Here is a 57,671-nt window from a genome sequence, read left to right as displayed (position 1 = left end):
TACCCAGATCAAAAACACACTCCACCATGTTGGTGACATAGCCCCCGGCATCATGGCCTTCGGCAAAGAGATAATGATTGCCGTCGGAAGCGCCGCCCGGTCCGGCCGCCGCGGTCGGGGTTCCGCCGGAGCCGACTTCCCAATACCGCGTTGAGTCGTTATCGAATTCACGCCAGGCCCCGATCCCGTCCTCGAAGCTTTCGGCGTACGGGAGGCTCTGCACCTCGGTGAGCGAGATCGGGAGGTAGTGCTTGATGAAACGGAAGCGCAGGTTGTCGTAGGCATTCGAATCCGCCACAACATCGATCGCGTCCGCATCGGTGATGCGCAAGCGCTTGCCGGTGGATGGATGGTCGATGTAGAACCAGCCGTATTGGTATTCGTTCAGCTCCCACTCCACCACCGCTCCCGTGGTTCCGGCAGCCGCCAGCCCAACGCTTGATCCATCGCAGGAAAGGCGGCGTCCATCGCTCAGGCCGGTAATGTATTTTTTGCCAGAACCCGCATCTTCCAGCATGAACTGTTCGGTTGCGCTGCGGTTGAGGACATCGGCTGTTGAAACGCTGTTGGAGGCCGGATGGTCGATCAGACGCAGGAAGCGGCCTTTGTTGTGGATGATGTAGGCTTTGTCGTCGCGAACGGCCGCATCGCCGTCCCAGCCAGCCAGAAGCAGCCCGCACTCAGCGAGGTCTTCCCAGCCGGGATCCGTCGAGTCGTTGTTGTAGTGCAGCGAAGTCCGGGGAGAATTCATATCGGTCGGATCGGCACTACTGGCATCCGTTGTGGCTGGGTCACCGCCAGAAACGCCCCACTCAAAGACAGAATATTTTTTAAGCCACGGCAGACTTTCGGCGCGCCAGATAAACTCAGCCAGGAAGTTAAAGTTGTGGTTGCGGCTCCAGGAGGTTTTTGTTCCATCGAAATCGCGGGTCGAAAATTCGGTCAGCCAGATGGGCTTGCCATAGGTGTTGTAGAGGGTCTGCATATTGCTGATGAGCGTACTCGGGCTTCCGCTGGAGGCGCCGTTGGGCGAATACCAGTGCATCGCCATGTATTCGGAACGCAGTCCCTCCTCATCGGCAATCGCTTCATAGTTTTGGCGCCAGGTTCCCTTATAGGCCGCCGGAACCGGTCCGGCCAGCGGAAGGCGCATGCGCTCGAGGCGCGGCCATTGGTAGGCGGCGGTTGCTTCTTCCATATTGGCCTGGTCAGGAAGATCGGGTTCGTTGAAGCCCAACACCGTCGTCTGGTTGGCCCGGCCATACCACTTGGGCTGATACTTCAGTATATTGGGGGACGTCCCGCCGATTCCGCCCCACTGCATCGGCATATACTGGCCGTGCTTCAGATCGTTTTCTTCCTCATAGTCATTGGACCAGCGGTAGGCCCAACTGGGCTTGAACAGATGGCTAAAGTGATAATGTGAAGCTTGCCCGCGTTTGGGATAATGGGTCTCATAATTAATTTTCCATTGTTGGGCAGCCTCCGGTCCGGACGCCTGCTGCACCACGTTGGTGCCGTCGAGGCCAAGCACCAATCCACTCCAGACGTTGACGATCTTGACATACTCACCAACGGGCTCCAGCCGCCAACGTTGGTGCGGCAGGGTCGACCAAGTGCCCTCGACAATCGAAGCCCCCTCGTTCGTTGATGCCATCGTAACCTCGAAACAGCGTTCGGAGGCTTTGCTGCGCAGGCGATAGGTATCGGTGCCGAGGTTGAGCAAAACCTGGAGCCATCCGTTTGCGAGGTCCTGTCCGGATTCCCGGTTTTCGATGGTGTAGTAGGAATCCTCGTAATCCATGAAGCTTTCCGAGGGCGGCGCTTCGTTCTTCACATCCGTCCAGAGCGGATAGCCGTCCCCGCCGTCGTCCGGCATGACCGCGAACTCACGGACGAAGGCCTGACCGCAACCGAGACAGCGCAGACGGATTTTTGTTGTCGTGGCGGACGCGTTAAACTGAACCACCCGGTTGAGCTCGGTGTTGCCGGAAACCGCCCCGCCGTCAAAGAGCACCCAGCCGGAACCATCATGATAAGCCACCTCGAAGTCCTGGACCTGCGTACCCGGCTGGTCCGTGTAGCCGGAATAGAGATGGATGCCGCCGATGGCCTCGTTCTCCAACAGATGGATTTCAAGGTCGTGCGGCCCGGCCGTGTTGGCACTGGCCCAGCCGGAGGAATCATCGGCATAACCATCGATCGCCAGCTTGGGATAGTTGTTTCCACTGACGGAGGAGTACGCGTACTGCCTCATCTTGGCCACGTTGAGGTCCAGATCCGCACCGAAGGGAACCATGGAGCCGTCGTCCGTCGCAGGATACAACGCCAGCTCCTTCACGCGGGGTGATCCGTCGGTGGTGTATAAACGAAACATCTGAGCGGTGACGGGTGCGTCGAACACGATATTGAGTGCAGGCACCGTGTTGCCGGAAACCGTTGCGCCGGGAATATCAATCCAGCTCCCCCCCTCGTAGTATTGGAGCACAAAATCCTCAACGACGAACCCCCACGGGGTGCCGCTGTAGAGGTGCGCGCTACCTATGGACATCGGAGTCGCCAGCTCGACCGCAAGCCAGTGCGGGGCGGCGGAACTGGTTCCCCAGCGGCTGTCCTGCGCCGCGAACCCGTCGGTGGCAAACTGCTTCGGCGTATCGGAATCGGACGAATCCGCCGTGGTGGTCTGATACTTGGCCAGATTCATATGGTCTGGGGAGGCGACCACCGCCCCGACCGTGGCCGTCGCGGAAAGATTATCAATCCAGGCACCGCCTCCAATCGTCGTCAGATTGGAAATACGAAGCGAACTGATTTCCGTTACCCCGGAGAAACGGGGGCCCGCATGGGCTTCCAGCAACTCGCCGTCATCGGCATAATCGCCATCGCCGTTCCAGTCTATGCTCAACAAGGCCCCGCGGTTACCGGCCTGAGTCGGCTGGCTGCTGATCTCGGCTTTCACATGAATCATGGTAGCTCCCCAATCCAAATACCCGTCGACCGCCGGATTTTTTAATCCGTTGTTTACGCCTGTTCCATTCGCCGTGACATCGGTCAGCAATCCGGAAGCATTCAGGGTGTAAAAATCCTTCGTATCATTCATTCGGAAAACAAACGTATAGGCGCTGTTCCCATCGGCATCGTCTAACGAAAACTCAATGCGTTGCGAGCTGCTCTGGCGCGCGGCATACAAATCCATTTCCAACACGAGGCCTTTTCCGCCAGCCAGATCCACGCTCCGCTCGAACAGTGCTGTCACGGTATTCGACGTGGACCCCGACAGCACGCGATCGAACATAAAGGCATGGTTGGCGTCGCCATCGGAAATGATTGCGCCGGGTTCGACATCCGGCAAAAACCAGCTTCCGACCGCCGTTCCGGCATTCAGATTGGCTTCCGTTGCGTTTGCAGTAACAGAACCGCTGATTTCAGTCGCGGCATTAAAGTCCGCGTAGAACACTTCAGCCCCCGTTACGCTAATACTCGCTTCGCTAATGGTGGTGGAAACAGGACCTGTATTGAATTTTTGGGCCGAAAAATAGAAGTGCCCCGAGCCGAAGTGATCGAGAAATTCCGTTCCGGCAAAGGTGCCGGAAACCGTGATCGGAGAGGTCGCCCCGACACTCTCGAGCACGAACGTATAGCCAGCAGCATTTGCAGTCAGCGTCATCGTGAATCCATCATACAACTCGGCATCCGTTGCAAAGAAACCGGTATCCCCAATATCCTGGTATGAAGCTCTAATATTCACAGCACTGCCTTGGTTCGCCATTTTTGCACCAATCAGCATTCCCGTGTCGGTAGTGGCAGCCTCCGCGGATGAAAACATTCCAAACGTAACCCCATTAGCCCTAAGATCACCCGAGATGCTATCAACGGTTAATTTGATCGTAACCGTATCCGTGTCGACCAGAGCGGTCCCGTTCAGGGTGTTGATATCAGCGGTGCTGGCCATTCCGTCCGCATTGAACCCCCCGTTGCTGCTGGTCAGCACCAGGTTCCCCTCTGTCCCGGAAAGGGTTGCGGGTCCCGTCGAACTATATTCGCTGTCGATCACGGTCGTATTCGCCGTCGTCGCAGACCAGATTTCTGCTGATTGAGCGGAGCCAACCAGTCCGATGGCCACTGCGGATATGTATATAATCTTTTTCATCTGTTCTGCTCTTTTTCGTCGGTTGCTTTAAAAAGCGTTTCTAGTTGGTCCGATTAGACCTAGGTCAGAAAAAAAGGTTCATGACCTTTTTCCAGGAAGTCGACAACGTAGACGCGACGCCCTCGTCGCGTTTCGTAGAATCTGGCCTTGCGTATGCAACGCGACGAGGGTGTCGCGTCTACGATCTCAACCAGCCGATTGTTTCCCCACTATTGGGGCATGATTCTAAAAACAAGGCCGCCACACAGAGCGGGCGGCCTTCGCCTGGCTTTATGAATTAACTTAAACCATGAACACGCGGCGAACCCAGAGAAGGCTGCCACCCATGGCAACCACCAGCCCCAGCGTTGCCGGTTCCGGAATTACGGTCATCGAAACGTTGTCGATCCAGTTGATGGAATCCGAGTCACTTGCTGCATTGATATGGAGTCTAAGGGCATCACCTGCCGACACAAAGCCGGTATCGAGAAGTTCCTGGCCTGTAATCTCCCAACTAAAGGTTTGATTTGCCTGCCACTCAGTATATGTGCTCCCATCGTTGTTTCCATCAAGGTCAGCCAATGCAAGCCACAATTGCTTGCTGTTGTCCGCAGTCTTGATCTGCGGGAAAAACCGGTTTCCCACGGCACCGTTTTTCCATGAAACCTCCGAAGCATTGAACGACAACGTGAACGTACTGTCCGCATCCCAGTCCGTGGTTAAGTTCTGATACATGACATTGCTCGGCAACATACGAATGACCGTATTGTCTACGCCTCCGGGTAGAGCCGAAATATGATCAACCCGCAATTTATTATCACTCAACGACGAAGACCAACCGGTAATCGTTCGTGCTACATTATTAACATCATTTGAGGTATAACCATCCTCTTCAAAACCACCATTCACAATGAGCTCGACCGGATCGGCATGTACCGATGCCATCAGGCCAGACAAGGCCATGATGGCTACTATTATTTTTTTCATTTTTTCTCCTTTTGCTTCTTATGTTCTTGATTAAAAAGATTGAGCAGGGCCCGCCGGACAACGGACCCTGAAAACACCGTATTTAATCGTTTAGAATCCTGAAGAAGGCGGCGTTTTTAGTAGTTGGCAACTCAAGCGTCATTGGCGATTCCGGCAATGCGGTGATATTGGTTGCCGTCTCCCAAGAGTTGGGGATGCTCAGATTTTCGGTGGTTTCGACGATGTATCCGCGACCGACCGAGCCGGTGAACTCAACCACGAGCGATCCATTGGAAACCGTTACTCCCGTGAACTCTCCCGCATCGGGGACGGACACCGAGATGGTGGCGTCGCTAATGAACGAAACCAGCGGATCGGTGGTAGGATCCGTATTAAACCTTTGCGCCCCATAAAAGAGACGACCGTCACTAAAGTAATCGACAAACTCGTTTCCAGAGAAGCTTCCGCTTACCATGCCCCAGGTTGCGCCATTCACGGCTCCGGACACGGTGGAATTCGCAACGATGATGTCGTAGATCACAAAGGTGTATCCATCCTTGTCGGCCGTAAGATATATGCTGAATCCGTCAAGCATGCTGGCTTCCTGTGCATCGAAACCAAGATTCCCGTTCGTCAACCAGGAGTTTCGCAGTTGCACATCGCTGCCCTGATTCGCGGCTTTGACTCCAAGCATGAGGTTGGTGGTGGTTACGGTAGGCCAATCGGAAACGCTCCCGGCCATACCGAAAGTAACGCCATTGGCCCGCCATGTGCCGGAAATCGAATCAACCGTCAGGCTCATCGTCACCGTATCGTCGGTCGTAAGACCCCGTCCCAGCTGGGTTTCGATCGACTCGGTGCCGGCAAAGCCCGTCGAATTAAAGCCGCCGTGAGCGTTGGTGAGCACCAGACTCCCGGTTGCCCCGCTGAGCGACATGGTTCCGTTAACATTGTAGCTGCTCAGGAGCGTTGTATTATTCGTATCCGCCTCGAAAATAATCGCGCCATGCTCAAGCTCCGGGAATTCCACGATATAGGTGACGTCTAAATCTGCCGTCGTGGTGTTGGTTACGCCGGAACCGACCTCGGCCCAGGTAACGACCATCGTTGTGTTGGTGGTCTCACCATGTTGTGCAAGACCGATGGTCGCATTGTTGAAGGTAACGGAAATATCTTCACTGGTGTTGGCCGTGGCCAGAGTAAAGCTCGCCGGGGAGACGCTGAATCCGGCATCGGCTGTAACGGAAATAACTTCAACGTCGGCCGAAGCATTTCCCTCAACAAACGAGGCCGCAATGGTGCCGCCGACGGTCGTTGCAGGCGAAGACAGCTCGAGCGAGAGCGTCGTCGGTGCCAACACAAGGCTGCTGGGTTCATCGGTATAGATGACATCCAGTGCCACTTCAGAGGTATTGTTTACGCCGGAGCCGGACTCTGTCCAGGTGACCACCAGCGTGGAATTCGTAGTTTCCCCGCTCGCAAGACCGATCGAGGAATTGTCGAAGGTAACCGTGATGTCTTCCGCCGGATTTGCCGTGCCGAGGATGGTGCTTGTCACGGAGGCGCTGAAGCCGGCATCGGCCGTCATAGAAAGGATTTCAACATCGGTAGAGGCGCTTCCCGGAACAAATGTGGCTTCGATGGTTCCATCGATGGCCGTGTCGGGGGCATCCAGGTTGAGGGAGAGCGTTCCCGATGACAATGCAAGCAGAGAGTTTGCGAGTTCCACTTCTTCCAACGAAACGAAAGAGAGGGTGGCGTTCTGCCAGTTGCCCGAACCATCGTCGATGCTTCTCAATTCAATCGTGCCACCGACCGGAACAACTTCCGTCCATTGCTGAACCTCGGTTTGGGCGGTACTATACGCTTCGGTATCCGAATCGCCACTTCCGGTCGTCACGGACCAAGTGCCGCCGCCAGATGCAGCACCAGCCAGCATTGAAATGTCGTAGGCGCTTCCAGTCAGCCCGGTAAAGGTCAAAATGAAGCCAAAGGACGCGGCATTTCCCTGATCGTTGACCCAGAATGAATCCTGCGAAGCATTGGTGGCAATGCCGGAAACAGGCTGGTGGGCATACGTCCCGCCAACAGCGGGTCCGCCAGCTGTTCTGAACGAACTATACGAATGGAGGGTCACATCGGCACCGGTCGTGACGCCGTTTGTGTCAACCAGCCCCGTCATGGACAGCCCCGTTCCTGCCGTCGCCACGGGATGGGTTTGGCCGCTGCCCGCGGTTGAATTCAATACGTTATAGGTTTCAGGACTCGTATTTGTGGTTCCGTCATCATAAAAATCCAGGTAAATTACCTCGGCGTTGGCCGTTCCCGCCATCACCGCACCCAGCAGTCCGGCAACCCATGCTCTAGTCAGTATTTTTTTCATCTCTGCTCCTTTATTTTCCAATTTCATTCATCGCCCGCGTTGTTTTCCCAAGAAAACCGGCACGCTATCACTGTGCATCGTGCGAAGACTCCGCACATACACCCCCACAAGAACCGGCAGGAGAACCGAGGTGACACGAAAAATTAAAAAGTGAAAACAATCAGCTGGAGGGCCTGACGAGCACGAAAAGGTTCATGTCCCAATTCCGTGGAATGTTGCTGTTGCCCGCTCGTGGCGCGGATATCCGATCCGCGTCTTCCGTGTGGCGGGAACTCGCATCGGATATGCGAGCTACTTCATTGCTCCCCGAAAATGGGATGTGAACCCGAAAACGGCCGCCTCGCCAAGCAGAGCGTCCTTCTAATACCAGATGCAAATATGCAGGCTAGGTTGCCACGAATATTCGTAACTACTCAGGTTGGCACACAGAGGGCTGGGATGTGCTGACAGCACAAAACAATTTAGCCCATGGCAAAGCCATGGGTATGCGGAATGGCCGTGTTTCTTGCCCTGAAAGGGCAACACAAGAACATCTATTCTCGTCAGATTGTGCTGCCCTTTCAGGGCAAATGGATCGGGGTTTCGTAACCAGGACATTCCCCGGAATTTAATTGGTCGCAATCGCAACCGTCTTGGGGGCAGCCCCAAACGGCTTCCGCAAAGTGAATCGGTTCTGTATGTGCCAACAGCACATTTTCGACCTGGATAGTTACGGATATTCTTCCTGTTTAGATTCGTTGCTTTTCATTCATTCGTTGCCACCAACTTAAACCGCTCAGCTTTTGCAAGTGGCATAAGGCAGGAATCACTTTGCGGTTTTGATGCGGAAGACGTGCGAGCAGCTGCCGTATCCCTCGCGGGTGCTGATCCCGGTCGCCATATAAACATACGCGGGTTTGCCATCCTCCATGAGGATCTGCGGGCGCTCCAGTCGGCCGGAATAGTCCTTCACCTTCGCCGGCGGCCGATATTTCGTGCCGTTTTTCAGGGCCGCCGTGCCGATATAGTGCGCCAAAGGTTCAAAGGAGAGCTCCACATCTTCCGGTGGAAACCAGAACCCATCCCCGGATTTCCACAAAAGGCCGCCACCGTGCGAGCCCCCTTTTGCATGCCCGAAATTGCGGCTGAGCAGATAAACCGTGTTGTCCATCGTGAAGGCGTAGGCATCTTCGATCCCTTTGCTGGTCACCTTTTTCGGATGGGTTTTGTAGGGCCCTTCCAGGGCATCCGACACCGCAACCCCATAGGTGTATCCGCCGCCGTTCGGAATTACGGATTTAATATAGAGCATGTATTTTCCGTTGTATTTGATCAGCGACGGATTCGAGACCCCCAGTTTTGCGTCATGGTTCCAGTCGGTGGGTTCGGCGGACTTGCGAAGGATGGTCCCGTCCGGCTCGGCCCCTGCAGCCGGCTTCCAATCATCGTCCAAATCGTCGGCGACATACATGATGATGCGCTGCGTTTTCAGGTCGCCATCTTTCGTCCACTCGCTGCGCTGCGTTACTTCATTCACAATGAAGCAGAGTACATATTTCCCATCGACATGCTGGATGGTCGGGTTATGGGGTGAGTTGAAGGTTCCATCCTGGTCGCGCACCGCCACCCGGACAAACGTGAAGGGACCCTCCGGCTGATCGCCGACATAGTGGGCAATCTCGCAGTCCTTGAACCACCCATCAAAGTTCGGCCGCGTAGCAATCGGCCATTGCGCCACATAGAGGTGCACCTTCCCGTCCGGCCCCATCACCGGGGACGAGCCCCAGACATGCGTGTCTTTCGTTTCCACGGCCTTGCCGACATATTCAAATTCAAGCTCGCCGGGTGTTGCCGAACTGAGCGCCGCAAAAGCGCACCCCAAAAACAGGTGTTGCATCAACTTCATTTTTCTCTCCAGATCTTCTCGATAATGCCTAAGCCAATCATTGGCCAACTATCATCATTAGCACCGGGAAACCGGACAAGGTGACACCCGGGCTATAAAACCAGCATTCTTCAGCGCACGGCAACGGTTAATTCGCGCGGCAGCGCCGCCAGTTGCCCGTCCGCAAACTGCCCATGGGCAACAACAAGCGTCTTTAAGGAGGAAAAGTGTTTGATCGGTTCCAGATCCACCACGCTCGTCTTCCGGATATCCAGGGTTTGGATGGCGAGCATCTTAATCTGGTTCAGGTCATGGAGTCCCGTTCCCTGCGCATCCAATGAATGGATATCGAGGAACCGCAACGGACTTTCCCCGGAGCTTTCTTGCGAAACGATTGCGAATTCCTTGAGCTGGTCGCCGCGCAACCGCAACGTTTTCGCTTGAGGGTCATAGTCAAACTGTCCATGCGTCCAGCGACTGTTCCAGCCTTCCAGCACCACACGGACGATCTGATCATAGCCGGATTTGTCCTTCCTGAACTCATTATCGCAAACGAGCATTTTTTCCATCATCGACTTCCGGGTTCCCTTGAAAACCCGCAGATCGCGAATCAAGTTTTCAAGTTGCCCGATGCCCAGCAGTTCGCCTTTCTTTACCGCTTCATACTTCCGGCTGAGCTTATAGAGCTTCCCATTCCAATCGCTGTTGATTTCGAAATATTCATTCGCCTTGGCAAAGTCCTGCAGGATGAAATAACAGTATGCGATATGTGAGTTGAAGTCGGCATCCGGATCGTTCGACTGCAGGAATTGATACCGTTGGATGGAAAGTTCGAGCGCCTGGACCGGATCCATATAGAAAAAGGTGCGGGAGAGTTCCAACGCCTGAAACTCCAGGTTTTCCGCCAGCGTGCCCATCAGGCGCATATTGCGCGTGAGCTCCTTGCGATATTGGGCGAACGATTCATCCGCCTCGCGACGGCGGGTTTCCGCCAGATCGCGTGCGGCGCGGGTTTCCACAATGCTTTGTTGCTGCGCACCGATAAACCATCCAATCATCGCAAAGATCGCCACGAGCGAAAAGAAGCCGACCAAACAGGCCGCACGATTGCGCCTGTAGAAGAGCGACAGCTCTTTAAGAATCCCGGCATTTTCTGCCGTGGTTGAGAAGCCCGCAAGAAAATTGTTCACATCGTCGCGGAGTGCGGCCACGGAGGCATAGCGATTGGCGGGTTTCAACTCCAAGGCTTTCATGACCACCGCATTCAGCCCTTTGTGAATCTCCTTGTTGGGAAACGCTTTTGCGGGGGAAACAATTCTACCCGCCAGGGTCGATTCGCGGATTTCGTCCATGCTGCCGGAAAGGGGCGGAACCTCCGTCAGCAACGTATGCAGCAGGCAACCCAGGGCATAAATATCCGTTTGATAGGTTTTCTCACCATCCTTCTCGAATTGCTCCGGAGCCATGTAGCCCGGCGTTCCCTTCAGCTCGCCGACCAGCGTCATGTTGTTGAGCAGGTCGGGATTGAAAAGCAGTTCGTCGAACTCCTTTTCCTCGTCCTCCGGTGAACCGACGACCTTCCCCAATCCCCAGTCGCAGATAAACACGTCGCCAAAGCGTCCCACCTGGATATTTTCGGGCTTTAGATCCAAATGCAGCACCTTCTGGGAGTGGGCATAGGAAATCGCATCGCACAGCTTCACGAAGACTTCCAGCAATTGCCTGCGTTCGTTCCGGTTCTTTTTCAGGAACTTGCCCAGCGAATCCCCCCGCTTCAGATCCATCGTAAAATACGGCAGCCCTGCTTCCGTCAGCCCAATGTCGTTGACCGAAATAATGTTGGGATGCTCCAGCAGCGCCGTAAGGCGCGCCTCGCGCAGGAACGGTTCGTAAAGTTCCTCCGGCGCGTTGGCCCGCAGCTCGGCCATGGCCACATGCCGTCCGGTCTTCGTATCGAACACGCGGCTGATCTTTTTCATGGAACCCCGTGCCAGCACTTCCGGGTTGATGTAGCGGTCGCCATAGCTCCGGAGTTCGGAATAGATGATCCCCGGCTCCTCTTCGCCGGCATCCGCCCCCTCCTCATAGAGGGAAGCCAGCTGCCGGGCCATGTCGCCCGCCGCCTTGATGGAGTATTCCGTTTTCATAGCGCTTCCAGTTCGTTGCGAAGGCGGTGGATCTCCTTCACCAGCCGCGCCTTCACCCGGCTCTTCAGTTTGACCACCGAATTCGGCTTCACCCCGAGGTATTCCGCAATGTGCGCCGTGTCGTAACCATCGATGCTCATGGAAAACGCCTTGATCGAACGTTCGGAAAACAGCGGCTTAATGTTTTCGATCGCCAGCTGAACAATGTAGATCTCCCACTCTTTCCGGATAATCTGTTCCACTTCAGGTTCCGTGACAACCGCAATGTGGTCTTCCTCGCCCTGCTCCGCAACCGCAGCATGCTTGCGGTCGCGCCGCTTCGTGGTACGGACATGATTCAGCACCTGGTTGCGGATCAGGCGGCTGAGCCAGGTGCGGAACTGGGCGCGGTCCTGATCGTAGATATGGTTCGGCAGGCTCTTCCAAATCTGGATCAGGATTTCCTGAACCAGATCGTCGGCATCCGCGGAGAGGAGCCCCATCTGGTTCAGCACCATATGGAAAAACTCCCGATAATAGCGAACGAACTCTTCCCAGGCCGCTTCGTCGTCCTGGTTCTTTGCACGCATCAAAAGCGTCTGCCTGGTCTGCCATTCATTACCCATAGGTCTGGCAAGCTAGCAAACGGCTTCGCCCGTGTCCCGCCAATTACATTTTCATGAATCCTGAAGCGGTTTGCCGGTACGCTTATATTTCATGAACAGGAAATCCGCCGGGTCGTTGATCTCAAGATTAACCGCACCGGAGGCATCCACCGGCAGACTTCCTGCCTTCCCGGTCCGGAGATTCACCACCCGGATCGGTACACCAGCATCGACACCCCGAAGGTTAACCTGTTTTGAACGCTCCTGGTTTTCCCGCTCGCGGAAGATCAGCAGATAGCCTTCGTCGGAGCCGGGCGCCAACCATTGGAACCCGCTCCAGGCGGCGTTGTCCGGCTCGTCGCCGATGGCAAAGACAAAACGATTGTAGAGTTCCCGCTGATTCTGCCGATAGAGCCCAACCAGCTCGCGCACCTCCTTGCGGGCATCGCCTTCATAATGGTAGGTCGTCTGGAAAAAAGTGGGAATGCCCATGAGGCCCAGCGCCACTTCGTAGGCGTGGCCATGCAGGTGCGCATCGCTCTTTTGTTTATTCACCCGCGCGAAATTCTGGATGGGCAGCTCGAACTTGTTGAGGTTGACGTATGTTGAAAGCTCGCGGTTTTCACGCAGCATCAAGGTCGGCTTCGGAACGGTGTTCGACGGATTGTTGGGCTTGCGGTTGGAAAGCCAAACGCAGCCGAAATCGCGCGCCCAGAAATAGCCGAAGCGCGGCGCGTTTTCCGTCACGTCCACCGCCATGCGGGCCTTGTGGCCGGTGTAGAGCAAGAAGGTGCGCAGTTTGTTCCAATGCCCGTAGAGGTCGCTGTAGTTGCCGATATGCGCGAAGTCGTATTTCCAGGTCACGAACCCGCCGTCGTCATAGTTGCGCTTCAAATCATCGAGTTCGGCATAGGCCGCCGTCCAGAGCCCGAGCTTGAGGTTTTGCTTGGCGGCGGCCTGGCGCACGTTTTCCCAGCCATCCGGATACCAGTCTTCGCGCACATGCCAGGCCCGCGCCTTGTTCGGCGGCCTCTGGCGGCCGCACTGCCACCCGTCGTCGATCTGCAGAATATCGATCCCCAGATCCGCCACCGACTTGATTTCCTTGAGCACTTCCTTTTCGGCGGCCATGGACATGGATTCCTCGCCACTGTTGCCGCTGCCCCAGGTGTTGGCTTTCACGAAGACATCGCGCTGCGGATCGACCGGATAGCGCGCGCGGTCGAACTGCTTCATGGCCAGCTCGCGGGCGAATTGCGTATTTTCCGGATAGAGCAGCGTCCAGCTTGCCCAGCACCAGCGGTATTCATCCGGCCGCAAATAGGGCGCCGACAACGCGGAACCGGTATTATGCAGGCCCGCCGCATCCGAAATGAATCCGCCCGTATCGACCCCGGAGCGGTTGACGCACTTGTGCGATTCCTTCACCCAGGCCATGCCGCCCTGCCCCTTTTCGGCAAACAGCACGCTCGCCCAATCCACGGAGGAGCCGTCCACGGGTTCCTCGCGAACCATGTGATGCTGCGGCGTGTGGCGATGCTGCGTGTCGTTGTAGTAGCCAAAGGCTGTCAGCCCGCTTCCAACCACGGGAAGAAAATCGACGCGGTTTCCACTGGCCTCCTTCATTTCAGGGGCCAGGGTTGTCTTGCCTCCGCAATCCAGGTAGGCCGCCAGATGATACCCTTCGGGAGCAATGGTTTCGAGGTGCTCGATCCGTTCCCGGTTTCCGGCCAGCTGCAACCCTTCCGGAGCGCCCCCCTCTTCATAGACCCAAAGTTCAGACAGGTTGGCATTCACGCCCTGCTCCTTTTGCACCTTCACCCGCACCATGTCACCCACCCGGACTTCCGGCGGAATATTGAACGCCGCGTCTCCGGGCAGGGCCTTGTCGCGGAAGGCCGGCAACGCCGTGGGCGGAACCACCTGCACCAGGCTTTCGCCATCCATGCTCGCAACCTTCACGGATTGCGTGCGGCGCTTCCCGCCGCCGGTATCCCACCACGACAGCATGGCCTTGTAGTTGCGGTCGTGCTTCATGCCCTCGATCTTCAGCTCAACCTCTTTTCCATGATAGAGGTTCGAGGTATGGTAGGCCGGCGCCGCCGCGCTCTCCGGCATGCTTTCGGGAATTTGATGGGGCTTCCCCGAAACCACGCCGATCGCCACGCCGTCCTTCGCCGCGCGGACGGCATCGACCGCCTTAGGTTCGCCCTTCAGCCAAATCTGGGTGCGCACGCCCGGCGCATCGGGATAGGCCCAAACGACATACTTCAGCCATACGCCCGTTTGCGGATATTCCATCTCCGCCACCACTTCCAAATGCCTGGAGGTGAAGCCTTCGTCGTCCGACTCCCTCGCAGTGAGCGAAACGAGCCTCGCATCTCCTTCGATCAACCCCGGGAAGCGCCAGTCGGCCTCCCCGGCGGCTTCTTCAACCCATTCGTTCCCCGAGCGCAGATCGCGGAGTCCGGCCGTGGCCAAACCGCGCCCTGTCCATTTCCAGCGCCGCTCCACTTTTCCGGAAGAAACAACCAGTTCATCGCCGGAAGTTTTCACGGAAGCACGGCCGTACGACCGTTCCAAGGGCTGGAAATCCGCGCCGTGCGAAACGGATAGGGTCAAGGCGATGGCTAAAAAGATATGAAGTCGCAGCATGTTGATTCTCTCTTGCTCTGAAAACAATGGGTCGGGAATCGCAGCATGCCTATTCCCGACCCACGATTGAATATGAAACCCTACTCTTGTTCTACGAATATACCTAGGAAATCGCTCGTTCCATCCATTGGGATTCCGTTGGTGACCGTGTCGTAGGTGCCATCGATGGTTCCGGTTCCAAGCACCATGACCCCGCTGGTTGTCCAGGTTCCGACCACCAGGTTGTCGGTGGTTTCGGCCGAAATGGAAACCCCGCTGTTGGTATCGGAGCGGAACCCATAGGCGCAGGTGAGCCAATTCGTGGTTCCATCCACCAGCACCTTGCCGACGGGCGCGTGGCCCTGAACCGCGGCGTTGGTTGGATCGCCGCCAAAGGCGTATTCCTGGATGTTGCTGTAGCGGTCCGCATCCGGATCGGCGTCTGCCGCGGCGGCATCGCCGATCAAGCCGTAGCCGAGCGTCCATGTGCCGAAGGGGGAATAGTCGCCGGCCGCAACCGTCAACAAAACGCTTCCGCCGGAAACGGACAGCGAGCCGGTGGCCCCCTTGCTGCCGACGGCCCCGGCGAGGTCGGCCGGATCCAAGGTGCCGGAAACGGCCGAAGCGGTCATCACCGTGTATACCCCGTCGACGAGCCCATAGTTGTCGCCAAAGGTAAAGTCGGCCATGCCCAAGCCATCGAGGGTGATGGTGCCGCTCTCCGCGAGGATACGGTCGTTCACGGTCTCGTCGAAGGTAATCTGGATTCCGCCGGCATTGTCGGCGCAAATCGCCGACAGGTCGAGATCGCCCCGGAAGTTGAGGCTGCCGACCCAATAGCCCGGAGCAATGGCGGAGCCGGAATTCAACACGACATCGTTGATCCAACCGCTGCCGCCAATCTTTCCGCCGGCGTTGACCGTAACCAACCCAAGGTTCGGATCATCGCTGTTCCACTGCACAAAGCCCTCGTTGATGGTGAGCGATGCAAGGCCTGTGGTATATGCCGAGGCCCGCAGAAACGCCTGGCGTGCGCTTCCCTCCTTAACGAGATCGATCAAGCCCGTTCCCGTGATGTTTCCTCCGTACTGTTTATCGGATGTCACGTTCAGGGTAAGGGTGGAGTTGGTCGTGGAATCGTTGTTGATCAGCTTGGTGTTGGTTCCGGACGAGGTCAGCCCGCCAAGCGTCTGGTCGAATCCGTTCATCAGCAAGGCGGAAGTTCCGCCGCCCGTACCGCCGATGGAAACCACCGTACCGGCGGGCAGCAGGTCGGAAGCGCCTAGAAGAACCGAACCTTTGGTAAAGGTGGTGTTCCCCTCGTAATCGTGTGCGGCAGTCAAGGTGAGTACATTGGCACCACGATCAGTCACGCCGATCGTAAGGCCGCCGGTTCCCGTAATCGGACTGCCGAGGGTCATGGCATGGGCCGGAATGATGACCCCGCCGCCATCCAGCGTGATTCCACGATTCGGATTCATCGTATCCAACATGTTGGCGATTTCAATGATCCCGCCGTCCTTTAGGATAATGTTGTCCGGGTCAAATGTTGCCGGAACGGCGCCGAGCACATCGTCGGTACCATTTAACTGCAAACTCGTAACCGCGGCTGCGCCATCCGACATGACGCCCCCGCCAAATGAATTCAAAGGATTGTTAATGCGCAGAAATGCAACGGAGGAACCTCCGCCCGAATAGACCAGTCTTCCTGAGCCGCTCACAATACCGTCAAGGAAACTTGCTCGGGTGAATCGCGTATCGAACGTCACTTCGCCCGAGCCCAGCTCCCAGTTGTTGGCATAGGTTTGGTTCGAGTTGCGTTCGTTGATGAATTTGGATCCGCCCGCCATTTTAACCAGGTCGAATTCACCGACACTTCGCTGATTGCCTCTCATCACGGCGGCCTGGAAATCAAGCGTGGAACCCGAAACGTCCCACAACCCCGTGGTGGCATCGTTCGGCCGTTCGCCGGCATTGAACTCCCCGGCGCCGATGACCGTCAGCGTATTGCCGCTGGCCATGCTCAAATGCGTGTCGGGAGTGGTGTTCACCAGATGCAACGTATTCGTTCCGAGATCCCACGTTGGGCTGCCGACCAGCGTCAGATGCGTATCATCGACGATCGCCTGGATATCCACCGAACCCACCCCGTCAACCAACGTCAGGTTGCCGACCGCCACTCCGGAATCCAGTTGAACAAAAGCGGCGCCGGCACCGAATACGGCATCCGAACCGTTGCCCCATGCGGAACCGCCATCCCAGTTGGCCGCAACCGTATCCCACGTTCCGGTGGCGCCCCCGCTCCAGGTCTGTTGCGCTTTTGCAGAGGCCGCAGAAAGCACCCCGATCGCCGTCGTTATTACCAGTATGTTCATCCTATTCATTGTTTCTCCTCGTCCTGTTATGGGTTCAGCACCGGGAATCAACCGCCGGACAACGTTCGTTTCCCGCCAGACATTGCCTTAACACCGGGAATCCGGGAATCGGGACGCGGGAATGCAAAAAAAACGGGGCACAGGAAATGCTCGTGATTGCATGCGGGCTCTGCGTGCGCACCGCTCCACCGATAAGCCACCGCGTAGCGGCGGCTTTACCGGTACAGCCTGCACTTTGTGCTGGCTCCCGCACGCACCGCTCCACCGATAAGCCACCGCGTAGCGGCGGCTTTACCGGTACAGCCTGCACTTTGTGCTGGCTCCCGCACGCACCGCTCCACCGATAAGCCACCGCGTAGCGGCGGCTTTACCGGTACAGCCTGCACTACGTGCTGGCTCCCGCACGCACCGCTCCACCGACAAGCCACCGCGTAGCGGCGGCTTTACCGGAACAGCCTGCACTACGTGCTGGCTCCCGCACGCACCGCTCCACCGATAAGCCACCGCGTAGCGGCGGCTTTACCGGTACAGCCTGCACTACGTGCTGGCTCCCGCACGCACCGCTCCACCGACAAGCCACCGCGTAGCGGCGGCTTTACCGGAACAGCCTGCACTACGTGCTGGCTCCCGCACGCACCGCTCCACCGACAAGCCACCGCGTAGCGGCGGCTTTACCGGAACAGCCTGCACTACGTGCTGGCTCCCGCACGCACCGCTCCACCGACAAGCCACCGCGTAGCGGCGGCTTTACCGGTACAGCCTGCACTACGTGCTGGCTCCCGTACGCACCGCTCCACCGACAAGCCACCGCGTAGCGGCGGCTTTACCGGTACAGCCTGCACTACGTGCTGGCTCCCGTCCGCACCGCTCCAACGATAAGCCACCGCGTAGCGGCGGCTTTACTCGAGACAATACCGCACCGACCCATCGATTACAGTCCAGTCCCACTCTGACCAGTTCGACACCATCCCGGCCTTGACCGGGTTGTTCGCAATGTATCGAACCGTGCCCTCAAACTTTTCGCGATTGCGGATCCAATGATCAAAATCCTCTCTCGCCCAAAAAGCACCGCTTCGCCCAAGAACCTTATTGGCCTCGCGCGCGGTATAATTCTTGAAACGGGCAACATCCCCCAGCATTTCCGCAGTGCGTCCATCTTCGTTGCGTATGAGAAGATGCACATGGTTTGGCATCAACACCCCGGCATACACGATCCAACCTCTGCCGCGCAACCAATTCAGGCTTTCCCAAACAACCGAAGTAATGTCCGACTGTGCCAACCAACGCACATCCGAAATCGAATCGAGGATTCGTTCAACGGTTGCAAACTGTTTTTTCGCCAACTCCATGGCTTCTGCTTCATCGACTTGATTGCGTTGCTCACGGAATTGCTCTTTCACCTGCCTAGGCAAGGTTCCTTTCAATCGAAGCGTTACAAAATATGAATGATCGGCCACCAGCCAATGCGGCAAGTTCCGGCGCGTATACTTCAAAGTGCATGGCTTGTCCATTACGCATAGGATAAGAACGACGGAACGGAGAGTAAAGCCTGCACTACGTGCTGGCTTCCGTTCGCACCGTCCCGCCGCAGAAGCCACCGCGTAGCGGCGGCTCTACTTGATTAGCACGCCGGAATCATTGATCTTTATCCGGAAAAACATGTGCTCGCTCAATTCGGCAGGCACGTCAAGCGTCCACTCGGAAGCCGTCCGGCTCGACTCAACGCCGGGATGGCTGGCCGAGGCGGCGGCGTACCAGGTTTCCAGGTCGAACGAATAATCCATCTCCAACCCGTCGTCGGTCACGGAAGGATCCAGCGCCACGGAAACCTGCGCCGACGTGGCATCGACGACGGGGCCGTTGAACGGTTGCGGGTCGATGGCTTCGGGCGAGCTGCCGAGAAAATATTCCAGCCCGTTGGACAAGCCGTCGCCTTCCGGGTCGGCGTGGATGCCCGCCGTGCTGGTGGTCGTTCCGCCGAACCAGGTTTCCTGCCAAAGCGAAAACGGGGTGCGGGCGGCCGTCAGCGATACGTTGTCGAAATCCAGATAGGTATCGCCGCCATCCACCTTGACGATGCGGATCGACAGCGGCTGGTTGACGGCAACGCTGTTGCCCGAAACAAAGGGAATTGAAACCGTCGTGAAGGCATCGGCCACCAGATCGGATGCGGAGACGGTCGCCGAGGCAACCGCTTCGCCGTTGGCCAGCATCTCGATCCGCGCATTGCCGAAGGTTCCCGTCTTCCGAAGGCCCAGCGCAACGGACAACGTATAGCCGGTATCGGGCACCACCCTCGTGCGGAGGGTCTGCAGGAAATGGTTACCCGCACTGCCCCCTTCAAGGAAAGCCACATGGTCGGCCTCGGAGTAGGCCGAGCTATCGGGATGGTAGTAGCCGTCCGTCCCATCGGAGGCGGCGGTTCCGGCGGCATCGAGAATCCGCCAGCCGATCACCTGCGGCGAGGCCGCCGACGTGTCGGAGACCGAGGCCACATGCACCGCGCCTTCGGCCAGCGGCGTATTCGACTCCAAACCCGCATTGTCCACCGTGGGCGCCGGGTTTCCGGTCAGGATGTCCGCCCACAGCTGCGCGTGCGCCAGCAACCCGGCGGCGTTGAAATGGTTGAGATCGTTCAGCATGCCCATCAAATGGAGATCGTCGGTGCCGGCTCCGAACCAGACGTTTTCGTCGGCATGGATGACGGCGCGCTGAGCGGCGTTGATCGGCATTCCTTTCAGCAGGTTGCTGCCGCTCAGGCGCGACACCTCGGCGACATACCAAGGAATATTCCAACCCGCATCGGTGCGGGTCTGGGCAATGATTGACGCTAGGCGATCGCGGTAGGTTGCAAACGCCGTTCCCGCCCCGGAGTCGGCCTCGCCCTGATGCCACAGGATGGCGCGGAATCCGTTCGCCGGAAATGATTCGACCGCAGGCCGAACCCGCTCGTCGTAGTAGGTGCTGCCCGGAATCCATTGGATCACCTTGGTGCTTCCCACGCCGACGGACAGGAAGCCGATCGGTACATTCTCCGAAGCCGCCAGCAGGTCGCCGAGGCGCGACCACGGCGAGCCTCCGCTGCCGCTGGCGATCGGCTGCGGATCGGCGGCGTGCTGCCAAAGCATGTTGTCGAGACTCATGCGGGCCACCACCCGATCGTCGTCCGGCGTCAACGCCGGGGCGCCGTGGTTGGCTGAGTTGGATTGGCCAAACGTGATGTAGATGTCGCCCACCCCAACCTTTTCCAACACCGCCGCCGGGCCGGGCGCGCCTTGAATCACGGAACGAACCTCCAGCCGATACCACCCGCCTGCGGCAATATTCGTCAGCGCACCGTTGAAAACGCCGTTGGACGGCGCGACCGCAATGGTCGACCATGCGGAACCGGTTCCGGAATTAGCCCCCGCCATCACGACGGTGCGGGCCTCCACAACATCCGGCGGGATGGTGTAGGTTCCGGACACCTCTATGGTTCCGCGATTGCCCGCATCGCGCTGAACGATATGGCGGGAAGAAGGCGACGCAATCGCGACCCGACGCCCCGTCAGCAGATCGGCCATACTGCGGCCCAAGGTCACCTGCCCCTGCCAGCTCAAATGAATGTCGTCCCAGTCGCGGTAGCCATCGACCATCTGCTCGTTGGTGCTCATGCCGTCGGTATCGGCAGGAACGGTCGCCGTGTTGGGAAAACCATTCGTCTGGGTTTCATCCAGTCCCAGCTGCGTCGCCTTTACGGTTTCATAGCCCGGAAAAACATCCGCCAAATCCGCTCGGATCTGGGGAAAGACTTCGCCGAGAACAAAACGAATACCGTCGTCCCCCGCATCGGCCGCAAACTGTTCGCGGATACGGGAGATAAAATTGCGCATGTTGGTGTCGTACTGCGTGGAGGAATTAACCTGCTCGCCAAAAATATTCGTATAGGTTTCCGATTTGGCATCGGCCTCGCCCTGCTGCCAGACCATGCCCTGGATAGCGGGCTCGAATCCATGCGCACGCAGCTCGGCCAACCCGTTGGTGACGGTATCGACCAGCAGCGAAAAATGTTCGCCCCAGTTGGCGACATCGGCGCTGTTGGTTCCCGGCGCGAAATGGTCATAGAGGTTCCGCCCGTCCTGCGCATGCTTGATGAACGCCATCTGCGTGCCGTTGGGATTAAGCTCCAACAGGCGATCGCCCAACCCGATTTCGGGGCCATGGTTGACCGCGTTGTAGACGGGCATCTGGGCGAGCGTTCCCAGCGTCTTCGCGGGAGAATTGGCGGCCACGTTCGCGGAATGGTAGGTCAGGATTTCCGGGAACTCGATTTGCTGCCCCGCGGCCCGGGCGGCGGCGACTTCCCCGTAGCCGCCCATATTCGACTGCCCGCTCAACAGATAGACATCCACCCCGGCATCGGCCACCACCTGGATTCCACAGATTGCCGCGCGGGCGCCGTCGGCCGTGCCGCCCGCAATGGTGAAGTTGGAATTAGTCAGCCCGGTAAAGACCGCATAGTTTGCCGTGGAAGACGCCGCTCCTGCGGTGTTTCCTTTGGCCCGCCGGAAGGTGCCGCTGAAAAAGCCGGACTCTTCGGTTCCCCAAAAGGTTTGGTTTCCCAGCGTGAAAAAGTGGGTGCGATCCGCCACCCCGGCATCGATATCGAAATAGACGATCACGGAATAGCCGGCCTCGGTGAACGCCGGCGGAAGGTTGCTGACGGCCACGCCTTCGGATCCGCTCACCAGACCATAGGCGCGGTAGAGCCGATCGTTCGCCGAGCCCGTTCCCCCGGTGCCGCTGTTCAGGTGCCCGAAGGTGGTCGTCACCGAGGCGGTGGTCTCCTCCCCCGCATCATCGAGCAGGTTGACGGAGGTCTGCCCCCCTGAAGAACTCGGCGCCTCGTTCCAGGCATTGGAACGCTCGAAGCCTGCGATTTCGCCGCTGGCAATCGTCTTGTCCGCTTCGCCGTTGGTAAAGTTGATCGAGATGGATTTCCGTGGTTTCAACGTGGTGACGGGCGCGCCGGTTCCGCCGCCCAACACGGCAAGGTTGTCGATGGCCATGGCTTGCAGCGTGTTGACGGCATCGCTCACGAACAGACGAAACGTGGCCGACTCGCCGTTGGCCAGCGTGGTATCGGCGAGCGCGGCGAGCGACCAGTCTACATCGTAATAGTCGCTGACGGTTCCGTTGCGCAGGGCGTTGATCCCGCTGATGGAATTGATCTCCACCTCGGTTGCCCCGAGGTCGCCGCCGAAATAGCGAAGCGAAAGGTTGGTCGGGGCGTTGGCGCTGATCCCATCGAAATCGAAGGCAATGCTGCCGAGCGCCAGGTCGGCCCCGGTATGGTTGGCCACCGTGAAGAACAAGCTTTCCTCGCCGGGATTGGTGCGCATGGCCATTACACCGTCGGTGGACGTGCTCCCTGTATCGGCCGAGGTGCCGAACGTGCCGTCGGTCGAGCCCCAGTTATAGCGGTTGCCCGCCGCGCAATAGAGCCCGCCGTCCACGCCATTGAGCGAAGTATCCGGCGCCTTTTGCGCCGCCGATGTTTTATACAGACCGTTCGCGCCCGATGGATTGAAGTCGTGCCACCCGGCAATCACCTCTGATTCGGCCGAGGAGTTCCCGGCGATGAATCCAAGCAGCATCGAACAACAGACCGTTTTGAGTATCGTTTGCATAGTACCTTTTCCCGCACCCCACGTAAAAATGCAGCCGCGTAGCGGCGGCACTACTTCTTTAATGACGCTCCCCGCCCCAAGGGTCGGGGTATCTTCACATTGCCATGTGCGCTGAAAGCGCTACACATTTTAGCCTTGGGCAAAGCCCAAGGTTCCCTTTGGTTCCTAGACATTTGCCCTGAAGGGGCAACACAATTAGCCGTGTATTTGTGTTGCCCCTTCAGGGCAAATCATCCCCATCATTTGTTCCCATGGCGTTGCCATGGGCTAAACTGTGTAGTGCTTTCAGCACAGCTCCTCAATAATACGCCCCAGAAGGGCGGGGAAATAGCCCCGCCTTTCATCAAACCGTCCACAAAGCTCGGGCGGCTTTTCACGCGATTAAATGAAGATCTAAACCATGAACACGCGGCGGATCCAGATGAGGCCGCCGCCCATGGCAACCAGCATGCCCAGTGTTCCCGGCTCCGGGACGACTGTCAGCGTTCCATCGACCAGTAGGTTGCTGGTGTCGAAACTCATCCCGCCGCCAAGGTCGGTGCCGCTGATGCCGTCGAAACCACCCGAAAAACCGCCCCAGTTTTCAAAGACCGTGAAGGTATCGTTCAGCGCAGCAGTGTAGCCTGTGGTGTCGAGCACGAGCGTGCCGCCCGCAGTCAGCGTGTCGCCACCGTCGTTGAGCAGCACATCGTACAACCCGGCATCGGTTCCGGTGATTTCAAGCGTCAAGGTTGCGGTGGACTCCAGCGTCAGGGCATCGTTGAGGGTCAGTGTTCCGGGGCTGTTGCCCGGCATCAGGTTGCCGGCCACCGTAGTGGCACCGTTGAGGATGCCGGAACCACTGAGTGTACCGTTAATTCCGACATTAACCGTACCGCTATTTCCGCTACCGCCGACGTTCCAAACCAGTTCGCCACCTTCGACCGAGAGCGTATCAAGAGCCGAGGTATGTCCACTGGCCCGCTGGATGACCTGCGTTCCATCTCCCGTCTTCACCAGATTAATCACGCCCGCGCCATTAAAGTTGGCGGAGTAGGTAAAACTATTGCCCGCTTCAACATCAACGGTGAGCGTGGAGGTTGTGACGGCGGCGTTATTCCGAATTTCGCGGGTGTTTCCAATGTCATTGGAAATGCCCCGGGTGGATTGGTCATGACCATTCATATTCAAATAACTGTTCTTTCCTGACACACCCCCGAGGACCAAGACCGAGCTGGACAGACCATGGTCGGCATTCAGTTGAACCACCGCCTCGGCAATCCGATTCGTACCGGCGGTGTAGGCTGCGGAATTATTCAGGTAGACCAGCCGATTCCCGCTGGTGGGAGTGGCCATATCAATTACAAACTCGTCAGCATATCCGGACACCGTTCCATTCACGGTTATGTTTCCGTTATTCGCCCAGTTGTTCTGGAACGTGATGGTTCCGCCGCCGAACTCCCAGTTGTTGTTGAACGTCTGGTGTGCGTTACGCTGATTGATAAACGTTGAATTGGCTCCCAGTTTCACGAGCGCAAATTCGCCAATGCTGCGCTGATTGCCGATGAGTACATCGGCCTGAAAGTCGAGCGTCGCTCCATTGACGTCCCAGAGGCCGGTCGTCCCGTCATTGGGTCGCTCTCCGGTATTGAAGGTTCCACCTCCGGTTACCGTCAATGTTTCTCCACTGGTCATGCTCAGACGGGTATCAGGAGTCGTGTTGACCATATGCAGGGTATTTCCACCCAGGTTCCAGGTTGAGCTCCCGGCTACGGTCAATGCCGTATCGTCCACCGCTGATTGGATATTAACCGTCCCGGCTCCTTCGGCAATACTCAGGTCGTGAACCACAACCCCCGTTCCCAGCGTCACGTTGTAGCTTCCTGTTCCGAAAAAGGCATCCGAGCCGTTGACCCAGGTTGCCCCCGTCATCCAGTTCCCCGTTGCCAAATCCCAGGTTCCGGCCCCGCCGTCGCTGATGGAATTTCCATCCGGATCCCATGTCTGGGTTTGGGCCTGCGCCAACAGGCCTCCTGCCAGCAACGATGCCACCAACACGATTTGTTTCCTCATTCCTGTTTCTCCTTTTCCTTGATGTTCAGACCGTGGAAACCCCGGAAACCGGGACAAAAGCCCCGGACATGGGTTTCCGTATGCCGCCTTAACACCAGGCAACGGGAGAAGAGGACGTGTAAGTTTAAAAAAATCCGATGTGGATAAATTTATGGGTTTGATCCAATGGAACGGCGGCCTCGATGGTTTCCACATCGTTGGAAGATTCCACCACGGTTTCAGTCACCCCGTTGGTGGCCCAGGTTCCGGAAACAAGCGAGGAACTCCAAAGCGCCCGGGCAGCGGCATGGTCGGTGATTCGACGATCGAACGTCACCACAAACCCCGGATCACGAACCATTGACTCCATCGGTGGCGCATCGGCCACCAGCGGATCGCAGACGAGCAGCCATTCCTGATAGTTCGTCCAGCGATCTCCATCGGGATTGCCGCCGGCCGACGCATCCGTTGCATCGGGCGCGCCGGCAAATGCCGAGTTTGCCCACAGGGCATAGGGAGCCACTCCGGCATGCCACTGTTCCCACGAGTCCATGATGGCACTGTTTTCAGACAGGTTGCTTCCGTTGGAGTAGTGGAGGATGGTGCGCCCGCCATATTCCGGAGGGCGCAGGAACGGCCCGAAAAACGTGCTGCTCCAGCCATATTGCTGAAAGACCTTCCAGATTGCGGTGGCTTTGGTCGTTGTATTGAGAATGTCGGCCCGCAGTCCATCGCCCGCGTCCCCGGCGAATACCAGCTCCCGGCCCAGCCCATGGACTTCCGAAAACCCGGAGGTGTCCCGGAAATGGTTCTCCCAATCCACCAAGGTGGTTCCGTTGGTTGGCTCCCCTTCCTGATACCACTTAAAGGAATAGGCATAGTCCAGACAGCGCGCATTCATCTGCTGTGGGAAATCCATGCCGTCGGACGATGCCTTGACGCCCTTGAACTGCGAACCGTACCCCTTCCCGTGGATGAAGACCGAACGCAATTGAACCGCGGCTCCGCCGATCCGGCCGGCAAGTTCATCCAACGCCCCCAGCACCCCGTTGTGCCGGGCGTCCCACAATGCCGTGGACGAGGGCGCGCCATGCAAGGGCGTATTTTCATCAAACCGGAACCCGGCCACCTGATCGGAAAAACCGGCATCATCCAGCGCCGCATAGGCATGGGCAATATCCTTCGCCCATCCCTCCTGATTGGCCGCCAGATGCAGGTTCCATTTTCGGCGGCTCAAAATCAGATTGAAATGGATTCCTCCCCGATCCCTGATTTTCCGTACAAACTCGACCAACGCCGTCTGGTTGCTCATGACCGAGTTTTCAGGCACCGGAACAACCATGCTATTGACCATCATCTGATCCAGTTTCATGACGATTCGAGAGGCCGAAACACCAAAGGTGAGATCATCGAAAACAGGGACCCCCTGATCCGCCATGCCGGTTTTGAACTCAACGCCGGTCATGCCCGATAGATTTATTCGACCGACGGCTGCGACCGCATCTGCGGAACAGATGGACACGCCCAAGAGACAAAGAAGAACACGGATGCGGAACTTTTGCACCGTTCCGGCATCCGCAACCAACCCGACCGCTATTCTTTCAACGTTCCGCTTCATCTACCTTTTCTGTCCTCGCCGACGAATTGCTCCAACCCCATTGTTCAAGTATCCGGTCATAGCGGGGCCAACCCACTCGTCCAAAACCTGAACCCGCAGGGACGCCCGTGTGATACCATCCACAAAAACTTCCCGGCACAAACTACTGGATACGTTGCCCATCATTCAGGGTGATATGTTTTAGAGAATGGCATGGGAGCTTTAACACCAGGCACGGGAAAAGAGTGACGCCGAAGGGAAAGAAAAATGACGCTCCCCGACCCAAGGGCCGGAGTATCTTCATAATGCCTTTTGCGCTGAAAGCGCTACACATTTTAGCCTTGGGCAAAGCCCAAGGTTCCCGTTGAACCCTGACATTTGCCCTGAAGGGGCAACACAATTAGCCGTGCATTTGTGTTGCCCCTTCAGGGCAAATCATCCCCATCATTTGTTCCCATGGCGTTGCCATGGGCTAAACTGTGTAGTGCCTTCAGCACAGCTCCTCAATAATGCGCCCCTGAGGGGCGGGAAATTAGACCCTTCTTTGATTAATTCCGCACTTCGTCGCTAGCGCTCGACCACCTTCAGCGTTTGGGGCAGTTCGGCAAGCTGCCTGCGGGAAAACCGGTTTTTGGATACAACCAGGGTTTCCAGCGAAGAAAACAGACCGATGGGGCTTAAATCGTCCACCGCCGTATCCCGCATATCGAGCGATTGGATCGGGAGGGTTTTGATTTCGTTGAGATCCTTCAGCCCGGTTCCCTGCACCTCCAGGTGGTTCACATCGAGGAAGCGGATCGGACTCTCGCCCGAGGTGTTTTCGGAGATGAGTGCAAACTTTACCAGATGCTCCCCGGTCATCTTGAGGTGGCCGCCGCGCGGATCATATTCGAACCGTCCATCGGTCCATTCTTTATTCCAACCGCGCAACACCGCCCCCACCACTTGGTCGTATTCGAGAAGACCCTCCCGCGTGGCGTGGTCGTAGACCAAGATTTTTTCCAGCAATGGCTTGCGGTCTTTCCTATGCGCCGCCAACTCGTTGATCAACTCAACCAGCTGCCCGATCGTCAAGAGCGTTCCCGTTTTGAGCACCTCGTACTTGCGGCTGATCGGCATCAGATCCTCGAAGACCGGATTTTGGGGATCGAAATATTCATTGGCGGACGCAAAGTCCTGCATGATGAAATAGGTGTAGCCAATCTGCGATGAAACATTCGCCTCGTCTTCATCCGACAACAGGAACTTCAGCCGCTGCATCGAAAGCTCCAATGCCAGGACGGGGTCGGAATAGATCAGGGAACGCGCCAACTCCTGCGATTCCACCTTCAGGTCCCCGGAGAGGCTGCCCAGCAGCCGGGTATAGCGGACCAGCTCATCGCGGTAGCGCCGCGAAGCCTCCTCCGCCTTGTGGCGCTGGGCCGTCGTGCGCTCGTTCGACCGATTGATTTCCACAATGTTGTTCTGGAGTTTGACAATGAACAGCGATGTCGTTAGCACAACAACCCCCATCGCCGCGACCCCGACCAGGCACGCCGGCCGGTTGCGCTTATAAAACAGGCTGGCTTCCTTTAGAAACCCCGCATTCTCCGCGGTGGTCGCAAAACCCGAGAGATAGTTTTTCACATCGTCGCGCAGCTCCGCCACGGAGGCGTAGCGGTCGGAAGGACTCAGCGCCAGCGCTTTCATGGTGACGGCATTCAGCCCTTTGGGAATGGATTTGTTCGGAAATGCGCTCATTGGAGAAACGATCTTCCCCGCCAGCGTTTGCTTGCGGATCTCCTCGGCCGTCCCTGCGAAGGGCGGCTTCTGGGTGAGGATCGCATAAAGCAGGCAACCCAGTGCATAGACGTCGGTTCCACAGGTCTTGATGCCGCCTTTTTCAAACTGTTCCGGCGCCATGTAGCCGGGCGTGCCTTTAAGTTCCCCGGAGAGGGTCATGTTGTTGAGCAAGTCGGGATTGAAAAGAATTTCGTCGAACTCGATTCCCTCGCTTTCATCCGACCCGATGATTTTCCCCAAGCCCCAATCGCAGATAAACACTTCGCCAAACCGGCCGACCTGGATGTTTTCCGGCTTCAGGTCGAGGTGCAGGACCTTCTGGGAGTGGGCATAGGAAATGGCGTCGCAAAGCTTGATGTAGATTTCAAGCAACTGCTCATGCGGCATTTTGCTCTTCCGCAGGATATCGGCCAGCGAATCGCCCCGCTTTAAATCCATGGTGAAGAAAGGACGTCCATCCGGCAGAAGCCCGGTGTCGTGCACTGAAATAATGTTGGGATGCTCCAGCAAGGAGGTGAGCCGGGCTTCGCGAAGAAAGGGTTCGTATAGTTCCAGCGGGGCATTGGCGCGAAGCTCGGCCATCGCGACCTGCCGCCCGGTTTTCGTATCGAATACACGGCTGATTTTCTTCATGCCACCCCGCGCCAACACCCGCGCATCGACATAGCGGTCGCCAAAGCTTCGCAGCTCGGAATAGATCGCCCCCACGAACTCCTCCGCCGATTCCCCCTCATCATCATAGAGCGAGTAAAGCTTCCCGGCCATATCGTCAAGTCTATCGTCGTTGGAAGGTTTTGCGCTCATTCCGGCTCCAATTCCTCGCGCAGGAACCGGATTTCCTTAACCAGGCGCTCCTTGATCCGATTCCTCAGCTTGACGACCGAGTTGGGTTTCACCCCGAGATGCTCGGCAATCTGCGCCGTGCTCTTGCCATCGATGCTCATGGAAAACGCTTCGATCGCCCGTTCGGAAAAGAGGGATGAAATATTCTTCAGTGCCAGCCGGGTGATGTATACCATCCACTCCTTTTCAATGATCTTTTCCACGTCCGGCTCGGTAATGACCGAAAGACTCTCCGCGGTTTCATCTTCCAGGGCTTCCGTATGCTTTCGATTACGACGTTGCGTTGCACGGATGTGGTTGAGCACCTGGTTGCGGATCAAGCGGCTCAACCAGGTTCGGAACCGCGACCGATCCTCGTCATAGATATAAGCGGGCAGGTTTTTCCATATCTTAATCAGGATGTCCTGCGTCAGGTCATCGAAATCGCCGGAATAGAGGTTCATCTGCCGCAGAACCATCACGATAAAATCGTGGTAGTACTTCACGAATTCCTCCCAGGCCGCATCGTCGTCCTGGTTCTTTGCCCGCATCAACAGCGTCTGTCTGGTCTGCCATTCATTACCCATAGGTCTGGCAAGCTAGCAAACGGCTTCGCCCGTGTCGCGCCAATTCAGGCCACCGGAAAGCCAAGCACCCATTGAGGGAATCCAGCAACCCGCCTCTATGGCAGCAGCCCCTAGGAGGCGATTTTTTCGGAGACGGCGACTTCGATTTCGGGCGCCGACTTGGTGGAGAAGTTGAATTCGATATCGGTTGCGCCAAAGGCCCGGCTGATGGATTCGAGCGTGGTCTTGGCCGACTTCTGGACTTCGGACTGGATATTGTTGATGAGTTCCAGCGCTTGCTTCTGGGCGTGGCCTTTGGCGGCATCGACGAGTTTGTTCTTGTCCTCTTCGGAAAATCCGCCACTGATGAATCCGTTCAGCAGGTCGGGCAGCAACCAGGGCAGCAATTTGGTGCCCTGTTCGTCGTAGAACCGGATATCGCGGATGTGCACCTCGTAGTCGCAGGGCGGCATGGTCACCGAATAGGAATCCTCGCCCCGCTCCTTGATCTCGAACAACGGGCTCTGGAGGTTGTAGCGGAAGTCGATCTCGAACTCGAAGATCATGGCCATCTTCTTGCCACTGAGCACCCAACCCAGATAGCGGTTGCCAAACTCGCCCCAGGTATGGTCGGTTTCGGTCACGATCTCTTTCGTCAGCACCTTGTAGACCGAAAGCTGCCCGATCGCCTTGAGTTGCTGAATGCTTGAGAAAACCCGGATCTCCTTGGCCGGTTTGCTCTTCTTTGCCTTCAGCCAAATCCAGACCGCTCCCACGAGCACCAGCGTGGCCGCCATTCCAATTAGAAACCCATTCATTGATTCACCTCGTTTGCATCAGTGTCGATAATATCGAAATCCACCACAAGCGGCAAATGGTCTGAAAGCTCAACCCGGGGCATCTCGAATTTGTTGATCTTTATTTTGGGGCTGTGAAGGATGAAGTCGAGGTGCTTGCGCGGATTTTTGCTGGGATAGGAGGGCTGGAGCGATGGATCCGCATTCTGCAACCCGCTTGCGGCCTGCAGCAGCTGCAGCTCCTTCTCGCCGAGGAAGGCGTTGAAGTCGCCCGCCAGGATATAGGGGCGGTTGGTCGCCTTGATCATATGGTAGAGGTGCAGGAGCTGATCCTGCCGCACCTTGTAGCTCAGGGCCAAATGAACGAGAAAGAAGGTAACTTTCTCCAGCTCCAGCTCGATCACCAGCTTTTTCATCCCCCGTTCGAAATAGTGGTATTTCTCGTTCTGGATCGTATCCTTGGCCAGGAACGCGTTCCCCTGCTTGTTGTAGATGGGGATGGACTGCCACCTGGAATCGGACGCGTATTTGGAGCGGTAGGAATGGAAGTGGCCCAGCTTTTCGGCAATCTCCTCCACCTGGCTCTTGCGTTGCGAGCGGTAGGATCCGCTATCCACCTCGATCAGCCCCACCACGTCGGGATTGAGTTCGCCAATGAAATCGATGATTTCGTCCAGATGGTTGCTCGTGCGGCCCAGCATTCCCAGCAGGGGTAGTTTTTTCTGGTTCCCGTGGGTTCCATAGCAAATGTTGTACAGCAAGAATTTCATCCCATGAATGGTAGCCCCTTCCCTCAGGATGGCAATACCGGGAAGCCCACTTTTCACTGTTATTTAAAACCCGCCCCCATTAGCATGCATTCCATGGAACCAGCGACTCACGATCTCACATTCTGGGTGGTCATCAGCACCGGGCTGCACATCGTCGCCTTCATCGGCGTCACGTTGCATGCGCTGAAACGCCGGCGCAATGCCAGCGCCACCGTCCTCTGGATCTTTGTGGCATGGTCGCTCCCCCTGTTCGGCCCCCTGCTCTACCTTTCGTTCGGCATCGACCGTGTTCCGCTCAAGGGCCTTGCAAAAAAGGCGGCCAACCAACTGATGCAGCTCCAGCGGAACAAGCAGCATGAGGAGGCGGGCCAAGGGCACCTGGGCTTCCGCGCCCTCCCCGGTAAACTTTCCAACCAACAGAGTCGCGAGCTGAACCAATCGATCGACGAGCTCAATCCCGATCATCCGCTACTGGACTGCAACCACATCACCCCGTTGGTCGGCGGCGACGAGGCCTATCCGCTCATGCTCCAGGCCATTCGCTCCGCCAAGAACCATATCCACATGCAAAGCTTCATTTTCAACCGCGACGACACCGGCCGGAAATTCCTCGAAGCCCTGAAGGCCAAGGCCGAGGAGGGCGTGCAAGTCCGGCTCATGTTCGATACGTTCGGCTCAACCCATGCCTACCTCGGCGGCATGTTCCGCAAATACCGCACCGTCCAGAAGCTGGAAATCTGCGGATGGACCCAGGCCAACCCCCTCAAACGCCAGTTCCAGATCAACCTGCGCAACCATCGGAAAAACCTGGTGGTCGATGGCAAGGTCGCCTTTTTCGGAGGGGTGAACATTGCCGGTGAAAACATCACTTCAAAAGGTCGCAAAGCCATCCGCGACTACCACTTCAAGGTCGAAGGCCCGCTCGTGCATGAGTTGCAATATTCCTTCCTGAGCGATTGGTTCTTCATGACGGAGGATTCCATCGAAAACCTGCTGCAATCCCCGCACTTCCCGAAAGCCCAGGCCTGCGGTTCCGCAATGGCGCGCATCATCGACAGCGGCCCCTCCGCCCCCCCCGAACTCGTGGGCGAGGCCTTCTTCAACGCCATCGTGCTGGCCAAGACGCAAATCCTCGTCGTCACCCCCTATTTCGTGCCCACCGTCGATATCCTCAAGGCCCTGCGCTCCGCGGCCCGCCGCGGCATCGATGTGCGCATCGTCGTCCCCGAAAAAAACAACCACCGCTATGCCGGACTCGCCTCCAAGGCCCTTTTCGAGGAACTGCTCTCCGCCGGCGTACGCATCTTCCTGCGCAAACCCCCGTTCATCCACGCCAAGGCCATGGTCGTCGACGACGGCATCGCGCTCGTCGGCACCGCCAACCTGGATGTCCGCAGCCTGGAACTCAACTACGAAACCACGGTGCTCTTCGAAGACCAGAACGCCGTCAACAAGCTCAAGCTCATGGTGCTGGAAGACATCTCGCTAAGCACCGAACTCAACCTCAACGAATGGCTCCAGCGCCCCTCCCTGCAAAAGCTCGCCGAAAACCTCGCCGCCCTCATGACCCCCGTGCTGTAGGGGAGTCCCCGGACACACCGCAACGCGGATCCAGCATGTGGTGCGGGTTTGCCTGCCCCACATGGTTGTTTCCCGTTCCGTGTATTCTGTACTACTATCCGTCAATTTCTTGTTTTCCTGGCAATTTTTTTTTACCACCCGCTGCGATAGAGGACTCTGAGGCACAGAGGGTTAGGATGCTCTGTGTCTCTGAGATCTCTGTGGTAAAAAATCCGTGTCTTCGGTGTTCATCTGTAGCTTCAAATAATTTGGTTGCGGCACCGCTGCTCCAGGTATTCCGTGGTTCAAACGGTCTATCACCGGTTTCGGTTTTCCTTTTCCCCTTATCTGGTGTAGCAATACGAACTACGCAGAACGGAATATGGAGACGAACATGGCCGAGGTTAGACTTGAGGATGCGCCGCAGGGCGTCAGGGCTTATTACGACAAGGGGATCGCCGCCATGGAGCGCGGCAACCTCGAATATGCCATGGATATGTTCGAGTTGGCGCTGGGCATCGAACCCCGGTTGCTGCAGGTGCGGAAACTGCTGCGCGCGGCGGCCGTGAAAAAGGCCAAGGCCCACCCTCCCGCAAAACTGGCCGTCGCCAAAGCCATGCCCGGCCTGCTGAAGATTTCATCGCTGATTAAAAAGGATGCCCTTCAAGCCATCGCGGCTTCGGAAAAGCTGCTTCGGATCGATCCGCTCAACCTCAAGTTCGCCAAGGCGCAGTGCGATGCGGCGGAAAGGGCGGGGCTTCCGGAGATCGGCATCCTGACGCTTGGGATCCTGGCCGACAACGCGCCGCCCGCCCTTGCGGTACTGGAGCCCCTGGCAAAATTCTACCGCACGACGGAGCAGTTCGACCTTGAGTATAAATGCCGCGAACAGATCAGCAGGCTCAAACCCACGGATACGGAAGCCCTGAAGGAACTGAAGGATTCCGCCGCCCGGCTGACCATGGGCAAAGCGGGTTGGCAAAAGGCGGAGAGCTATCGCGACGTGATGCGGGAGAATGCGACCGGAACACGGGACGAACGCGAACTGCTCCTCGCCAAGATTGAAGCAGAGCCTGGCAACCTGAACTATCGCACGGCCTTGGCCGACCTGCTGTTGCGGGGCAAGGACTATGAACAAGCCCTCTCCACCCTGGAACAATGCCAGGAACTCGCAGGCGCACCCGATCCGCAGATTGAACAGAAACTGCTGACCGCCAAGGAGCTCCTGCTTTCATCCAGGCTTGCCGAAGCCGAGGATGCGGACGACCGGGAAAAGGTTGCCGAACTCCGGAAACAGCTGGCGGATATGCGCATGGAAAACACCGCGCGCCAAGTGGAGCGCTACCCCAACGACCTCCAACTCAAGTTCGATTTCGGGAAGCTGCTGTTCGAGAGCGGAAGGCACACCGAAGCCATCCAGCAATTCCAACAGGCGCAGCGCAACCCGCAACGGCGCACCCGCGCTTTGCTCTACCTGGCCAAGGCCTTCAAAGCCAAGGAACAACCTGCGATTGCGCGCGAACAGCTGGAAAACGCCCTGGCCGAACTACCGACCCTGGATGAAACGAAAAAGGAAGTCCTCTACGAACTCGGCGAATTGTGCATGGCCTCGGGCGATGCCGACCAGGCGGAACAGTGTTTCCGGCAAATCTATGCCGTCGATATCACCTACCGCGACGTGGCAAAAAAAGTGGAAGGCAACGAATGAACCTTAGTTCGGGGATGGAACCACGGATGAACACGGATGGACCCTGATATTCAAGAAGACACGAAATTAGTATCATCCTCCCGGTGGGTTAGATATCGGTTATGCATATCCCGTTTAGTCCCTCTCTATTCAAATCCTATCATGTTTGCGACGGATTTTTTTACCACTGAGGACACGGAGGCACAGAGGGATGGGGTTCTCTGTGTCTCGGTGCTCTCTAGCGACACGAAGTGAGGCTGGCGCGAAGCGACGGCAGCGAAGCGGCAACCGGGTGGTAAAATTTGGTTCCGGCTCCGCCGGGTTGGGTATCTGATAGGAACTTAGCTTGAATGGTCTCACCACAGAGGACACGGAGGCACAGAGAAATATAGCAATCCCGCTCCTCAGTGCCCTCTGTGGTAAAAAAACGAATCAGTTTAATTTGGTATGAGCTTATCCGCGTTCATCTGCGGTTCATTTACGTTTCCAGGATGAAGGAAATACAACGAATGCCCCAGATGAATGGATTCGTTGCTACAATTTCACGTAGTCGACCGTGAGCGCCGGCACCGGCTTGCGGGGATTGACCCGTTTCTGGATTTCGATGGTTTTCCCGGTGCCCATGATGGATTCGCAGCCTTTCATCATCTTCCACCGCTTTTCCTTGGGATCGAGGTAGAGGATGCTGTATTTGTAGCCGACCTCGGTATCGAGGCTCATCGTCAGAATTCCGTCCGTGCTTTGCGAAATGCCCAGCTTGGGTTTGTGCTCCGGCTCAACCTTCTTTGAAACGCAACCGACGGAAACCAGCAAACCGGCCGCCAGCAACATTGCCGCCATACGTTTGAATCCAATCATCATGCCACCTGTCCTAGTTGTTGGCCGGAACCGTTTCGGGTTCCTCCTCGACGACGGCTTCCTGCGCCGTATCCGCACCGAGCACAACCGCTTCGGGGGCGGCATTGGTTAGCGGATTGGTATCCGGATCGTCCGGCAGTTCCATGGCGGGCGTCTCTTCGGCTTCCTCCGCAGGCACGGCAACCGGCTCTTCGGCAACCGCCGCTTCGGGATGCCGCACGGCAACCCAATAACGCAGGTCGTTCGAGCCGACCATGATCCCCTTCTTGAAATGCTCATTCAGACGCTTGTGGTACCAGGAGACGTTCAACCCTTCCGGATTGATTGCCTCCAGCGGGAGGTTGTAGTTTTCGGCAAAGGCTTGCCATTCCTTGTATTTGAAGTCGAAATACTGGCCGGCCAGATGGATCAGCGGACGTTCTTCAGTGGTTGTGATCTTGTAGACCGCACCACACCAGGCTTCCGGCGGGACCAGGCTGTCGGGCACGGGCACGCCGGCCTTCTCCACGATCAGGGCGGAATCCGGCCCGGTTCGGAAAAAGGCCCCTTCCCTGAATTTTTTGACCGTCACATTAACCCACTCGGTTCCCGTCCAACCGTGCAACGAAACCGAGCCATCGACGCCCACGGCATAGCTCATCAGCAGCAACCGCTGGGAACCCGCAATGTCCATGCCGATTCGTTTGGCACGGTCTTCCCGAGGAACCAGCAAGAGCGTTACTTCGTTCTTGCGGGAGGCCAGCGAAGCAGCGGCAACACAAACAACCAGGGCGATCACAAGACCGGTAAATCGTCTACGGAGGATCATGGCACTATCTCCTACTTGGCGGTTAGCGGAACCGGCGCGGGGCGCCCGGCCAGCTTTTGGTCGATCATCATCAGTCCGCTCTTATCGCCCCCGACCATCCGGAGCGGGGCAAGAATATCATTCACATTGGCCTCCTCCTCGACCTGTTCGGTCACATACCACTGGAGGAAGGTCTGTGTGGCATAGTCTTTTTCCTGCACCGCGAGATCCATCAGCTGGTGGATCATCTTCGTAACGAACTGCTCATGCTCCAGCGTTTTCTGGATGATTTCCAGCGGGGTACCGTATTCTTTCGGGGGTTCCTCAATCGCTTTGAGATGCACGGCACGGCCCTGCCCCATAATATAATCATACATCTTGGTGACATGCATGATCTCCTCTTCATACTGCATCCGCATCCAGTGTTCAAAACCCGGCAAACCGATCGTATTGCAATACGCCGACATGGCCAGATACATATAGGCCGAATAGAATTCCTTGTTCACCTGCTCGTTGAGCTCTTCCTGCATTTTTTCCGAAATCATAACTACCTCCATATTCCCTTCGTTTAAGAACTATCCACCTAACACCAAATTCAGTCAATCCCGTTGGCGCGCTTGGCCGATTCCACCGTATTGAACAACAGCATCGTAATCGTCATGGGGCCCACGCCGCCCGGCACCGGGGTGATCATCGAGGCCTTTTCCTTGACGGCCTCGAAATCGACATCGCCGACCAGGCGGTAGCCGCGCTCGCGGGAGGCATCCTCGACCCGGTTGACGCCCACATCGATCACCACGGCGCCCTCTTTCACCATATCGGCGGTGATGGTGTTCGGCCAACCGGAGGCGGCAATGATGATGTCCGCCTGGCGGGTGTGGTGGCCGAGATCCTTCGTTCGGGTATGGCAGAGGGTAACGGTGGCGTTGGCCCCCTCCTTCTTCTGCAAGAGCATGTTGGCCACCGGCTTGCCGACAATGTTGCTGCGCCCGACCACCACGACGTGCGCGCCGGAGGTTTCGACCCCGCTCCGCATCAGCATCTGCACCACCCCGTGCGGCGTGCAGGGCAGGAACGCCTCCTCGCCCACCATCATCTTGCCGACGCTCATTGGATGGAAGCCATCCACATCCTTGTCCGGATCGATGGCCAGCAGCACCGCGGCTTCATCGATATGCTTTGGCAGCGGGAGCTGCACCAGAATGCCGTTGATCTTCGGATCGTTGTTCATCCGCTCCACCAGCGCCAGCAGCTCCTCCTGCGAGGTTTCCGCCGGCAGGCGGTTGTCGTCGGAAAAAATACCAATGTTTTCGCAGGCCTTTTCCTTGGCCGAAACATACGACTGCGACGCCGGATCCGCCCCGACCAGGATGACGCCCAACCCCGGGACAATCCCCTTTTCCTTCAGGCCGGCGACTTCCGCCTTCAATTCCTCGCGGATATCCGCCGCAATCTGCTTACCATCGATAATCTTTGCCGACATATTTTTTTCCCACTTTCAGGCCATAAATAATTGATTTCGGAACAATACCGCCCCGGCAAAGCCGCCGCAAACCCGATTTCCACTTTTCACGCCAGCAACGGGCTACAACGAGATTTCGCTGAATTTACCGCCGGCCTGCTTGCGCGAGAGAATGCTTAGGCGTGCACCGGCACCGGCCTGGCCGGGATCGACAAACAGGATGGCATCCATGAATCCGTCGGAATTGGCATCGGAAACCCCCAGCAGTTTGATGGAACCCGCGGATTCCCATGGAAGGTCCGCCGCAGCGGCATGGGTGAAATCATAGCCCGAAACAAAGTCCTGCGCCGCCTTCGCCTTCGGTTTCCGCAACAATCCGCGCAGTGCGGTGATGGTGCCCTCGAAACGCTGATGGCTGGCCGTGAGCTGGTCGTATTTCGCAGGGTCGCCGGCAAAGCCGCCAACCTCTGGCGCATACCCGTCGGGATTATCCAGCAGCGGAAAAAGCTGCTTGCCCAACGACGGATGCACGTTTTCCAGCAGCGCGGCGGTCTCCTTGGTCTGGCCCAGGCGGGCGCCATAATAGACCGCATCGATCAGCTTCGTTCCCAGCTCCGGCGGAACGGTTCCGTTTTCCGCCGCCCGCAAGGCATCCAACTCGTTCGGCTCGAACTTGATTTTGTCAAAAGCCTCGGCAAACAAGGCCTGTTCCATCTCGCGGTCCCGCAGCTTGCGCTGCCCCTCGAAGCGCCAGCACCGCGCCACCCGCGGCTTGTCGTGGATCCGGGCAACATTCAGCCCGAACGTATCCCAGCGCAGTTCGCGAACCCCCACCGGCAACCCGTTTTCGCCCACGATCCAATCCGGCGCAACGCGGTTGCGCGTCATCACCATCACCCGGCGGTCTGTCTTGGTATCGAGGAAAAACAGCCGTTGGGTGGTCCCGATCGTCTGGTCCGACGTGCCGAGGAACAGGCCGACCGTTGTTTTTTCCGGCGAAAAGAACGCGAAGTGGGGCAAGGCATCCAGCTCCAGGGCTTCTCCCCACGGAATTTCGGCCAATCCTTCCGACAGCCCCACATCCACCGTTAGGCAAGGGCCGGCGAACTTCACGGCCGGCGAGGTGATGGCCGCAACGGTCTTCAACGCCGAGCCCGGCTGGTGGATCTTGCAGGAGAATTCATTATGGCCCAGTTGCAGCACTCCGCCGTCCAGCTGGACCGGCATCCTGGGCGTGGGCACCTCGATCACCACCCGCGGCTCCTGTTCCGCCACCAAAACATCGCGTTCCACGGCCACCGGCTCGCTCGGCGGGGCATCCTTGCCACATCCCGAAAATGCCGAAACCACCAGAAGCGCCAAGAGCCCCTTCATCCAATCCGTCGCACCCATACCCGCACCTACATCCTTTCCACCAGCAACAACCCCTCACCACCGATAGCACATGAAAGGTTGAACCATAGCCACGAACCGGCGCTCCAGCAAGTATACATCCCGATGAAAACAGAGGGAGCCCTACTTTTCCGGCTCGGGCATGGCCTCGACCAGCTTTTGCATCCGCTGGACGACGGGCGCATATTCCGGATTGCCGGCCAGGTTGTAGTGCTCGCCGGGATCTTTTGAATGGTCGTAGAGCGCGCGGCCCCCGCCTTTCCAGACGATGTAGCGGAAGCGCGGGTCGCGGACGGAGCGGTCGGCATTGACATAGGAATAGGCCATCTCCCGGCGCTCCGCGTTCGGATTTCCAAGCATTGGAACCAGACTGGTTCCATCGAGCCCTTCGGGGTTCTGCAAACCGCAAAGCTCCGTCAGCGTTGGATATACATCGATAAATTCAACAATGCGTTCACACGTACCGCCAGCCGTTTTCATGTTCGGCGCGGCAATGATCAACGGCGCACGGCAGGAACGCTCAAACAGCACCGCCTTGTTCCAGTAGCCCTTCTCGCCCACCTGATAACCATGGTCGCCCATAAAGACCACCACCGTATTGTCCAGCAGCCCCTTGGCTTCCATATGATCCATCACCACGCCGAACTGCTCATCCATGTAGGAGATGCCGGCATAGTAGGCGCGCATCGCCTCCAGCTTGCGCTGTTCATCCATGGAGTCGAACGCCTTCTTGAAAACGTCGTAGAACGCGTACATCGGCACCTCGCTCGCATCGTCCGGCGTCACCGGAAGCGTAAGCGACTCCAACGGATACAGGTCGAAGAAACGCTTCGGCGCAAAATAGGGGTCGTGCGGCCGCGCGAAGCCTGCCGCAATAAAGAAGGGTTCGCCCGACTCCACCGCCTCATCAATGCGGTTCACCGTGGCGCGCGCCGTACGGCCATCCTTCAGAAATTCCTCGCCCTCTTCCACCGAACGCCACGTAAACCATTTCACGGTATCGTCGGCCAGCATCCGCCCTTCGCCTTTGGTCTGTCCTTCATCGCCCCAGCCGAAATAAAACTTCGGGTCTTTATTGGTCGGCAGCAGCCCGCCCGTCCGGACATTGGAAATATGCGACCACGACTGCGGGTCTTTCTGATGAAACACCTTGCCGGTCGTCACGGCACGATAGCCGTTGTTTTTAAACACCTGCGGCAGCGTCACGACATCCGGCACCACCTCGCGGATGTTCTGCCCGTTGTCCAGGTTTCCGCTCGTCCCCGGATAGAGCCCCGTCAGAAACGAGTTGCGGCTCGGATTGCACAGCGGATACTGGGAATAGGCCTTATTGAATACCATGCCCCGCTCGCGGAACCGGTCGATGTTCGGCGTCTGCACCACCGGATGGCCGTAGCAGGCCATATCCACATTCAGGTCGTCCACCACCACAAAGAGCACATTGAGTTGTTCCGGCGGTTTAGATGCACCCGCCAAAACCAACCCGGCGGCAAAAACACCAGCCAGCACTGGAATCATTTTCCTCATACTAGTTCTCCTGAACATAAATCCCGCCGACGATCAGCCCGCCGGTGGACTGCAAACGGATATCCCCTCCGTTGCACCGCTTGGCAAACTTCCCATCCGGCAATTCAAAATCAGCGACTTTCCATACCCTGGAATTTTTAAGCTCTATCTCACCGCCCGGTTTCCAGCGTCCGGGAATCTTTCCGGCGAAGATTTCATCGGAGGTGGAATCGTAACGCAGTTGCATGGATCCAAAGCCTTCATCAAAATAGACCACGCGAACAACGGCTTCTTTCGGTGCATCAAAACCAGCCTTCGCGTACAGATAGCTCCCCTCGGCCTTGCTTGACTGCAGGCCGGACACGTCTAAGGTCTGGAATGTTCCATCGCCCGCGTTCAGCAGCTCCATCGCATCGCCCCACGCCAGCTTAACGCCATTGAATAGCTCGCCGAGCTTTTCGCCCGTCAGGTTCGGTTTCGGAAAATCGTCGGTGCGGAACGGCGAAGCCGGCATGCCGTTGCCGCCATACAGATTGCAGAGGGGGAAGTTGGCCCAGCCATAGCGCACCGCCACAGGCTCCTTCACCTCGGGCGACCAAACCCGCACGGAATCCTTCGATACAATTCTGGCCTGAGCTTCCACAAAATTCCGGTCAGCACCGCAGATGGTGAATCCCTTCAGCTCATCGGCTTCAGCCACAACCGCATCCGCGCCCTTTCCATGCAGCGCACCCCGTTCAACATTCATCGCCACCCGCATGGTTTGGAGCCCGCCGGAAACGTTTTCGAACTGAAGCAGCGCCTGGCCGTTTTTGACCGTTGATTTTTCAACCATTGGAAAACCGGCGTCCACCTGGGGATCATCGAGGGCCGCCGCCAAAACCGCCAACCGCTCGCCGGGAAGGTCTTTCGCCTGCGGGTGGATGTCCATGGCTTCACCGCCATCGATGATCACGGCCATTCCAGTGTTTGGAATTGTTTCCAGACATTGGAACTGCGCCTCGCGCTGCCACGCCCACCCTTCCGACGGCGCATCCCAGTTGACGCGGTCGTAGGGCGCGAGCTGCACGAAAAGGAATGGAAAGCCATAGCCCCACTCCGCGCGCCACGACGCGACGAGGTCGCCCATCATTTCCGTATAGATCTCCGAGTATTGCGAGTCGGACTCGCCCTGGTACCAGATGCACCCCTTGATCGCGAAGGGGGCCAGCGGATGGATGGTTCCATTATAAAGATGGGAGGGCGCACGGATGGCACCGGGATTCCCCTGCGACGGTTTCCAGTTGGGGTTCGATGCATCCAGGAAGCGGGCATAGTCCGGCTGGGCCTCCAACACCTCGCGCGGCATCCACATGTTGGCCTGGGTTCCACCGCGGTTGGCGTAGAGCAAGCCGACCGGCACGCCGGCATCGCGCTGGAGCTTCATGCCGAAAAAGCCCGCCGTCGCCGAAAACTCGGCGGCGAATTCCGGCGAGCACGCCTGCCAAGAGTCTTTAAAGAAAGGATCAATAACCAGTTCCTTGATCGGCTCCGCACTACCAACCCCGCCCTCCTTGATTTTAAAGAAACGCAGCCGGTCGTTGGAAAATCCATCCTTCACCCGGTCCCAGATCAGGTAGCGTTTCATGGTCTGGGCCATGTTGGACTGACCGGCACACAGCCAAACATCGCCAATGAGCACATTGGAGCGTGAAACTTGAGACTTGAGACTCGAAACTTGAAGGATTTGCAAGTTCGTCGATGCGTCCATGGGATCGAGCATCACCTGCCACTCGCCACCGGCACTTGCCACACCAATCTTTTTCTGGCCGGCAAACCCAACCGAGACCTTCGTGCCGGGATCGGCGGTGCCCCAGATCGGAACCGGTTGATTGCGCTGGAGCACCATGTTGTCGGTGAACAGTCCGTTGAGTTGCAGTTCCGCCGAAGCACAAGCGGCAACAAGCAACGACAATACAATAACGGTACTCTTCATCTTCACCTCACTAGCGAAAGCCACCACATAGTGGCGGCTTTACCAGTAGAGCCTGCACTACGTGCTGGCTCACTTTTTGTTTTTGTAGGCTTCCGCCGTGCGCTTGTTCACATCGTCGTGCCCCTCGCGCTCGGGAATGCGATCCGTCACCGGCGCCTTGCCGCGCGCCATCTTGGTGGCCTCGCCGACGAGCCAGAGATAGTGGTCGGACGGCAGGCCGTTGTAGGTATGGAACGTACTCCCACCCACCGGCGGATTGTCGGAAACCTTGAAGATCTGCGTGCCTTCGTCGAGCTCGTCGAACATGGCCTGGTAGATCATGGTCTGACCGTTTTCCAGATGCGCGGCAACCTGCGACCAGAGGAACTGGCCATCCTGGCGATCGATCCACGCGCCGGGGTTTTCGTGCGGGAATTCCTTCTTCAGGTTCGACCACGTGAAGCCGGGAAAAACGACGGGCATGAATTCCAGCCCGTTTTCCTGACACCAGACCCGGTCTTCCTTTGCGGTGCCCTCTGCATATTTAATGGCTTCGACCACTTTGCCAAAACGACCCACCGTCCAGGCGGAAACCACATCGGCCGCCTTGTAGACCGGCTCCCATTTTTTGAAGGAGGCGCCATCGCCCATGCCCGTACGCCAGCCGGTGGCGGTTCCGAGCATGACGGAACACCCGCCATACTTCGGATCGTTTTTCAGGAAGTCGACCATTTCAGCCACGTCTTCAGCCGTGTAGCCGCGCCGGAAGCCGACGCCCCAGATGGCCACCACCGGTTTACCATTGTGCTTCTGATAGGCTTTATCATACGGATCGCGGGTGATGTTCATTTCATCGACCAACTGCATCCAGTCTTCCTTGAACGTCTCGACATAGTTCTCAGGCATCGCGGTGAGGTCGTACATAATGGCGTAGGTGCGGCCATATTGGTTGGCACCGTCGCGCACATGCTCGAGCACCTTGTTGTAGGCGTGGCCGCTGAGGATGGCCTCCTGGTCGCCGTCGATGGTGGTTTCCATGATGAAGCGCTGCACGAAAACACCGTCGATGCCGTAGTCCTTCATCCACTTGAAGTGGCGCACGGTGGTGTCGCGCACATGCGAGCTATAGACATAGGCGGCGGAGCCGTCGGCATGCCGGAACTGGGTCTTGAATTTTTCATGCTCGCCGAGCTCGCTCATGTCCGGCCAAAAATCGATACCGCAACGCCCGGGCCAGAAATCGCCCGCTTCGCCGGGCAGTGCCTGGCTGCGCCAGTGCACCCACGAAAGGCCGGAACCATCGGACGGTGCACGGTACCAGCCCTGATAGCCGCACATCACCTTGCCGAGCAAGGTCGATTCATCGACGCGATCGATCTTGAGCAAATTGCGCTTGTCTTCGAGCAGTGACGCGAGCGCTTCCTTATAGAGGTCCAGCGCCGCAGGGAACTTTCCCTGGTTGCGGATCAGCTCGTTGCAGATGCCGAACCACAGCCCGACGCGGTACGGATGCAGGTCCTCCGGCGCAACATAGCCAAACTTGTTCTTGAATTCCTGGCTCGCCATCATCGCACGGCGCAGGCCGTCGGCATTGAACTGGCGCTCCCGAAGCTGTTTTGATTTTTCCTTCAGCCCCGCTTCGTCGGCCGGGCGGCCGAGCATTTCGAGATAGGCCGCCTCGACGACCGCCTTGACCTCGGCATCGCCATAGTCGTGCATCTGGTAGCCATGTTCGTCCTCCGGCGCAAACTGCGTGCGCAGCAAATGCTCGATGTGGCGCTTGGCGGGAACAAAATCGGATTGAAGCTGACAGTCATTGATCGTCCCGTTTGCATACAGGAACGGCGCGGGATCATCCGGCGGATTCTTGTGGTCGCCGTATTCGGCGAGGCCGGAATAGGACGCGATACTCTTGTTGCCCTCGATTTTCCAATCCTTGAGATCGTGGGCCACCATGCCGTAGGCCGCCGCGCCGCCCGCTAGCGTATTGCCCGTCACCTCGCCGCCGACCAGGGTTTTCCCGCGCCAATGCGGCACCCACGGAACGCAACCGACCGGAATGTGCATGTGGATGCGCGCGCCGAAAGCATCGACATAGTTGTTGCGTATGATCGAGCCGCGGTAGTCGAACTTCGTTTTTTCTTTATCGATGGCGTAGTAGTCCAGGCCATCGACCAGATTGATTCCACCCAGGGATTCGCGCGACACCGAAGCAATGACATTATCCTCCACCACGGTGCCGGGCGCGCAGTAGAGCACGACGCCGACGTCGGTCGGATCGATGATGAGGTTGTTGCGGATCATCGAATCTCGCGCCGCGCAGGAGATGGCATCGCCCCAGCCGAAAGGCTGCTCATTGGCTTCTCTGCCATTCCCCCGCGGATCAACGCCCGCGCCGAAGAAGAGGTTGTTTTCAGCCAGCAGATTGGAAGCTCCTTCATGGAACTTGAGGGTTGCCCAGGTACGGGTGCTCATAAAGACACATTCACGCACAACCTGATCGTCGCCACCGTCGCCACCGAAGTGAACCAACGGCGGCTGGCCGCCCCCGCCGATTTTAGGTTTAGGTACAACGGACATACGGTAGCGGTTACCATCAAAGATGACGTGCTCAAGCTTTGCGCCTTTCACGCCGCCGCCGTTAAGCAGCATCATCACGCTTTCATCCGCAATACGCAGTGTTGCGAAATCTGAAGGTACCTTGGCACCCTTCGTATAAATCTTCTGCCCTTCTTTTTTGAGGCGCAGCGTGGCTTTCACATTATACACAACACCCGGCTTCAGTTCGAGATCCTCGCCCCGATCCAAAACCGCCTGCAGATCGTCACCCGGACTGACGACAGCACCAAAAGCACCCACCGCCAAAGCAGCACAACTGCTCATCAGAAATTTCTTCATCATCTCTCCTTTAAATATACTCGGTATGAAATCAGGTTAATCTTCGTAGAAGTTGGTTTCCGGCTGGTTGCGCCACCAGATAAAATAGAGTCCGGCAAAAGCCGCCAATCCCAGCACGAATGAACCGGCAAAACCTTTCCAGTTGTGGATCACAAACAGCATCGGCACCAGGAAGATGCAGACCTGCCAAACCATAGCGCACGGCAGTGCGAGCAGGTCGTTACGGTGCTCAATGCTCACCTTCCGCTTCTCATCTTCCGGCAGCTTGTTCTTCAGATGGCCCCAGATACCCATCGGGCGGGTCTTGAGATACATGTTCTCCAGCACATCAGGATCGGTCGGTTTCGTGAGCAGAGTGGCTACGATGGAACCGATCAACCCGACAATCATCACAAAGCAGAATTGGTACACCTCGTTAAGATCAGGCACGATCAGGCGCTGAACAATCGCGGCCGACAGACCGACCAGGGTTCCGATAGCGCTGCCTTCTCCATTAAAGCGCCACCAGTAAAGACGAAGGAAACTCGGCACCAGGAAACCGGCACCGAAGCCCATCATCATCCAGCCCCAGATTTCGTTGATACTCTCCAGGGAACGGGAGAAGAGGAAACTGAGACCGACGAGCGATATTACGGTTATCCAACTGGCCAGGATGAGTTCTTTGGTCGAAGCCTTCGGCCGGAACCACACTTTATAAATGTCGTTCACAAATTGGCTGGTACCCAGGTTGACCCAGCTGCCGAAGGTTGAAAGGGCGGCGGCAATCAGCGCGATCACCAGAATACCGCGCATGCCCTTGGCCACTTTCATCATCAGCACCTGCGAAAGGATTTTCTCCGGATTCACCGTGCCTTCAAAACTGATGAGGTTCATTTTTTCAACAAACTTGTCGTCGCCGAGAATCTGCTGCAGCGAGGTCACCAATTCAGCGTCATGCTTTTCGGGGGTATTCGCAATCGAGGAGATCAGATCGCCCCACAGTGGTTTAGCCGTATCCGGATATTCGGCCTGAATGACTTCAGCGGCCTGCTGGATATTGGCCTGATTCGGGATCAGCTCGTTCACCAAATACAGACCGAGCACAGCAATGCCGATCATCAACGGCCAGCGGAAGCTCATCAGTCCCGTCCAAAGCATGGAAAGCTTACTGCACTCGCGGTCATTTTTTGCCCCGAAGTAACGCGGATCCGCACCGGTGCCGATACCGGCGACGACCGTCCGAAGCAGATAGAAGCCGGAGAAGATGATGAGATGCTTATACACCTCATAGCCTTTCGGCACGTGCACTTCCCACTTCGGCATGCCGCTGATCCAGTCCGGATTACCGGTTACGGCCAAGGCGACGTCTGCAACTTCCTGCGAACTTCCAACACCGGCAAACGCCGTGATGGTCACATAGATGACCGCCGCGATGATGATACAGGACTGGAACAGGTCGGTGAAAATCACACCATAAAACCCGGACATCATCGTGTATGGAGTTGCAAGAACCAGAAGACCAATTGAACAGGTTGCCGGAGACCACGGAAGGAAGGTGGAAAGAAAAATACCGGCACCGATAATCAGATACGCGAGCATACCGATCGAAGTCAGCACTGTGGCAATCACCGCCATCAACTGGGATGCGCGCCCGCCCCAGCCATCGCCGAAGCGGAAGATATTCCACTGCGCCCCCGTAAGACAGCCGGAACGGCGGTGCCACTTGCCGGTCCAGAGCATCATGAACGGAAGAACCAGAACCGCGCCGCCGCGGAATTCAACAAACAATCCCTGAGGCCCCATCATAAAGAGGAACGAAACAATCACGGCCGTGCCGGCGAGATCCAGGAATGAGGCCATTCCGGAGATGCCCATGCACCACCAGGGGATATTCCCGCCGCCGCAAACATAGTTGTCCAGGCTTTTCGAGGCCTGGGCCTTGAGGTAGAACCCCAGTCCGATCAGTACGGCCACATAAAAGATCATGAAGGAATAGTCGAGTTTTCCGAAATAATCAATCATTGTCATTTGTTTCTCCAATCCTCTTAGTAAAGCGTAGCGTAACAATTTTTTTCGCGCCAACCTTCATTCCCGCCGACCACTCGGCACCGCCCGTGCGCTCGTCCAAATCCGACACCCGGGCCTCCAGCTTCGGCGCCTCGGCGACCATCGCGTTTTCCGCGGGGTTGAAGAAGCGCAGAATCCATGCGGCCCGGTCGTGCGCGCGCTTCAATGCGCTGAACACGGCCTTTTCATCAAGGGCCAGCCCTTCGCGCTGCAGCGGGAAATTGATTTCCGGGTCGCCCGGCAGGCGGTGCCAATATTCCTGAAGCCCGGGCTCGCCGACATAGGGGCGGCCGCCGCTGAACTTGCGGCTATCCACCGCATCGAACACCGCCAGCAGCGGAACCTGGAAACCCTGCATTTCGCGCATCAACGCGGCTTCGGTCGCCTGCCCCGGCCGGATGGCCAGGCGATACGACACCTTGCGCAGGCATTGGTTTTCCGGCGCGTCCCACATCGGGTCTGGCGCATGGGTGTCCTGGCAGCACATGGGGTCGTTGGCGATGCGCGCGGTGGAGCGCATCAGCGTGAGGGCGATGGTTCCGCGGGCATCGCGCAGGTGCTCGTATTCATAGATCCCGTTGTTGAAAATGGAAAATTGCTTGTTCCAATCCTTCACCGAAACGAGCCCGTTGTTGGGTTCGGTCCAGTCGTCGCGCAAATCCGGGAAGGGCGGGGAACCGCTCCGCCGAACACAGTCGAACGGCTGGGAGCTGAGGCACTCGTCGGAATGTACATCCGTATGCACCAGCAGGCGCAGGCGGTGGTTTTCGCGACGGTTGTCCACCTCCGCCGAAACCGCGAGGTGCCGGCACCCGGCATCCAGCCAAAGGTGCAGCCTTACCCCGAAGGCATACGTGAGCCGCACGCCCCGTTCCCCGACGATGGCGACCTCGGGGTTGCCCGTGCAATCGATCGGCGCGGCCCCGGGGTCGGGCGTGAACCAATAGGATTCGCCCACATCCGCCACATCCTCGAAGCCGAAAATATCGGGGCTCTCGATCCCGGTCTCGGAATCGAGCAGGTCAACCTGCCCGTCGGCGCCCACCACAACGCGCATGAACTCGTTCTGCATCACCCAGCCCTGCGGCGCCGGACGCAGGGTGCTTGCCACCTCCGCCTCCTTCGCATTCCGATACAACCGCAAGGTGCGGTAGCCTCCGGCGGGAACCGCCAGGCGGAAACGGATGCGATGGTTGTGCACCCGCTTTTGGCCGGGCAGGTTGCAGGGCGTGAACAGGCAACGGTTGCCCTCACCCGTTGCCAGCAGTTCGAAATCGATGGCTTTCCCTTTTTCATCGATCAGGGAAAACGACTCGAACCCGTCGTCCAGCAACGGATGCAGTTCGGCCTCGACCATTTCGGCGCGTTCGTATGGAAGGGTATTCGCAACGGTCAGGATATATCCGTCGGAATCCATGCCCTTGCGGTCGATGCGCTGGACGAGATGGTTCAATCCCCGCCGGCGCAGTTCGTTCGCCGCATCGAGGATGCGCATGAAGCGGTTTTCGTTGTCTTGGTGAACGCGGTCGGCGCTGCATCCGCATATGCTGTCGTGCGCGTGGTTCTTCTGAAGCTCTTTCCATAGATAGTCGAGCATGTCGGCGGGATATTCCACCGCGCCGCCCGACCATTGGGCGAGATGGGTGTAGAGGGGTTCCAGCACCAGCTCAAGCAGGTTCTGGCACTGCATGTTGAGCAGTTTCAGATAGGGGCGCGAGGAGAGCGTGCCCTGCAGAATCAGGGTGGTGTCGCCGTGGCGCAGTTCGCCTTGGATCTCCGGCTTGGCCCGCCCCTCGAAATCCGCCGCGATTTTTTCCAGGCATTCAATCATGGTCGATTGCTTGATTTGCGCCGCTTCGCCCAGCCGCTTCTGGAGCCCGTCGAGAATGGGCAGCAGATCGTCCTGCGGTTCGAGATGGTCAACCCCGTTCATCAAGAGCTTGGTTGGCGTGCTGGAAATCGGCTCCAGGTTTTCCTCCACCAGCCTCAGATATGCCCAGGCCTTGCTGTCGTCGGAGGGGAAACGCTGCGCATTGTTGTACCAGCAAGCCAGGTTGACCGAATTCATGCGCGTGCCGTCGGCACCGATCCAGTCGAACTCCATCGGCATGGTCTTTTGCCTGAGCGCGCCATCTTCCGCGCGTTCATAGAAGCGGTAGCCGCGCGCGGCGAGCGTATGGAACACCCCGAAGCCCGCATAGATTTGCGGCAGCTGCCCGGTTAGGCCAAACTGGTCGGGCGCATAGCCGACGCGCTGGCACGCGCCCCATTCTTCCGCAAGGGTCGAGCCGATCAGCAGGTTGCGGACGGTGGCCTCGCCGCTGCACAGGTTGAAATCGTTCTGGACATACCACGGCCCCACCAGCAGGCGGCCTTCGCGGATGTGCCGCGCGATGTCGGCGCGCCGATGCGGCCGGACTTCGAGGTAGTCCTCCAGGCAGACGATCTGGGCGTCCATGTGGAAGACATAGTCCGGTTGCTGCTCGAAGATGGCCAACAGGTTGTCGACCAGGTCGAGCAGGCGCAGGCGCATCTCCTCAAAAGGCTGGTACCACTCGCGATCCCAGTGCGTATGCGATATGACGTGAAATTCCTTCATCTATTCTACTGCTTCTTTTTTGATGGGATTACGGGGCCAACGGGATGGACAAGGCCGAACAAGATCTTGCCCATTCCATCCACATTTGCCCTATCGGGTGAATTCGCCAAAGGGGCGGTTTTCGAATTGCTTCAATGCGTTGGAAAGCTCCTTCTTCATGCGCTGCGCGGCTTCCGGATGCTGCGTGAAGACGTTTTCGGTTTCCTCGGGATCGGTCTTGAGATTGTAGAGCTGGTCGGCCTCGAAATAGTGCGGGTTCTGGCTGGAGGCATGGTGCCCCAAATGGCCGTTGCGCGTCAGGTAGGGCCGGTCGATTTCGTTGCCCTCGAAACCCTTGAACTTTTCACCGCGGTCGATCTTTGCCTGGAGCTTTTCCGGGTAGCGGACGGAGATGTATTTCCACTCCTTGGTCTTGACGCCGCGCGAATGGCCCAGCTCGCCGAACAACACCGAGCGGACCGGCTCCTGGCTGCCGGACAGCACGGGCTTGAAGCTGACGCCATCCATCGCATAGTCGGCCGGAGGCTGGATGCCGCAGAGGTCGAGGATGGTCGGGGCAAAATCAATATTGCCCACGATGCCGTCATACTTCGACCCCGGCTTGATCGTCCCTTTCCAGCGAAGCACCATCGGCACGCGCATGCCGTAGTCGTGCAGCGTGGCCTTGCCGTGGCGATAGGAACCATGGTCGGAAACGAAGACCACCAGCGTATCCTCCTCCAGCCCCAGCTGCTTCACCTTGTCGAGGATCGCCCCGACGCCGTCGTCGAGCCAAAGCGCAAACGCCTTGTTGTCCTTGAACCCCGCCTGGCGGTTGCGCTCCAGCACATCGGCGCGCGATGGCAGGACCTCGAAGCCCTCCTCCACAAAACCCTCGCCGGTCATGCGCGGGTCGGCATCCATGGAAAACGTATTCGACCACGGCGCCGGGCCATGGTGCAGCGTGGTTGAAAAATAGAGGAAAAACGGTTCGTCGCCGGCGCCCTCCAAAAACCGGAACGCCTTGTCCACCGTCCAATCCAGGTTGTGGACGTTCAAGGCATCATTAAACAACTCGCGGAGGTTCGCCGCGTAAAACCCATCGACATAGTCGAAGCCGTACGGCTTCATGGCCTCGCACCATTTCCGGTGGTTGCGCTGCATTTTCGCGTTCACCTCGGGGTCCCTTGGGTCGGCATCCCTTGCGTAAAGCTCCAGGCCGGCCCTTTTCCAGCTGGCTTCGTTTCCCCCATGCTCACTGAGCCAATCATGGTTGATCAAATGGCTCTTTCCCACGAAGCCCGTTTTGTATCCGTTTTTACGGAGCAACTTCGCCAGGTTCCAGCGGTCTGGCTCCATTTCACCAATGTTTTCGACCTGGGTCTGGTCGCCAGGCGGATGCTCAAGCATGAAGCGTTCGCCGGTGCAGCGCCCGGCATAGCGCCCGGTCAGGAAACTGTAGCGCGACGGCGAGCAGACCGTGGACGTCACGTTGAAGTCCGTGAGGTAGAGCCCCTCCTTCGCCATTTGGTCGATGCGCGGCGTGTGCACCTTGCCGCCCATGAAACCGAGCGTGTCCCAGCTCTGGTCGTCGGTGATGATCAGGATCACGTTCGGCTTCTTCGCGGCAACCGCCCCGAACGCCACCCCCAGCAAACACAACATGCAAAACAGACGCTTCATGGCTTTCTCCTTTAGGCCAACGATGCTTCAAGTCTGCCGCAGGCGCGCTGGATTTCTTCCATCCAACGCCCCCACTGGTCGTCCACCACGGCCATGCTGGGTTTGGGATTCCAGTCCTTGTCGTAGACCGAAAAGTGCGCGGGCTTGAACATGCCGGGTTGCACCTCGCCTTCCGGAACCTCCGGCCCGTCGGGATCGGCGGCAACATCCACGAACTCCCAGCCGAAATGGGTGCTGTTGCGGATGGTGTTCAGCAGCAAGCCCTCCATCTCCTTGGCATGGTAGTCGGTTCCATTGATCGTCATATGCTCCGAAATCACCCAGTCGCGGCCGGTCTCCTCGTTCACCTGGCGCACCCGCTGGTAGGCCTTGAGGTTCGGCGCGCGGTCGGCATAGTGCCAGTGCCAGTTGACCTGGACGATATCGATGGCGCCGAGACCGCGCAGATAGACGATCGGATCGCCGCAGCGGGCCAGCACGCTCGATTCATCGGGATCGAGATAGTCGGCCGCCACCCAAATATCCGCCCCGGCGGCATCGCGGAAAGCCTGGGCATCGCCGCTCACCCAGCCAGCCAGCCATTCCGCACGGAAACGGTTCCAGACGGGATCGTAGATAAAATCCTGCGCAACCGGGAACGTGGTCGGGAACGGCTGTGCGTTCTCAACCCCGTTCTCGGCAACCCATGCTTCATAGGCCTCTTTCGCCCGGACGGAATAGTCGATCCAGACATCGCCCATGTATTGCGGCTCGACCGTGGTTTCGAAATAGAGAATCTTCGAGGCATCCAGCTTCGAGGTCAGATCGGTGATGTAGGCGCGCGACAAACGCAGATAGTCGTGCGAATAGAGCGAAGGAACCTTCGACATGTAGCCAAACTCGGTGTCGGACACTTCGTTGCCATCGATGCCCACCGCAATGTTCCCCGGACGCCCTTCCCAGAAACCGTCCGGTATCTGGCCGCCCCCCACGCCGTAGGTCTCCACCGACAGCGATGCGAACATGCCGCGCGCATTGATTTCCTCAACCAGGCGACTAAGCGGCTCGGTGTCCACATCCACCACCCCGTCGCCATCCCGGTCCAGATGGTGCCAATAGCAGTTCAACTCGATGCAGTTGTAGTTTTTTGCCTTGAGCAAATCCAGATCGGCAATCAGCTGCTCAATTTCACCCTTATCGCCAAAATTGCGCAACGGCTTTCCGATTTTCAGGAAGAGGTGCTCCCCCTCGACAAACAACTTTCCCTGCCTCAACTCAACGCGTTTCCCGTTAACAATCCGTTTTTTCATACCGCCCATCCTAACTGTTCCTTTGTGAATCCAGCGCTCAAGTTAAACGTTTCACCCTATTAGTCAACCGTTTTTTCTAATCAAACGCGTTCCAGTGGAAACGGCCACCAGGCCCTACGGAACTCGCACCGTAGATCGGCGCCCGCCCGCCCCACCAAGCAACGGCGCCATCATGAAAAAAAACTATAGGCTAGAAACGTAAATGAACCACAGATGAACGAGGATAAACACAGAGACCCACACAGGATATGCCTAACCGATATCCAACCCACAGGGCGGGTGAGACCAATTTCGTATCTTCTAGAATATCAGCGTCCATATGCGTTCATCCGTGGTTCCATTCCCGAGTTTAGTCCCTCTTCAAATCCTATCATGTTTGCGACGGATTTTTTTTACCACTGAGGACCTGGAGCAGCGGTGCCGCAACCAAATTATTTGAAGCTACAGATGAACACCGAAGACACGGATTTTTTACCACAGAGATCTCAGAGACACAGAGCATCCTAACCCTCTGTGCCTCAGAGTCCTCTAGCGCAGCGGGTGGTGAAAAAATTTGCCAGGAAAACAAGAAATTGACGGATAGTAGTACGGAGGCACAGAGGGATGGAGTTCTCTGTGTCTCGGTGCTCTCTAGCGACACGAAGTGAGGCTGGCGCGAAGCGACGGCAGCGAAGCGGCAACCGGGTGGTAAAATTTGGTTCCGGCTCCGCCGGGTTGGGATAAGTCAGCGCAATTCGTGCCCAGCGCGGTTTGCCGCCCGCTTGATCACCAGCACCTGCAACGTTTCAGCGGACTCGTTGCGCCAGCCGCGCGGCTCATTCGGCGGGCATTCGACCATTTCACCGGCGGACACTTCGCACTCCGCCCCGGAAACCGTGCATCGGCCCCGCCCTTCCAGCACGTAGAACGAAACCGCCAGCGGCAGCGCGTGCTCGGGAATCCCGCCGCCCGGTGCGATGGCCAGGTGCACATATTCACACCCCGCCGCCTCGTAAAGCCGCGTCCCTACACAACCGTCCTGGTCAAAGACCGTCTCGCCGTTTTCAACGTTGTAGATATCCATTCCTCGTCCTCCGAATTTGAGCAAAATGAATAGGGCAGAATAATGCCGCTGGCAACCTTTTGGAAACCATACCTTCACAATCCGTTCGGAACGCCCGATTTCCGCCAAAATCGGATTTCATCGCACTGGCCGACTGTGCTAGTTTCGGCGTTCATTTTTTGGGAGGAACTCCGCGTGTATTTGAAAACCTTGGAAATCGTTGGCTTTAAGAGCTTCGCGAACAAGACCAAGCTCGAATTCGAGCCGGGCATGACGGCGATTGTCGGGCCCAACGGCTGCGGCAAAAGCAACGTATCGGACTCGGTGCGCTGGGTGCTGGGTGAACAGCGCGCCCGGGCGCTGCGCGGCGCCAAGATGGAGGACGTGATCTTCAACGGCACCGATTCCGCCAAACCGCTCGGCATGGCCGAGGTGAGCATCACCTTGGCCGACTGCACGGAAGCGCTCGGCATCGAGTTTAACGAGGTGTGCATTACCCGGCGCGTGTTCCGTTCGGGCGAGAGTGGCTATTTCCTCAACCGCAAGGCGTGCCGCCTAAAGGATATCCACCGCCTGTTCATGGACACCGGCGTTGGCACCGACTCCTATTCCGTGCTCGAGCAGGGCAAGATCGACCAGATTCTCTCCGCGCGCCCGGAAGACCGCCGCACCGTCTTCGAAGAGGCTTCCGGCATCACCAAATACAAGGCCGATAAAAAGGAGGCCCTGCGCAAACTGGAGCACACCGAGGCCAACCTGCTGCGCTTGGACGATGTGATCCGCGAGGTGAAGCGCCAGATCATTTCGCTGCAGCGCCAGGCGGGCAAGGCCAAGCGCTTCAAGGAGCTCTCGGAAGAGATGCGCGGCCTCGACATCTATGTCACCAACCAGCGGCTGCAGGAATATGCCCGGAAGCTCAACGAACTGACCGGCGAACTGAATGTGCTGGAGCGCAAGGTGAACGAGCTGCACGAGCAGGTCGAAACCGCCGAAGACGAAGCCGAATCCTCGCGCAAGGCGCTCACCGAACTCGAGGAGACCATCTCGGTGGCCATGGAACAGGCCTCCGCCGCACGGAGCGAGCTGGAGCGCACCCGCAACCTGATCGCGATGAACACCGACCGCATCGCCGAGCTCTCCACCCTCGCCCAGCGCAATTCGCAGGAGACCGAGGAAGCCCGCATGCGCCTCGAAGCGCACCGCAACGAGCTGCAAAAAATCATCGACGACATCGCCGAGGCCCAAACCGCCAAGGCGGAAGCCGCCGAAGGGTTGGAGAAGGTTACCGCGGTCCAGAAGGACGTCGAAGAGCAGATGAACGGCACCCGGGCGCAGCTCAACAACCTGCGCAACGAGTCGGTCGCCCTCGATTCCAAGGCCTCCAAGATGCAGAACGAGCTCAACGCCCTCGATGCGCGCGACCGCGAGGCGATGCTCAAGAAGGAACGCCTCGCCACCGAGAAATCGGAACTCGAGCGCTCCCTCAAATCCTTTCTTGAGCGCGAGGAGGAAATGAACGGCAAGGTTGAAATGCTACAGGGCAAGGTGGCCGAACAGGCCGATACGCTCAACGCCCTCAACTCCGACCGCGCCAACCGCAAGGATTTGATTGTCGAGAACGAACGCAAGCTGAACGAGGCACAGAAGAACGCCGCCGCCAAGCGCGCACAGCTCGAAATGCTTTCCGGCGGCGAGGCCCGTACGGAAGGGTTCCCGCCCGGCGCACAGATGCTGCTCGATCCGCCCGACGACTATACGCCCGACCGCGCCGGCATCATCGGCCCGCTGGCCGAACAGATGACCACGTCGCCGGAATACCAGACCGCGCTCGAGGCCATCCTGCGCCCGTGCATCGATGCCATCGTCGTCCGCGACGAGGCCTATGCGCGCGAAGCGCTCAACTGGCTGCGCGACCAGGAGGCCGGCAGCGCCCGCCTGTTCAGCGTATCCTCCCCCAAGGAAGCGGCCACGCTCGATTCCTCCGCCATTGGCAAGGGGTTGCTCGACTGCATCACGTTCGACGATGCCGTGGCCCCGCTGGTGCGCCGCCTTTTCTGGAACGTGCGCGTGGTGGGTTCCGAAATGGAGATCCCCACGGTCTTGTCGGCCGACACCGTGGTCGCCACCCAAAACGGGACCGTGGTTTCCGGTTGCGGCGCGTCGGAAATCTGGATGCCCGGAACCGAAGACAAGAGCCCCCTCGCCCGCCACCAGATGCGCGAGCGGTTGCAGGTGGAGATCAACGCGCTGGAAACGGAAATCCAAGCCGTGGAAACCGCGCTCGAAACCCTGCGCGGTGAAGAGTCCGGCATTGCCGGCACCATCGAGAACGCCCGCCACATGCTCGAAGAGTTCCGCCGCGAACTCGCGCTGCAGGAGGGCGAACGGCAGGTCATTGTCCGCGAAACCGCCACCGCGCGCGACCGCGTTGAAACCGTTACGTTCGAACTCGACAACCTGACCGAGAGCGAAAGCGAAGGCGTTGAAATGCGCACCCGCCTGGCCAACGAGCTCCAGGAAATCCGCGACCGCCAGTCCGCCGTACGCATCCAGAGCGCCGAGCAGACCAAGGCTCTGACCGAAATCGAGGAACGGCGCAGCGATGCCCTGCAGATCACCTCGGAGCACCGGATTGTCTACTCGCAGAAATCGGGGGCGCTGGAGCATCTCAACAACCGTAAACAGCCGATGGAAGCGCGCATTGGCGAGCTCGAAGAACTGATCAACGACCGCACCGGCGGGATCGATTCCTACAACCGCCGCATCGAAGACCTGCGGGTTTCCATCGAGGACGAGCAGAACAAGATCGAGCCGCTCGAGATCCGGCTGGACGAGACCTCGCAGACGCTCGAAGCCGAACGCGCGCGCCGCGAGGAAACCATCCAGATCCTCACCACCGCCGAAAACCGGTTGCGGACCATCCGCACCGGGCTGGAAGCCGAACTCAACCGCAAATCCAAGTTCGAGGTCGAGAAGGCCGAATATGCCATGCGCTACGACAACGCGCTGGAACGCGTGACCGGCGCCTACCACATTACCAAGGAAGAACTCGGCGAATCCGAAGCCCCCCGCTGGGAAAACGACGAGGTGCCCGAGCGTGAGGTGATTGAAACCCGCGTGGCCGAGCTCCAGGCCAAGATCGATTCGATGGGCCCGGTCAACCTGGTGGCCATCGAGGAACACGCCGAGCACGAAGAACGCTATGCCTTCCTGAACAAGCAGCAGGAAGACCTGCTGGCGGCCAAGACCCAGCTGCTCGACATGATCAAGACCATCAACAACACCACCACCGAGCTGTTCAAAGAGACCTTCGACAAGGTGAACGAGCAGTTCCAGGAAATGTTCAAGCGGCTCTTTGGCGGCGGTTCCGCCAAGCTGGTTTTGACCGACGACGAGGACGTGCTCGAGGCCGGCATCGAAATCATTGCCCGCCCCCCCGGAAAGAAGCTGCAGACCATTTCGCTGCTTTCGGGCGGCGAGCGCACCATGACGGCGGTCGCCCTGCTCTTCTCGCTCTTCAAGGTCAAGCCCAGCCCCTTCTGCGTGCTCGACGAGCTCGATGCCGCCCTCGACGACGCCAACATCAACCGCTTTGTCGATGCCCTGAAGGATTTCCTCACCATGTCGCAATTCGTCATCATCACGCACAGCCGCCAGACCATTGCCGCGGCCGACGTGATCTACGGCGTCACCATGCAAACCCGCGGCATCTCCAAGGTGGTCTCGATGAAGTTCGCCGACTACACCGCCAACGAGAAAAATATGAAATAGGACGTAAGGCGTAAGGCGTAATTCGTAAGGTTTTAAATGCCT

32 protein-coding genes (1 of these 32 only partly in view) are annotated in these 57,671 nt (G+C 57.9%); 3 read left to right on the top strand and 29 right to left on the bottom strand.

Annotation, left to right across the window (positions count from 1 at the left end):
- The 16 genes from E9954_RS20905 to E9954_RS20835 all read right to left on the bottom strand — a co-directional run.
- Nucleotides 1-4,150, bottom strand: the 5' portion of a protein-coding gene (locus tag E9954_RS20905; RefSeq protein WP_136081210.1) for a glycosyl hydrolase. It extends 1,184 nt beyond the left edge of the window; 4,150 of the gene's 5,334 nt are visible here — the first part of the coding sequence; it begins with the start codon at nt 4,148-4,150; its stop codon lies beyond the left edge, outside the window.
- 282 nt (nt 4,151-4,432) lie between these two features.
- Complete coding sequence (locus E9954_RS20900) at nt 4,433-5,116, bottom strand: PEP-CTERM sorting domain-containing protein (RefSeq protein WP_136081209.1); 684 nt, start codon at nt 5,114-5,116, stop codon at nt 4,433-4,435.
- 82 nt (nt 5,117-5,198) lie between these two features.
- Nucleotides 5,199-7,478 (bottom strand): beta strand repeat-containing protein, encoded by a 2,280-nt coding sequence (locus tag E9954_RS20895; RefSeq protein WP_136081208.1) that lies wholly within the window; start codon nt 7,476-7,478, stop codon nt 5,199-5,201.
- 805 nt (nt 7,479-8,283) lie between these two features.
- Complete coding sequence (locus E9954_RS20890; protein ID WP_136081207.1) at nt 8,284-9,363, bottom strand: glycoside hydrolase family protein; 1,080 nt, start codon at nt 9,361-9,363, stop codon at nt 8,284-8,286.
- 110 nt (nt 9,364-9,473) lie between these two features.
- A complete protein-coding gene (locus tag E9954_RS20885; RefSeq protein WP_136081206.1) occupies nt 9,474-11,489 on the bottom strand; it encodes a serine/threonine-protein kinase in 2,016 nt (671 codons plus the stop codon).
- Nucleotides 11,486-12,058, bottom strand: a complete 573-nt coding sequence (locus E9954_RS20880) for an RNA polymerase sigma factor (RefSeq protein ID WP_168442469.1) — start codon at nt 12,056-12,058, stop codon at nt 11,486-11,488. The genes E9954_RS20885 and E9954_RS20880 overlap by 4 nt, the downstream gene beginning before the upstream one ends.
- 87 nt (nt 12,059-12,145) lie before the next feature.
- Nucleotides 12,146-14,728 (bottom strand): alpha-amylase family protein, encoded by a 2,583-nt coding sequence (locus tag E9954_RS20875; protein ID WP_168442468.1) that lies wholly within the window; start codon nt 14,726-14,728, stop codon nt 12,146-12,148.
- A gap of 80 nt (nt 14,729-14,808) precedes the next feature.
- Nucleotides 14,809-17,091: a hypothetical protein gene (locus E9954_RS32675; RefSeq protein ID WP_168442467.1), complete on the bottom strand. Its 2,283-nt coding sequence runs from the start codon at nt 17,089-17,091 to the stop codon at nt 14,809-14,811.
- An 890-nt stretch (nt 17,092-17,981) separates the two neighbouring features.
- The gene (locus tag E9954_RS20870; RefSeq protein ID WP_168442466.1) at nt 17,982-18,482 is read right to left on the bottom strand and encodes a transposase; all 501 of its coding nucleotides are present in this window, start codon (nt 18,480-18,482) and stop codon (nt 17,982-17,984) included.
- A gap of 213 nt (nt 18,483-18,695) precedes the next feature.
- On the bottom strand, nt 18,696-22,751 hold the full coding sequence (locus E9954_RS20865) for a sialate O-acetylesterase (RefSeq protein ID WP_136081202.1): 4,056 nt from the start codon (nt 22,749-22,751) through the stop codon (nt 18,696-18,698).
- Between the two features lie 393 nt (nt 22,752-23,144).
- On the bottom strand, nt 23,145-24,803 hold the full coding sequence (locus E9954_RS20860; RefSeq protein ID WP_168442465.1) for a PEP-CTERM sorting domain-containing protein: 1,659 nt from the start codon (nt 24,801-24,803) through the stop codon (nt 23,145-23,147).
- A gap of 124 nt (nt 24,804-24,927) precedes the next feature.
- Nucleotides 24,928-26,400, bottom strand: a complete 1,473-nt coding sequence (locus E9954_RS20855) for a hypothetical protein (RefSeq protein ID WP_136081200.1) — start codon at nt 26,398-26,400, stop codon at nt 24,928-24,930.
- Nucleotides 26,401-26,946: 546 nt separating this feature from the next.
- Nucleotides 26,947-28,965: a serine/threonine protein kinase gene (locus tag E9954_RS20850; protein ID WP_136081199.1), complete on the bottom strand. Its 2,019-nt coding sequence runs from the start codon at nt 28,963-28,965 to the stop codon at nt 26,947-26,949.
- Nucleotides 28,962-29,570, bottom strand: coding sequence for an RNA polymerase sigma factor (locus E9954_RS20845; protein WP_136081198.1), 609 nt, complete (start codon nt 29,568-29,570; stop codon nt 28,962-28,964). Before E9954_RS20845 ends, E9954_RS20850 begins: the two co-directional genes overlap by 4 nt.
- Nucleotides 29,571-29,680: 110 nt before the next feature.
- On the bottom strand, nt 29,681-30,367 hold the full coding sequence (locus E9954_RS20840; RefSeq protein WP_136081197.1) for a DUF4230 domain-containing protein: 687 nt from the start codon (nt 30,365-30,367) through the stop codon (nt 29,681-29,683).
- The gene (locus tag E9954_RS20835; RefSeq protein WP_136081196.1) at nt 30,364-31,116 is read right to left on the bottom strand and encodes an endonuclease/exonuclease/phosphatase family protein; all 753 of its coding nucleotides are present in this window, start codon (nt 31,114-31,116) and stop codon (nt 30,364-30,366) included. The genes E9954_RS20840 and E9954_RS20835 overlap by 4 nt, the downstream gene beginning before the upstream one ends.
- A gap of 93 nt (nt 31,117-31,209) precedes the next feature.
- On the opposite strand from E9954_RS20835, the gene cls reads away from it, so the two are divergent.
- Both cls and E9954_RS20825 read left to right on the top strand, forming a co-directional pair.
- On the top strand, nt 31,210-32,697 hold the full coding sequence (gene cls / locus E9954_RS20830; protein ID WP_168442464.1) for a cardiolipin synthase: 1,488 nt from the start codon (nt 31,210-31,212) through the stop codon (nt 32,695-32,697).
- A gap of 373 nt (nt 32,698-33,070) precedes the next feature.
- Nucleotides 33,071-34,384: a tetratricopeptide repeat protein gene (locus E9954_RS20825; RefSeq protein WP_168442463.1), complete on the top strand. Its 1,314-nt coding sequence runs from the start codon at nt 33,071-33,073 to the stop codon at nt 34,382-34,384.
- A 513-nt stretch (nt 34,385-34,897) separates the two neighbouring features.
- Here E9954_RS20825 and E9954_RS20820 read toward each other — a convergent pair.
- The 13 genes from E9954_RS20820 to E9954_RS20760 all read right to left on the bottom strand — a co-directional run bounded on the left by E9954_RS20820 (nt 34,898) and on the right by E9954_RS20760 (nt 53,879).
- Entirely contained in the window at nt 34,898-35,224 is a 327-nt protein-coding gene (locus E9954_RS20820; protein ID WP_136081193.1) for a hypothetical protein, read from the bottom strand.
- A 10-nt stretch (nt 35,225-35,234) separates the two neighbouring features.
- Nucleotides 35,235-36,029, bottom strand: a complete 795-nt coding sequence (locus E9954_RS20815) for a hypothetical protein (protein WP_136081192.1) — start codon at nt 36,027-36,029, stop codon at nt 35,235-35,237.
- A gap of 11 nt (nt 36,030-36,040) precedes the next feature.
- Nucleotides 36,041-36,553 carry a ferritin gene (locus tag E9954_RS20810; protein WP_136081191.1) on the bottom strand — a complete coding sequence of 171 codons (513 nt, stop codon included), beginning with the start codon at nt 36,551-36,553 and terminating at the stop codon, nt 36,041-36,043.
- 50 nt (nt 36,554-36,603) lie between these two features.
- Nucleotides 36,604-37,491 (bottom strand): bifunctional methylenetetrahydrofolate dehydrogenase/methenyltetrahydrofolate cyclohydrolase FolD, encoded by an 888-nt coding sequence (folD, locus tag E9954_RS20805; RefSeq protein ID WP_136081190.1) that lies wholly within the window; start codon nt 37,489-37,491, stop codon nt 36,604-36,606.
- Nucleotides 37,492-37,593: 102 nt separating this feature from the next.
- Entirely contained in the window at nt 37,594-38,862 is a 1,269-nt protein-coding gene (locus E9954_RS20800) for a hypothetical protein (RefSeq protein WP_136081189.1), read from the bottom strand.
- Nucleotides 38,863-38,985: 123 nt separating this feature from the next.
- Nucleotides 38,986-40,389 (bottom strand): sulfatase, encoded by a 1,404-nt coding sequence (locus E9954_RS20795; protein WP_168442462.1) that lies wholly within the window; start codon nt 40,387-40,389, stop codon nt 38,986-38,988.
- A gap of 1 nt (nt 40,390) precedes the next feature.
- Nucleotides 40,391-42,343: a sialate O-acetylesterase gene (locus E9954_RS20790; RefSeq protein WP_136081187.1), complete on the bottom strand. Its 1,953-nt coding sequence runs from the start codon at nt 42,341-42,343 to the stop codon at nt 40,391-40,393.
- A gap of 69 nt (nt 42,344-42,412) precedes the next feature.
- On the bottom strand, nt 42,413-45,223 hold the full coding sequence (locus E9954_RS20785; protein WP_136081186.1) for a glycoside hydrolase family 71/99-like protein: 2,811 nt from the start codon (nt 45,221-45,223) through the stop codon (nt 42,413-42,415).
- A gap of 33 nt (nt 45,224-45,256) precedes the next feature.
- Complete coding sequence (locus E9954_RS20780) at nt 45,257-47,227, bottom strand: sodium:solute symporter family transporter (protein WP_222847262.1); 1,971 nt, start codon at nt 47,225-47,227, stop codon at nt 45,257-45,259.
- Entirely contained in the window at nt 47,214-49,865 is a 2,652-nt protein-coding gene (locus E9954_RS20775) for a glycoside hydrolase family 38 N-terminal domain-containing protein (RefSeq protein WP_136081185.1), read from the bottom strand. Before E9954_RS20775 ends, E9954_RS20780 begins: the two co-directional genes overlap by 14 nt.
- Nucleotides 49,866-49,955: 90 nt before the next feature.
- Nucleotides 49,956-51,527, bottom strand: coding sequence for a sulfatase family protein (locus E9954_RS20770; RefSeq protein WP_136081184.1), 1,572 nt, complete (start codon nt 51,525-51,527; stop codon nt 49,956-49,958).
- Between the two features lie 11 nt (nt 51,528-51,538).
- Entirely contained in the window at nt 51,539-52,816 is a 1,278-nt protein-coding gene (locus E9954_RS20765) for a hypothetical protein (protein ID WP_136081183.1), read from the bottom strand.
- Between the two features lie 724 nt (nt 52,817-53,540).
- Nucleotides 53,541-53,879: a cupin domain-containing protein gene (locus E9954_RS20760; RefSeq protein ID WP_136081182.1), complete on the bottom strand. Its 339-nt coding sequence runs from the start codon at nt 53,877-53,879 to the stop codon at nt 53,541-53,543.
- Between the two features lie 174 nt (nt 53,880-54,053).
- Here E9954_RS20760 and smc point away from each other — a divergent pair, with 174 nt between their 5' ends.
- Complete coding sequence (gene smc / locus E9954_RS20755) at nt 54,054-57,629, top strand: chromosome segregation protein SMC (protein ID WP_168442461.1); 3,576 nt, start codon at nt 54,054-54,056, stop codon at nt 57,627-57,629.
- The last annotated feature ends 42 nt before the right edge of the window (nt 57,630-57,671 follow it).

Origin of the sequence: Pontiella desulfatans, from assembly GCF_900890425.1 — a bacterium.
Taxonomy (GTDB): Bacteria; Verrucomicrobiota; Kiritimatiellia; order Kiritimatiellales; family Pontiellaceae; genus Pontiella; species Pontiella desulfatans.
This window is presented reverse-complemented; position numbering and strand designations above follow the sequence as displayed.

Excerpts from the sequence above, each read along its gene's own strand:
- E9954_RS20900 (WP_136081209.1), bottom strand. The coding sequence starts at position 5,116 with ATGAAAAAAATAATAGTAGCCATCATGGCCTTGTCTGGCCTGATGGCA.
- E9954_RS20895 (WP_136081208.1), bottom strand. The coding sequence starts at position 7,478 with ATGAAAAAAATACTGACTAGAGCATGGGTTGCCGGACTGCTGGGTGCG.
- E9954_RS20890 (WP_136081207.1), bottom strand. The coding sequence starts at position 9,363 with ATGAAGTTGATGCAACACCTGTTTTTGGGGTGCGCTTTTGCGGCGCTC.
- E9954_RS20885 (WP_136081206.1), bottom strand. The coding sequence starts at position 11,489 with ATGAAAACGGAATACTCCATCAAGGCGGCGGGCGACATGGCCCGGCAG.
- E9954_RS20880 (WP_168442469.1), bottom strand. The coding sequence starts at position 12,058 with ATGCGTGCAAAGAACCAGGACGACGAAGCGGCCTGGGAAGAGTTCGTT.
- E9954_RS20875 (WP_168442468.1), bottom strand. The coding sequence starts at position 14,728 with ATGCTGCGACTTCATATCTTTTTAGCCATCGCCTTGACCCTATCCGTT.
- E9954_RS32675 (WP_168442467.1), bottom strand. The coding sequence starts at position 17,091 with ATGAATAGGATGAACATACTGGTAATAACGACGGCGATCGGGGTGCTT.
- E9954_RS20865 (WP_136081202.1), bottom strand. The coding sequence starts at position 22,751 with ATGCAAACGATACTCAAAACGGTCTGTTGTTCGATGCTGCTTGGATTC.
- E9954_RS20860 (WP_168442465.1), bottom strand. The coding sequence starts at position 24,803 with ATGAGGAAACAAATCGTGTTGGTGGCATCGTTGCTGGCAGGAGGCCTG.
- E9954_RS20855 (WP_136081200.1), bottom strand. The coding sequence starts at position 26,400 with ATGAAGCGGAACGTTGAAAGAATAGCGGTCGGGTTGGTTGCGGATGCC.
- E9954_RS20850 (WP_136081199.1), bottom strand. The coding sequence starts at position 28,965 with ATGAGCGCAAAACCTTCCAACGACGATAGACTTGACGATATGGCCGGG.
- E9954_RS20845 (WP_136081198.1), bottom strand. The coding sequence starts at position 29,570 with ATGGGTAATGAATGGCAGACCAGACAGACGCTGTTGATGCGGGCAAAG.
- E9954_RS20840 (WP_136081197.1), bottom strand. The coding sequence starts at position 30,367 with ATGAATGGGTTTCTAATTGGAATGGCGGCCACGCTGGTGCTCGTGGGA.
- E9954_RS20835 (WP_136081196.1), bottom strand. The coding sequence starts at position 31,116 with ATGAAATTCTTGCTGTACAACATTTGCTATGGAACCCACGGGAACCAG.
- cls (WP_168442464.1), top strand. The coding sequence starts at position 31,210 with ATGGAACCAGCGACTCACGATCTCACATTCTGGGTGGTCATCAGCACC.
- E9954_RS20825 (WP_168442463.1), top strand. The coding sequence starts at position 33,071 with ATGGCCGAGGTTAGACTTGAGGATGCGCCGCAGGGCGTCAGGGCTTAT.
- E9954_RS20820 (WP_136081193.1), bottom strand. The coding sequence starts at position 35,224 with ATGATGATTGGATTCAAACGTATGGCGGCAATGTTGCTGGCGGCCGGT.
- E9954_RS20815 (WP_136081192.1), bottom strand. The coding sequence starts at position 36,029 with ATGATCCTCCGTAGACGATTTACCGGTCTTGTGATCGCCCTGGTTGTT.
- E9954_RS20810 (WP_136081191.1), bottom strand. The coding sequence starts at position 36,553 with ATGATTTCGGAAAAAATGCAGGAAGAGCTCAACGAGCAGGTGAACAAG.
- folD (WP_136081190.1), bottom strand. The coding sequence starts at position 37,491 with ATGTCGGCAAAGATTATCGATGGTAAGCAGATTGCGGCGGATATCCGC.
- E9954_RS20800 (WP_136081189.1), bottom strand. The coding sequence starts at position 38,862 with ATGGGTGCGACGGATTGGATGAAGGGGCTCTTGGCGCTTCTGGTGGTT.
- E9954_RS20795 (WP_168442462.1), bottom strand. The coding sequence starts at position 40,389 with ATGAGGAAAATGATTCCAGTGCTGGCTGGTGTTTTTGCCGCCGGGTTG.
- E9954_RS20790 (WP_136081187.1), bottom strand. The coding sequence starts at position 42,343 with ATGAAGAGTACCGTTATTGTATTGTCGTTGCTTGTTGCCGCTTGTGCT.
- E9954_RS20785 (WP_136081186.1), bottom strand. The coding sequence starts at position 45,223 with ATGATGAAGAAATTTCTGATGAGCAGTTGTGCTGCTTTGGCGGTGGGT.
- E9954_RS20780 (WP_222847262.1), bottom strand. The coding sequence starts at position 47,227 with ATGACAATGATTGATTATTTCGGAAAACTCGACTATTCCTTCATGATC.
- E9954_RS20775 (WP_136081185.1), bottom strand. The coding sequence starts at position 49,865 with ATGAAGGAATTTCACGTCATATCGCATACGCACTGGGATCGCGAGTGG.
- E9954_RS20770 (WP_136081184.1), bottom strand. The coding sequence starts at position 51,527 with ATGAAGCGTCTGTTTTGCATGTTGTGTTTGCTGGGGGTGGCGTTCGGG.
- E9954_RS20765 (WP_136081183.1), bottom strand. The coding sequence starts at position 52,816 with ATGAAAAAACGGATTGTTAACGGGAAACGCGTTGAGTTGAGGCAGGGA.
- E9954_RS20760 (WP_136081182.1), bottom strand. The coding sequence starts at position 53,879 with ATGGATATCTACAACGTTGAAAACGGCGAGACGGTCTTTGACCAGGAC.